The organism is Blastococcus sp. SYSU D00820 (assembly GCF_054050695.1).
On the sequence record NZ_JBJGZW010000005.1, the window covers coordinates 113,488 to 170,012 of the forward strand.

A 56,525-nucleotide genomic window follows, 5' to 3' on the forward strand; every position below is an offset into this window, starting at 1 on the left:
CGCCGGCTCTCCGGACGGTCACCGCCCGCCCCGAGGGGCTGGTCTACGAGGTGCCGGCACCCGCCGACCGGGTCGTCGACGTCCTGCTCGACGGGCGACGCGTCTGGTCCTTCCGCGAGGCCGCCGACGCGCGCCCGCCGGAGGGGTCCGACGATCCGCTGCAGCGCTTCGAGCCCTGGCCCGCCGCGCTGGTGCCGCACCTGCGCGGCACGTTCGAGGTGACCCTGCAGGTCGTCGCCGTCGACGGGGAGGCGGTGCCGGCCGACCCGGCGGCGCCGACCACCACCGTCTCGCTCGACGGCTCGCCCGAGCCGCTGGTGCTCGCCGACGTGCACGGTCAGCCGCTGGTGGTCAACAAGTGGGGGCGCCTGGGCCACGCGCTCGGGGACGCCGGCCGCGACATGGTCGAGCGGATGCTGGACTCGCTGGACGCCGTCCGCGAGGCGCTGGAGGCCCGGCTGGGCCCGACGGTCTTCGTCACCGGCGGCACGCTGCTCGGGCCGGTCCGCGAGGACGGGCGCGTGCTCCCGCACGACGACGACGCCGACCTCGCCTACCTGAGCCGGCACTCGCACCCGGCCGACGTGACGCTCGAGGCCTTCGAGATCGGGCGAGTGCTGCGCGCGGCCGGGTTCGAGGTGGTCCGCCTGTCGGCCGCCCACGTGCAGCTGATGTTCGACCACGAGGGCGTGCCCGACCACTACGTCGACGTGTTCACCGGCTTCCTGCTCGAGGGGCACTGGTACCAGCACTTCGCCATCCGGACGCCGGCCGGCCGCGACGTCGTCCTGCCGACGGTGCCGCTGGAGGTCGAGGGCCGGGTGCAGCCCGCCCCGCGGGACGGCGAGCGGATGCTGCTGGAGCTGTTCGGACCCGGCTGGCGGGTGCCCGACCCGGCGTACACCTTCACGATCCCGCCGGAGACCGGCGAGCGGTTCTACGGCTGGTTCGCCGACTACAACGTCGAGCGCGAGCGCTGGGACGACGAGGTGCTGCTGGCCCCCGCGCCGCCCGAGCCCCCGCGGACGCCCAGCGCGTTCGCCCGCGCGGTGGCCGACCGCACGCCGGCCGGGAGCCCGGTGCTGGACCTCGGCTGCGGGCTGGGCGGCGACGCGCTGGCCTTCGCCGCGGAGGGCCGCACCGTGCGCGCGCTGGACTTCTCCCGCGCCGCCGTCGACCGGCTGCGGGCCGCCGCCGCCGAGCGCGGGGTCGACCTCACCGCCGACGTCCTCAACCTGCTGGACATCCGCGCCGTCGTCCGGCTGGGCGCCGAGACCGCGGCCCGGCCGGATGCCTGGACCGTGTACGGCCGCCGCCTGCTCAACGCGCTCGAGGACCGCGGGCGGGAGAACGTCTGGCGGCTGTGCGCCATGCTGCTGCGCCGCGGCGGCGCGGCCCACTTCGACCTGGTGGCCGATCCCGGCTATCCCGGTATCGCCCCCTACCGCCACCTCACCCTCGACCAGGTCGTCGCCGAGGCGGACCGGCACGGCCTGGTGCTCGAGGACGCCGTCCGGATCACCGAGCCCGTGAGCTGGGCCGGCGCTCCGGAGGAGGAACTGGTCGAGGTGTGGCGGACGACCCTGCGACGGAGGCCCCGATGACCGACCCCGACAACCGCACCCGCTCGGCGCTGGCGCGGCCGGTGCACGTGGTGCGCCGCGCCCTGGCGCCCGCTGCCCTGGAGCTGCACGGCGAGGTCAACGAACTGCAGCAGGAGAACCAGCAGCTGCGCGACCGGCTGGAGCTGGTCGAGAACGAGCTGACCGCCCTGCGGGCCGCCCGTGACGAGCTGCAGGGCGAGGTCGCGCGGCTGCGCGACGGGCTGCACCAGGAGCGGCGGCTGCACCTGCGCGTGGCCGAGCTGACCGACCTCGTGACCGAGCTCGTGCTGCCCCTGCACGACCGCGAGATCGACCCGGCTGTACTCGGCCGGCTGCGACCGGACACCCTGTGAGGGTGTCCAGCCCCATCCGTGTCGTCACCTTCGGCACCTTCGACGTCTTCCACGCCGGCCACCTGCGGCTGCTCGAGCGCGCTGCGGCGCTGGGCGACCAGCTGGTCGTCGGCATCAGCTCCGACGAGCTGAACATCAGCAAGAAGGGCCGCCCACCGGTGTACTCGCTGGCCGACCGGTCGGCGATCGTCGGCGCACTGCGCTGCGTCGACGAGGTCTTCGTCGAGCACAGCCTGGAGGCCAAGCGGAAGTACCTGGTGCAGAACCGGGCGGACCTGCTGGTCATGGGCGACGACTGGGCCGGCCGGTTCGACGAGCTCGGCGACGTCTGCAAGGTGGTCTACCTGCCGCGGACGCCGTCCATCTCGACCACCGCGATCATCGAGCAGATCCGGGGCACCTGAGCCCCGCCCGGAACACAACGCGGCCCCGCCCTCCGAGGAGGGCGGGGCCGCGGTGCTGTCTCAACCAGACGTGCACCCGAAGGGACTCGAACCCCTAACCTTCTGATCCGTAGTCAGATGCTCTATCCGTTGAGCTACGGGTGCCTGTGTTCAGTTGTCGCGCGGAGGCTCCGGGATTTGAACCCGGGATGGGGATTAACCCAAACCGCATTAGCAGTGCGGCGCCATAGACCGGACTAGGCGAAGCCTCCCGGGGTCCGAGTCCCCTCGGAACCACCGCGGAAGAGACTACCAGCGCCCCGGGAGGGCTTCGCAGCCCGGGGGTCTCAGACCGCCACGCGCTGGCGCGCAGCGGCCCGGACGGCCGCGCGGCGGCCGGGCACGAGCGTGACGACGACGGCCAGCGCGGCCCCGGCGACGGCCAGCACCAGCGCGCCGCTGACCCCCGACGGCCCGTCGATCAGCGCGCCCCCGAGGGCGGCACCGATGGCGGAGGCGCCCACGGTGATCGTCGACAGCCAGGTGAAGGCCTCGGTCGTGGCGTGCACCGGCGCGAGCGACCCGACCAGGGTGTTCTGCACGGTCAGCGTCGGGGCGATCACCGAGCCGCCGAGGAAGAGCAGCACACCCAGCGCCCAGGGGCTGGAGACCAGCGCCAGCGGCGCGAGGCCGATGGTCACGCCGAGCAGCAGCAGCCGGTACTGGCGCGGCAGCGAGGTGCTGATCACCCGCGCGCCGAACCACAGGCCGCCGATGACCGAGCCCAGCGACCAGACGGCGAGCAGCACGCCGGACAGCCCCGGGGCCCCGGTCGCGCCGGCGAAGGCGGGGATGGCCACCTCGAGCGCGCCGAAGCCGAGCATGAGCGCGGCTCCGCTGACCAGCAGCCGGGGCATGCCCGGCGCCAGCGCCGTCGAGAACAGCCCCGAGCGGGCACCCTGCACGGGCACGTACTCGGCGCCGGCCCGGGAGAGGGCGATGCCGAGCGCGCCGACGACGGCGAGCACCCCGGCCAGTCCCACCGCGGCGGCCGCGTCGGTGAGCACGGCGAGGGTGGCGACGAGCGTGGGGCCGACGACGAAGACCAGCTCGGTGGCGGTGGCGTCCAGCGCGTAGGCGGTCGGGCGCACCCGGACGTCGACGCGGCTCCACAGCGCCCGGACGGTGCCCGACACCAGCGGCGTCGCCGCTCCGGCCAGGGCGCAGGCCGCGACGACGAGCGCGTCGGCGGCGCCGCCCAGCACGGCGGCGACCGCCAGCCCGAGCAGCACGGGGTAGAGCGCGGACTGGGCCAGCAGCACCGGGCGCGGACCGCGCCGGTCGGCCAGCCGGCCGAGGACCGGGGCCATCACCGCCATCGCGACGCCGTGGGCGGCCGAGGCCAGCCCGGCGATCGCGTAGGAACCGGTCTGCTGCTGCACCATGAGCAGCAGTGCCAGGGGGACCATGGCCGACGGCAACCGGCCGGCGAACCCGGCCAGGAGGAGCACCGGGGCCGAGGGCAGGCGCCAGACGGTGAGGTACTTACGCACGACGTTGCTCACTTCGGTACTTGCGGGGGAAGGGAATCCGTAGGTGGTCAAGGACCGTTGACCACCTACAGACCCACGGTAGAGACGGAGCGGTAGGGAGTCAAATGGATTACGACACCTACGGGTCGACGGCCGTGGAGCTGGCCATCGAGCTGGCCAACACCGAGCGGTCGGGCGACGCCTGGGCCGTGGACTTCCTCCGCTCGCACGACGAGTGGTTCACCGCCGGCACGCCGCTGGAGCTCACCGCCGCCGAGACCGCCGACGCGGCCGCGACCGCCGCCCTGGTGCGCGCCGTCGCCCTGGCCGCCTCGCAGGACGAGGTGATGGCCCGGCTCAACGAGCTGCTGGCCCGCGCCCACCCCGCTCCGTACGCGACCGACCACGACGGCGAACTGCACCTGCACTACGCCCGCCCCGACGCCCCGGTGCTCGAGCAGCTGACGACGACGGTGGCGATGGGCCTGTCGCAGGTGGTCGTGCAGCACGGCTGGCAGCGGCTGGGCATCTGCTCGGCCGAGGGCTGCGACGACGTCTACGTCGACACCTCGCGCAACGCCAGCCGCCGGTACTGCTCCAACACCTGCGCGAGCCGTTCGACCGTCGCGGCCTACCGCGCCCGCCAGCGCACCTGATGGAGTGCCACGGCGCGGATTCCGCGCCCGTGGCACTCCGGTGGACGGCCGGCTCCCGTAGCGTTCCGGCGTGAAGTCACCGCGGCACTGGGACGCCCGCCTGCACGCCTTCGTCGGCGGCCTCCCGGCCACGCCGGCCGACCGCTGGCTGCGCCGCCTCTCCCAGTTCGCCGACCACGGCAAGCTGTGGCTGCTGATCGGCCTGCTGCTGGGCACCCGGAAGGGCCGGCCGCGGCGGGCGGCGCTGCGCGGCGTCGGCTCACTGTCGGTGTCCAGCGCGCTGGTGAACGTCGTCCTGAAGCGGATGTTCGGCCGGGTGCGGCCGGACCTCGCCAACCTGACCACCGACCGGCACCTGCGCCGGGCGCCGCACACCCTGTCGTTCCCGAGCGGGCACTCGGCCTCGGCGGGGGCGTTCGTCGCCGGGGTGGCGATGGAGAGCCCGCTGGCCGGGGCCGCGCTCGCGCCGGTGGCGCTCGGCGTCGGGTACTCCCGGGTGCACGTGGGGGTGCACTACCCCGGGGACGTCGTCGCGGGGCTCGCCGTCGGGACGGCGATCGCCGCGGCCAGCCGCGCGTTCTGGGCGGTGCGCCCGAACACCCCGGCCCGGGTGCGGCCGTCGTCCGGCGCGCCGGCGCTGCCCGAGGGCGAGGGCCTGGTGGTGGCGGTGAACCCGCGGTCGGGCCGCGAGGACTACGACCCGGCGGCCGACATCCGCCGGCTGTTGCCCCGCGCCGAGGTGCTCGAGACCTCGGCGGAGCACAACGTGACCGACCTGCTCGGCGAGGCGGCACGCTCGGGCCGCGCGCGGGCGCTCGGGGTGGCCGGGGGCGACGGTAGCGTGGCGGCGGCCGCGGCGGTGGCCGTGGCCCACGGGCTGCCGCTGGCGGTCATCCCGGCCGGCACGCTCAACCACTTCGCCCGCGACGTCGGCGTCGACACCGCCGAGGAGGCCGCGGACGCGGTGACCGCGGGGTCCGGCGTGAAGGTGGACGTCGCCGAGGTCAACGCCACGCCGTTCCTCAACACCGCGAGCATCGGCAGCTATCCGGAGATGGTGCGCCGGCGGGACGCGCTGTCGGGGCGCCTGGGCAAGTGGGCGGCGATGACGGTGGCGGCGGCGCAGACGCTGCGGCAGGGGACGCCGGTGCGGCTCACGCTGGACGGCCGGGAGGTGTCGGTCTGGATCCTGTTCGTCGGGAACTGCTGCTACACCCCGCGCGGGTTGGCTCCGGCCTGGCGGCCGCGGCTGGAGGACGGGCTGCTCGACGTGCAGTACCTGCGCGCCGACGTGCCGTTCAGCCGGACGCGGGCGGTGCTCGGCACGCTGCTCGGGATCAGCGACCGCTCGTCGGGTTACGCGGAGACGCAGGTGCCGTCGGTGACGGTGCGCTCGCAGTCGGGGCCGCAGCAGGTGGCCTACGACGGCGAGATGGGCGAGGTGGCGGAGGAGTTCGTGTTCCGGAAGGGGACGTCGCTGACGGTGTACTGCTGCCGGACGTCGTAGGCCGCTTCTGCCTTGGCCCCCATTGCCGGCGTTGCTCGTGCACTGCGGGGTCTGCAGCGCCGGCAATCCACGAGGAACCCCGGCAACGGCCGGCTACCTCGCTCCTGGAGCCCGACTCGCGCTCCACGAGCCCGGCACGCCTCCACCAGCGCGAGCCCGGCCCCGACAGGCGCGCCACCGGACCGGGTGGTCTGTCCACAGGACGGCTGCGGCGGCATTCCGGATCTCGATAGTGTCCCGAGTCCCGACGGTGACCGAGCGGAGGCGGCGCGTGGCGGAGCGGTGGGGCGTCGTCCGGACGGCGGTGGTGGCGATCGCGGCCGCGGTGCTGACCGGGTGCGCGTCCGAGCAGCAGGCCAGCGACACCCTGCCGTCGACGTCGACCTCGGCGAGTGCGACGGAGGAGGCGCTGCCGCCCCTCGGGCCGGCGGACTTCCCGATGCCGGACGAGGCGAGGGAGAAGACGCCGGAGGGGGCGGAGGCTTTCGTCCGCTACTACATCGGACTCATCAACCGCACCGCGATTGTGCTCGACGCCGCCCCACTCCGCGAACTGAGCGCAGGGTGCACCGATTGCGACCGTATAGCTCGACTGACCGAAGAGGACGCGGCAGCGGGATATCACTACGAGGGTGGGCAGTTCACTATTACGTGGATTGACTCCGCCGCCAAGTCTAGCGATGAGATCCATATTGCATTCGTTGCAGACCTCGCCGCACTGACCGTTATCGACCCAGCCGGTCAACCGCTACCCAACCTATCCACGGCGGCGAAGACCGACCTGTCATCAGGAGCGATTACCCGCTGGGACAGCGAACGAGCCACGTGGCTCATCACCGCACTCACCCTCGGATGATGCGACAAACTGGGCGCCTGTGGCTGGCGATCATGTTGACGTTCATCGCACTGGTGGGCGGGGCCGGGGCGGCCCAGGCTGACGAAACCGAATGTCGCCGTAGTTGCGACGGCCCACAGGTAGGCGTGGGTTCGGGCAGTCTCACTGCCAGCTACCTGTGGGAGACTGCTGGAATTTGGGCTGCGAGCAACAATGCGCCTGCTCCACAACCCTACGAATACCGATTCCTCGAGCCGTGCATTGAGGGCCGCGGCAACGAGTGCCGACCAGACGAAAACTGTGTCGGCACCCCTGAGCGGGTCGTACAGCTATTCACGATTCAACGCAGACTGTTGGTCTTGCCGGACGGGACCACCGCAGAGGGCATCTCGGCTGCGCCCGGAGCGCCCGTCGGTTCGCCAGTCGGTTCCTGGCAGGGCTTCATCACCACCTGCGTCGACATCACCGAACTCAATCCCGCTCCCTCCCCCGCCGAGGTCTTCCGCTACTTCCAGCAACTCCCGCTCCCCCGGCTGACCACCCAGCAGCAGCCCCCGGGCAACGCGCTGGTCGGCCTGCCCGTCGTCTTCTTCACCGACGACCCGGTCACCCAGACCTTCACCGTCGACATCCGCGGCTTCACCGTCGACATCGTGGCCACCGCGCAGAGCTACACCTGGCACACCGGCGACGGCGCCCACCTCACCACCACCGACCCCGGCGCGCCGTATCCCGACCACACCGTCACGCACGACTACGCCGCCGGCACCTACACGGCCTCGCTCACCACCACCTGGGGCGCGACCTTCAGCGTCGACGGCGGCGCCAGCGAGGAGGTGCCGGGCACCACGACGACCGACGGCCCGCCGGTGACCTTCACGGTGCTCGAGGCGCACGCGGTCCTGACCAACCCCTACGACTAGCCACTCGACCCTCACCGAACGTGCACACTGGTCCGGTGGCAGTACCCGAGCCGAGGGCGCCGGCACGACGGACCTCGGCTGCCCGCGCGCTCGACGGGCTCGACCTCGCCCGCGCCGTCGTCGAGAGCAGCCCGGCGCTCGTCGTCGTCCTCGATCCCGACGGGCTGATCCTGCACGCGAACGCCGCCCTGCAGCGCTTCACCGGCCGCACCGAGGCCGAGCTGCTCGGCCAGCACTTCTGCGACGTCTACGTCGTCCCGGAGCACCACGCCCTGGCCCGGCACGCCGTCGCCACCGCCGTCCAGGAGGGCGTCGCCCACTCCCAGGAGGGTGACTGGCTGACCGGCGCCGGCACCCGCCGGCGCATCTCGATGCAGAACTCCGTCATCCGCGACGCGGCCGGCCGCCCGGTGGCAGTGGCGACCATCGGCGTCGACGTCACCGAGAACCGCCGGCACCTCGACTCGCTCCACCTGCGCGCCACGACCGACAGCCTCACCGGCGTCGCGTCCCGGGGCGTGCTGTTCGACGCGCTGCGCGAGGTCCTCGACCCGGTGACCGGAGTCGGGTGCGGCCTGCTGTTCTGCGACGTCGACGACTTCAAGGCGGTCAACGACGAGCACGGCCACGTCGTCGGCGACCATCTGCTCGTGGAGATGGCCTCCCGCATCAGCGAGGTCGCCGGGCCGAGGGACGTCGTCGCGCGGTTCGGCGGGGACGAGTTCGTCCTGCTGCGCCCCGCTGCCGACGACGACGAGGTCCGCCTGCTCAGCGAGGCACTCACCGCGCGCATGCGCGACCCGTTCCTCTGCGCGGGCCGGGTGCTCCGCTCGGGCATCAGCATCGGCAGCGCCACCGCCGGTCCGGGCGAGGACCCCGACACCCTCATCGCGCGCGCCGACCGGCGCATGTACCGGTTCAAGACCCGCCAGCGTCCGTCGGTCCGACCCTGACCGCGCTCACCGCATCACGCAGAGTGAGAACGGACCGGCCTCGTATCGCAAAACCGCTGCACAGTTCACGATCGAGTTGACGCAGCGTGGCGATCTGCCACTCTCGACGGCCGGACACCAGCCCGGGCCGCCCGGCCCGGCAGCCAGCGGGAAGGGGGTGCCGGTCATCCCCGAGCACCCCCGTGGCGGGACCGGCAGGACGTCGGCGCGCCGGCTCCTGATGACCGTCCTGCTCGCCGCGGCCGGATGGCTGCTGCTCGTCGTGGTCGCGGGCTCCGCCTCCGCCGACGAGGGCACCGACGCCACCGCCCCGCTGGTCCAGCCGGAGAGCACGGCGGCCGCGCCCGAGCCCCCGGCCGAGCCGGTAGCGGCCACCGACGTCGTCCCGCCCCCCGAGCCGGCCCCGGCCCCCGAGGAAGCGTCGGCGGTACCGGACCCCGAGCCGACGCCGGAACCCGAGGACCCCGCCCCTGCCGACCCGGCGCCCGCACCCGCCCCGGTCGATACGCCGGCGCCGGAACCAGCGCCGGAGACCGTCCCGGTCGAGCCGGCCACCACGACCCTCGAGGTGGACGTCGTCCCCGTCGCGGCGTCTCCGGTCGAGGCCGCCCCGCCGCCGCCACCACCCGCTGCCCCGCTGTGCGACGAGCCCCCCGCACCGCCCGTCGTCGTCGCCTCCCCCGCGCCGCCGCCCCCGGTCGAGCCACCCCCCGCCGCGATCGCGACGCCGTCACCGGTCCCCCCGATCGCGCCGCCGCCCGCCCCGGCGCCGCCTGTCCCGGTCGTGCCGCCCGCACCGGCCGGGCCCGCGATGAGCGGCTCCTCGGCGGCCATCGCCTCCGGCAGCGCGCACGACGACCTCTTCCTGCCGCCGGCGGTCCCCGCGGCGGGGGCCGACGCCGCCGCGACGCCGTCGTCCCTGCGCCAGATCGAGCGCTCCGCCGAGCGCGGCACCGGCGGCGCCGGCGACCCCGGGTCCCGACCCGACTGAGCGCGGGCCCGCCTCCGCCCGCGCTCCCCCGTGGCCCGGCGTCCACCGCCCGGCCGCTCCCCTCCGGGACGACCCGTCCCCTCCGCTCGCCGCCCGGCGCCGTCGTGCGCCCCGCCGACGAAGGACCCCCGCATGAGGCCGCTGAAGAACTCCGAGGCAGTCGTCGTCTCCGCCGCACACCTGCGCGGCGACGGCACGGTCGCCCGCCGCGCCTGGCGCACCGCGTACGTCCGGCGGCTGGTCGCCGGCGACGCCGCGTGCGCCGCCATCGCGACGGCGCTGACCCTGGCCCTCGGCCCCGGTCCGGGCGTGCGCCCGATGGTGGTGCCGGGCCTCGCCGTGCTGCTGCCCGTTGTCTGGATCGCCGCGATGTCACTGGCGCGCAGCTACGAGCAGCGCTTCCTCTGGGACGGCCCCGAGGAGTTCCGGCGCGTCGCCTCCGCCGGCGCGATGGTGCTGGCCGCGGTCGGCTTCGGGTCCTGGGCGCTGCAGCTGGCGGTGGCCCGCGGCTTCGTCGTCGTCACCATCCCGCTGGCCGGCCTACTCACCCTCGCCTGGCGCCAGGCGGCGCGGAAGGCACTGCACCGGCAGCGCCGGCAGGGCCGCGCGCTGCAGACGACGCTGCTGGTGGGCCACCGCAACGGGATCGCGGCCCTGCACGAGCAGATGCGCCGCGAGACGCACCACGGCTACCGCGTCGTCGGTTGCTGCCTCCCGGCCACCGGCGACCGGGTCTTCGACGGCCTGCCGGTGCTCGGCGGGCTGGACGAGGTGGCGGCGGTCGTCGACTTCTACGAGGTCGACACCGTCGCCGTCCTGCCGACGCCGGAGCTCGACGGCTCCGCGCTGCGCCGGCTGGGCTGGGAGCTGGAACGCACCCGCGCCGAGCTCCTGCTGGCCCCCGCGGTGACCGAGCTGGCCGGGCCGCGGGTGTCGATCCGGCCGACCTGCGGCCTGCCGCTGCTCCACGTGGAACGTCCGGAGCTGCGCGGGGTGCGGCGGCTGGTGAAGGAGGCCTTCGACCGCAGCGCGGCCCTGCTCGGCGTCCTGGCGGTCCTGCCGGTGCTCGTCGGCATCGCCGTCGCGGTCAAGGTGACCAGCGCCGGCCCGGTGCTGTTCCGCCAGGAGCGGGTGGGCCGCGGTGGCCGCACCTTCTCGATGCTCAAGTTCCGCAGCATGGTCGTCGACGCCGACCGCCCGCCCGTCGAGGGCACCGGCGACGGCAACGGCGTGCTGTTCAAGCTGCGCGCCGATCCGCGGGTGACGCCGGTCGGGCGGTTCCTCCGCAAGCACTCGCTCGACGAGCTGCCGCAGCTGCTCAACGTGCTGCGCGGGGACATGTCCCTGGTCGGTCCGCGCCCCCCGCTGCCGGGCGAGGTCGAGCGCTACGGCGTCGACATGCGCCGGCGCTTCCTGGTCAAGCCGGGGCTCACCGGGCTCTGGCAGGTCAGCGGCCGGTCGGACCTGTCCTGGGACGACTCGGTGCGGATGGACGTCCGGTACGTGGAGAACTGGTCACTGGCGTTCGACCTGATGATCCTGGCCAAGACGGTGCGCGCCGTGCTCCGGGGGGACGGCGCCTACTGACCGCTGACCGAGTGCGGGAACGGGTCCTGCGCCGGGTCGAAGGCGGCGGCGTGCGCGACCAGCGGGAACGCAGCCGCGCCGGCGAGGACGACGGCCGACGCCGCGATCCGCCGCCACAGCGAGTGAGCGCGGCGGAGCGGACGACCAGCGCGAGTGGGTGACACGGGAGCCGATCCTGCCTGCTGCCGGCGACGCACCGTGACGGGTCCGACCCGTTCAGGGGACGGCGTTCACCCGCGCGGGACGCCGCCGAGGCCGCAGCCGCACCTCACGCCCGGTGGCGCGCCTCCGGCGCCTCGGCCCGCGCGCCGCAGCCCGGGCAGAGCGTGTACCGGCGGGCGTCGCGCAGCCACGGCTGCAGCAGCGCCACACCCCGCAGCTTGCGCACCGACTCCACCAGGTCCAGGCCGCGGTGGCCGCAGAGGGAGCAGGTCTGGTCGACCGTCCTCAGCCGCCGGCGCACCCGCTGGATCTGCTCGGCCACCCCGCAATCCTGTCAGGGCGCGTCGGTGCGCGCCGGGAGCTGCCAGCGGACGACGACGAGCAGCAGCAGCGCCGCCAGCGCCTCCCCGAGCTCCTCCACGAACGCCGCCCCGGCCACGGTCAGCGGACCGACGCTCGCCTGCACCAGCGCGACCCCCGAGGTCACCAGGTCCAGGCCGAGCGCCGTGCCGGCGTAGACCGCCAGCGCGAGCACCACCGGCCGCGCGCCGCGCACCCCCCACCGCCGGCCGAGCACCCAGAGCCCGATCAGCGCGGGCACGGTGACGGCCATCCCGAACAGCAGCGTGACCAGCGGCGAGAGCCCGCTCTTGAGGGCTGCGTGCACGCTGACCAGCTTGGCCAGCGCCAGCCCGGCGCCGACCAGCGCGATCGCCGTCCACCAGAGCGCGACGGCCCCCGTCGTCGCCCGGCGGGCGGCCAGCGCCACCAGGCACAGCGCCACGAACAGCCCGGTGGTGAACAGCCGCGGCAGCCCGCCGACGGCGTCGAGGTCGAGCAGCCGGCCCAGCGGCGGGGCCACGCAGGAGCCGATGGTGCAGCGCAGCCGCACGAGGAAGCCGACGGCGAACAGTCCGACGGCGGTCAGCGCGAGGGCGAACACCCACCAGCTGTCGCGCAGCCGGGGCCACGGCGACGGAGCCGGGCGGCGGAGCACCCGCCGATCATCCCCGCCGTGCGCGCCGCGTGGGAGTACCCCGGACGCGCCCTGACCCAGCGGAGTCGCACCGACCTCACTACGGTCCGATCAGGGGTGTCCCGTCCCGTTCCGGGGCAGGGAGCACCGCGACGAGTCCACGACCGACGGAAGAGGTACTCCCATGATCGTTCGCCGGATCGCCCGGCCGCTGCTCGCCGCCCCGTTCGTCTACGGGGGGATCAGCACCCTGCGCAAGCCGCAGGACCGCGTGCCCGGGGCCCGCCCCGTGGTCGAGAAGATCGCGGAGACCGCCGACAAGCAGCTGCCGGTCGAGGTGCCCAAGGACGTCGAGCAGTGGGTCAAGGTCGACGCCGCCGTCAAGGTGGCCGCCGGCTCGCTGTTCGCGCTCAACAAGCTCCCGCGGCTGACCGCGCTGGTGCTGTCGGCGTCGGTGGTGCCCACCACCCTGGCCGGCCACCGCTTCTGGGAGCACGAGGACCCGGAGGAGCGCTTCGGGCAGATCTCGAACTTCCTGAAGAACAGCGGTCTGCTCGGCGGGCTGCTGCTGGCCGCCGTCGACACGGAGGGCCGGCCGTCGGTGGGCTACCGGGCCCGCCGGGCGGCGAAGAAGGCCTCGGCGGCCACCGAGAAGAGCCTCGCGCAGGCGCAGAAGCGCGCGGCCAAGGCCGAGAAGAAGGCGCAGAAGCGAGTCAAGAAGTAGGCCCGACGCTGAACGAGCCACTCCCGCCCGCGGCCGCGCTCCGGAGGATCGCCTTCCTCCTGGAGCGCGCCCGCGAGCCCTCGCACCGGGTCGCGGCGTTCCGCACGGCCGCGGCCGTCGTCGACGGCCTGGACGACGCCGAGCTCGACCGGCGGATCCGCACCAAGACCCTCACCGACCTGCGCGGCATCGGGCCCAAGACCGGCACCGCGATCGTGCAGGCCCACCGCGGCGAGGTGCCCGAGTACCTCGCCCGGCTCGAGGAGACCTTCGCCGAGCTGGTGCCGCTGGCCGACGACGTCGCCGAGTTCCGCGCCGCGCTGCGCGGCGACCTGCACAGCCACTCGGACTGGTCCGACGGCGGCAGCCCGATCCGCGAGATGGCCGAGGCGGCCATCGGCCTGGGCCACGAGTACCTGGCGCTCACCGACCACTCGCCCCGGCTGACCGTGGCCAACGGGCTCACCGCGGCCCGGCTGGAGCAGCAGCTGGACGTCGTCGCGGAGCTCAACGAGGAGCTCGCGCCGTTCCGGATCCTCACCGGCATCGAGTGCGACATCAACGTCGACGGCTCGCTCGACCAGACCGACGACCTGCTCGGCCGGGTCGACGTCGTGGTCGCGAGCGTCCACTCCGACCTGCGGGCGGAGAAGGCCGCCATGACCGAGCGGATGCTGGCCGCGGTCGCCAACCCGCACACCGACGTCCTCGGGCACTGCACCGGCCGGCTGGTGATCGGCCGCAAGCAGCGCAACGGCACCCAGCGGCCCCGGCCGGAGAGCCAGTTCGACGCCGAGGCCGTGTTCGCCGCCTGCGTGGCGAACGGCGTCGCCGTCGAGATCAACTCCCGCCCGGAGCGGCTGGACCCGCCGCTGCGGCTGCTCTCGCTGGCCGTGGAGCTCGGCTGCGAGTTCGCCATCGACACCGACGCACACGCCCCCGGCCAGCTCGACTGGCAGGGCAACGGCTGCGAGCGGGCGGTGCAGACCGGCGTCCCGGTGGACCGCGTCGTCAACACCTGGACCGCCGACGAGCTGCTGGACTGGACCCGCGGCTGACGTCGACCCGCCCGAGGCCGGCGGGCGGGGCCAGAGCAAGGGCCCAAGGGCCCTTGACCGGTTCCGACACGCCTGTGGGCGAAATCACAGCAACTCTCATGAAAGTTACCGTCAGTAGTATTTGAGGCGAAGAACACCGGCGAACGCCGGAACCGGTTGACTCTCCGTCACCGCCATACCAACGTTCCCCTCGTCGTACCGAGCGGGGGGAACACCGCTGCACGGTTCCTCAGGCCGCATCCCACGGGGGAGCGCCTGGGCTGCCGCGCGGCCCCGACATCCACCCCGCATGGCCGTGCGGGGAGGACTCCATGGGTACGTTGGGCGAGCGCAGCCGGATCGCGGTGGTGGGTTACGGCTACTGGGGCTCCAAACACGTCCGGGTGCTCAGCACGATGCCCGGTGTCGCGGTCACGGTGGTCGACGCCTCCCCGGCCCGGCTGGCCGAGGCCGCGGCCCGCTACCCCGCCGCCGACCTCTGCACCGACCTCGGCGAGGCGCTGCGGAACGTGGACGCGGTCGTCGTCGCCACGCCGCCGGGCAGCCACGCCGCACTGGCCCGCCAGGCCCTGGAGGCCGGCCGGCACGTGCTCGTCGAGAAGCCGCTGACCACCTCGGTCGAAGACGCGCAGATGCTCGTCGAGACCGCCAAGCGGCGCGGCGTGCAGCTGATGGTCGGGCACACGTTCGAGTACAACGCGGCGGTCTGGAAGCTGCGGGAGCTCGTCCGCTCCGGCGCGCTGGGCCGGATCCTGTACGTGGACACCGCCCGGCTGAGCCTCGGCCGCTACCAGAGCGACGTGAACGTCATCTGGGACCTCGCGCCGCACGACATCTCGATCGTCTCCTACATCCTCGACGACCTGCCGACGTCCGCGGCCGTCTGGGCGCACAGCAACATCAGCAGCCAGCACGCCGACGTCGCCTACCTGCGCCTGGACTTCCCGCGCTCCTGCACCCGGGCCTACGTGCACGTCAGCTGGCTGAGCCCGGCCAAGGTGCGGCGGGTCACCGTGGTCGGCGAGCAGAAGATGGCCGTCTACGACGACATGTCCGACACCGACCGGATCCGCATCTACGACGTGGGTGTCGACGTCGAGGCGATCGACGGGCCGGCCGCGGCGCACGCCCTGCCGGTCAGCTACCGCACCGGCGACATCGTCTCCCCCTACATCCCGTTCAACGAGCCGCTGCTGCAGCAGGACCAGCACTTCGTCGAGTGCGTCCGGACCGGCGCCTGCCCCCTGACCCCGGGCGAGCGCGGGCTGGCCGTGGTGGAGATCCTCGCCGCCACCGACCGGGCCACCGAGGCCACCGTCGGCGACCTGACCGGCGGGGCCGCCCAGCCGGCCGCACGCCCGCTCGTGTCGACCCCCTCCCTCGCGTCGTGAGCGCCGCGCCCATCCCGTTCCTGGACCTGCCGGGGACGACCGAGCTGGTCCGGGAGGACCTCGACCTCGCGTGGAAGACCGTCGTCGAGCACGGCCGGTTCGTCGGCGGGCCGGAGGTGGCCGAGTTCGAGGCCCGCTTCGCCGGCTACTGCGGCACCCGGTCCTGCGTCGGGGTCGGCAACGGCACCGACGCGCTCGAGCTGGTCTTCAGCGCCCTGGGCATCGGGCCCGGGGACGAGGTGGTGGTGCCGGCCAACACCTTCGTGGCCACCGCCGAGGCCGTCTGCGCGGTGGGCGCCCGGCCCCGGTTCGTCGACGTCCTGCCCGACACGCTCGAGGTCGACCCCGAGGCGGTGGCCGCAGCGATCGGCCCCCGGACGGCGGCGGTCGTGGCCGTGCACCTGTACGGGCAGATGGCCGACGTCGCCGCGCTCGGGCAGCTCGCCCGCCGGCACGGCCTGGCCCTGGTGGAGGACGCCGCGCAGGCGCACGGCGCCCGTTTCGACGGCGTGCGGGCCGGCAGCGCCGGCGTCGCAGCGGCGTTCAGCTTCTACCCCGGCAAGAACCTCGGCGCGCTCGGCGACGGCGGCGCGGTCGTCTCCGACGACGCCGACCTGGTGCGGCGGATCCGCGTGCTGGCCGACCACGGCCGGACGCCGGGCGGCCACCACGCGCACGAGGTCCCGGGCCGCAACAGCCGGCTGGACACGCTGCAGGCTGCCGTCCTCACCGCCAAGCTCGCCCGGCTCGACCAGGACAACGCCGCCCGGCGGGCGGCCATGGCGCGCTACCGCGAGATGCTCCCCGGGGGCTGCCGGCCGGTGGCCCAGCACCCGGCGGCCGAGCACGTGCACCACCTCGCGGTGGTGCAGGTCGACGACCGCCGGGCCGTCACCAGCGCGCTGGACGCCGCCGGCATCGGCTGGGGCGTGCACTACCCGGTGCCCTGCCACCGGCAGCCGGCGTACGCCCGGTTCGCCGAGGGCCCGCTGCCGGTCGCGGAGGCCGCAGCGGACCGGATCCTCTCCCTGCCCATGTCGCCCACGCTGACCGCCGACCAGGTCGACCGGGTGTGCGAGGTCGTGGCGGAGGTGGTCGGGCCGTGACGGCCAAGGCCAATGGCGGACGGACCGTCGCACCGCCGGACCACAGCGGTCCGGCGGTCAACGGGCACACGGGCCGGTCGGCCCGGCCCGGCGACCGGCGCAGCGGCACCGGCGACCGCCGCAGCCGGCCCGACGGGAGCGGTCGCACGGATGGCGCCGGGGTACGGGGCGGAGGCCGCGCACCGGTGGTGGCGGAGGATCGCGAGCCGGAGCGGCCGGCCCGGCGCCGGCTCAGCCGGCGGGCCGCCCTCCTCCTCGTGCTGATGGTGCTGGTGCTCACCGGGGGCGGGGCGGCCGCGGGGTACCTGGTCGCGTCGCGGATGCCCGAGGTGTACGCGGCGCGGGCGGAGATCCTGTACTCGCTCACCCAGGAGCAGCCCACCGGCTTCCTCCGGGAGGACCGCAACCTCAGCACCCAGCTGGTGCTGCTGACCAGCCGCACGGTGCTCGACCCGGTCGCCGAGGAGTGGGACCGCCCGGTGCCCGCGCTCGCCGAGCAGCTGTCGGCCACGGTCGTCGAGGAGAGCGAGGTCATCCGGGTCGAGCTGACCGACACCGACCCCGACCGAGCCCGCGGCCTGCTCGACGCGATCGTGGCCCGCTACCTCGAGGTGTCGGACAACAACGCCCGGTCGGAGCTGCAGAACTATCTGGACGCCCAGCTCACCGAGGTGCTCGAGCGGATCGCGCTGGTGCAGGCCGGACCGGTCGGGGCGCAGGGCGAGCTCGCGGCCCTCGTGCAGCGGGAGCAGTGGCTGCGCACCCAGCTCGACGAGCTGCAGTTCACCGCCCTCGCGGGGCCCGCCGCCGAGGTGCTCGTCGCCCCGTACGTCGACGCCGACCCGGTCAGTCCGAAGCCGGTGGTCACCACCGCCGCCGGGGCGGCATCCGGCCTGGTCGTGGCCCTGCTCGTCACCGCCCTCGTCGCCCGCCGGCTGACCCGGCCGCGTCCCTGAGCGGTCGGCCGTGGCCATCGGGGGGACGACGCGGCCGGCGGAGCCGCCGGGGGTCACGGGCACCGCCTCCGTGGCCCGGAACTCCGCGACGGTCGCCGCCTGGACACTCGCCAGCCGGGCCACCGGGCTGCTGCGCGTGGTCGTCATCGGCGCCGTCCTGGGCCCCACCCACCTGGCCAACACGTTCCTCACCACCAACCAGGTGCCCTCGCTGGTCTACGCGGTCGTCGCCGGCCAGGTGCTCGCGCTGGTCGTGGTGCCCGCGGTCGTGCGGACGCTGCGCGAGCACAGCGCCGCGGACGCCGCCGCGCACGTCCGCCGGCTGAGCGGGATGCTCGTCCGCGCCTCCGGGCTGGTCGCGCTGGCGCTGGTGCCCGTCTCGGTGGGCCTGGGGTGGGTGCTCACGCTCGGCGTCCCCGAGGCCGACCGCGGGCGGGCGCACTCGCTGGCCGTCGTCCTGCTGGTGCTGGTCGCCCCGCAGATCGTCCTGTACACCGTGGCCGCCGCCGGCGCGGCCGTCCAGCAGGCCCGGGGCCGCTTCGCCCTGGCCGCGGCCGCTCCCGCGGTGGAGAACGTCGGCCTGATCACCACCATGGCCGCCGTGGCCGTCGTGTACGGCCGGCCCCCCGACGTCGGGGAGGTGCCGCTCGGCGCGGTGCTGCTGCTGGGCACCGGAGCGACGCTGTCGGTCGCGATCCACACCGGGCTGCAGCTGTTCGGTGCGGCCCGGGTCGGCCTCTCGCTGCGCCCGGCCCGCGGCTGGCGCGACGATCCGGAGTCCCGGGCGGTCGCCGCCCGGCTGCGCAGCTCGGTGGTCGTCGCCGCCATGCCGGCGGCGAGCCTCTTCCTCCTGCTGGCCGCGGCCGCCACCGTGCCCGGCGGTGCCCTGGTGTTCCAGATGGCGTTCGCCGTCTACGCCGTGCCCACCGCGATCGGCGCCCGGGCGGTGACCACGGCCGTGCTCCCCGGGATGTCGGCGGCGGTCAAGGGAGGGGACAGCGCCGGGTTCGCCCGGTCGTGGCGGCAGGCGCTGTTCTACGGCACCGTGGCCGGGCTCCCGGCGCTCTGCGTGCTGGTGACCTGGCCGGGCACCGTGGCCGGCGTGCTGGCCGCGGGCGAGGCCCGCACCGAGGAGCTGCTGGCCACGCTGACGGTCTGCATCGCCGTCATGGGCGTCGCTCAGCTGGCCAGCGGGTTCCACGAGATCGGCCGGCAGGCGCTGTACGCCCGGCTCGACGTCCGGGGGCCGCAGGTGGCCGGCGTCATCGGCTTCGCGGTGACCGCGGTCGCCGCCGGGCTGGCCCTGCTGCTGCCCGCGGGGCTCCCCCGGCTGGCCGGCCTGTGCTGCGCGGTGCTGCTGGCCGACACCGCCGGGGCCGCGGCGGTGATCGCCCGGGTGGGCCGGGCGGTGCGGCCGGAGCGTGCCGTCGACGGCCGGCGGCTGGCGATCGCGGTCGCCGCGGCGGCGGCGATGCTGCCCGTCCTGGCCGGCGGCCGCGTGCTGGCCGGCGAGGGCGGTCCGCTGCTGCGCGAGCTCGTGGTGCTGGCCGCGGCCGCGCTGCTGGCCACCGCGGTGTTCGCCGGGGCGCTGTCCCTGCTGGTCCGCACCCGGGCGGGCACGCCGTGACCGCCGTCCTGACCCGGCCGGCGCCCGGCGAGGCCACCGGTCGCGCGCCCCGCCCGTGGCTGGTCCCGCTGCTCCTCGGCCTGCTGGCGGCGGGCGTGCTCGGCGCCGCGGCCGCGTTCGTCGGACCGTTCGCCGCCCTCGGTGCCCTGGGCCTGGTCCTGGTCACCGTCGCCGCGCTCTTCCCGCAGTGGGCGGTCTACCTCTACCTCGGCACCACGCCGTTCCTGGCCGGCATCGACCGCGACCGGCTGATCCCCCTGATCCGGCCGAACGAGGCGGTGCTGGCGCTGCTGGTCGCCGGGGCGGCGATCGGGGGCTACCTGCGCTACGTCCGGGGGGACGACGTCCGCTGGCGGCTCCGGCCGCTCGACGTGCAGCTGGGCGTCTTCGTGCTGCTGTCGACGCTCTGGCCGGTCGCCTGGCTGCTGCTGCGCGGCAGCGTGCCCACCGGCGCCGAGCTGGCCGCGCTGCTGCCGATCTGCAAGCTGGTCGCCCTGCTCGTGCTGGTACGGCTGACCATCACCACCGACGACCGGCTGCTCCGGCTCGCCCGGATCATCACCCGCACGGCCGCGGCTATCGGGCTCATCGCCGTCAGCCAGACGATCGTGGTGCCGGGCATCGGGCAGTTCCTCGCGCTCTACTGGGTCGACCTGGGCCGCGACGCCACCGACACCATCGACCGGGGCAGCACCACGCTCGCCTCGTCGATCGCCACCGGCGACTACGTGCTCATCGGCCTCGCGCTGCTCCTGGCGCTGTTCGTGCGGGGGCTGGCCAGCCGGCGGGAGCTCCTGCTGCTCGGGGTGCCGCTGGTGGCCGGGGTGCTCGCCTCCGGGCAGTTCTCCGCCTGGGCGGCCGCCGGGATCGTCGGCATCGGGATGCTCCGCCAGTACCCGCAGCTGCGCCGGCTGGCCGTCCGGCTGCTGCCCGTGCTGCTGCTGGCCGTCGTCGTCGGCCTGCCCGCGTTCATCACCCGGCTGTCGGAGTTCGGCGACGGCTTCGGCGTCCCCCGGAGCTGGCTGGGCCGGTGGGACAACCTCACCAGCTTCTACCTGCCGGGGCTCGGGGACTGGCGGTGGGTGCTCGGCGTCTCGCCGAACTCGGTGCTCCGGGCGCCGGAGACGTGGCGCGAGGAGATCTACCTCGAGTACGGCTACCTGCAGTTCCTCTGGGTCGGCGGCGTCCCCCTGCTGCTGGCCTTCGTCTGGCTGTCCGTGGCGGTCCTGCGGCACGCGCGCCGGCAGGCCGGCCGCGCCGACACCGCCGGCGCCTTCGCCTCCGCGCTGTGGGCGACCTGGTGGATGGTGCTGGTGCTCTCGCTCATCGACATCCACCTGGTGCTCCGCGGCGTCGGGGAGCTGCTGTTCGTCGGTCTGGCAGTGCTGAGTGGGAGGTCCGATGACGACGACGGGTGAGCGGGAGCTGCGGCGCTCCCGCGGCGAGGAGGCCGTCCGGCGGACGCTGGACGTGCTGCTCTCTGCGATCGGCCTGCTGGTGCTGGCGCCGGTGCTGCTGGCCATCGCGCTGTGGGTGCGGCTGGACAGCCCCGGGCCGGCGCTGTTCCGCCAGGAGCGGCTGGGCCGGGATCGCCGGCCCTTCCGCCTCTACAAGTTCCGGTCGATGCGCTGCGGCGGCGACGACCGCGCGCACCGGGAGCTGATCGCCGCCGAGCTGCGCGGGGAGGACACCGCCTGCGAGGGCAGCACCAAGCTCTCCGCCGACGACCGGGTCACCGCCTCGGGCCGGTTCCTCCGGCGCACCAGCCTCGACGAGGTGCCCCAGCTGCTCAACGTGCTGCGCGGGGACATGTCGCTGGTCGGCCCGCGACCGTGCCTGCCGTGGGAGGCCGAGCTGTTCCCGCCCGAGTACGCCGACCGCTTCGCCGTCCGCCCCGGGCTGACCGGGCTGTGGCAGATCAGCGGCCGCAGCCGGCTGGGCACCCTCGACATGCTCCGCCTCGACCTCGAGTACCTGCGGCGCCGCCGGCTGGGGCTGGACCTGCTGATCCTGCTGCGGACGCTGCCCTCCCTCCTCCGCGGGGACGGCGCCCGATGACCACGCTGATGCTGGCCACGACCGGCGGCCACCTGGAGCAGCTGCGGGCCCTGGCCGACCGGATCCCCGCCGACGACGACACCGTGTGGGTGACCCACGAGAACGCGCAGAGCCGGGCCCTGCTGGCCGGCCGCGAGGTGGAGTTCGTGCCGTACGTGCGGGTGGGCAACGTGCCCGACGTCGTCCGGTGCGTGCCGACCGCCCACCGGCTGCTGCGCGAGCGGAAGCTGACCCGCGCGGTGTCCACCGGGTCCGGGATCGCGCTGGGGTTCCTGCCCTACCTCGCCTCCCGCGGCGTCTCCTGCCACTACATCGAGAGCGCCGCCCGGGTGGCCGCGCCCTCGCGGACCGGCGGGGTGCTCCAGCGGATGCCCCGGGTGCGCCGGTACACCCAGTACCCGCACTGGTCGGATCCGCGCTGGGAGTACCGGGGCAGCGTCTTCGACGCCTTCGAGCCCGACGACTCGACGCGGACCCTCGGCGACGTCATCCGGGTGGTGGTCACCGTCGGGACGGCGGCGGAGTTCCCCTTCTCCCGGCTGGTCGAGCGGCTGGTGCCGCTGCTGGCCGAGGACGGCGAGCTGGCCGCGGTGACCGGCCGGCCGGTCGAGGTGCTCTGGCAGACCGGCTGCACCCCGACCGACCACCTGCCGATCACCGCCACGCCGTTCCTGCCCGGCGACGAGCTGACCGCGGCGATGGCCGCCGCCGACCTGGTGGTCAGCCACGCCGGCGCCGGCTCCGCCCTGGCCGCGCTGGGCGCCGGACGGCGTCCGCTGCTGGCCAGCCGGTCGGCCGCCCTCGGCGAGGCCGGCGACGACCACCAGGGGCAGCTGGCCGACGAGCTGCAGCGGCGCAAGCTGGCCGTGCACCACCCGGCCGACGGGTTCACCCTCGACGACCTGATCGACGGCCTGCTGGCCGCCGGCGCCCGGCGCGCGGGCAACCCGCCGCCGCTGGAGCTGCTGCCGTGACCGCCGTCCTGCGGGTCGACCCCCGCACCGACGAGCGCTGGCGCCGGCTGGCCGAGGGCCCCGGCGGCAGCCTGTTCACCTCCCCGCCATGGCTCACCGCGGTCACCGGCACCTACGGCTTCGAGCCCGAGGCCCGGCTGGCCGTCGATCCGGCCGGCACCCCGATCGGCGGCCTGGCCTGGGTCGACGTCGCCGACCTGCGCGGCCGGCGCCGGCTGGCGCTGCCGTTCTGCGACCGGGCCGACGCGGTGGCCACCGCCCCGGGGGTGTGGGACGCCCTGGTCGCCGACGCCCTCGCGGGCGACCTGCCGTTCACCCTGCGCTGCCTGCAGGACTCCCCCGGCGCCACCGATCCCCGGTTCACCGCCACCGGGGCCGCCGCCTGGCACCTGACCCCGCTGGACCGGCCGCTGGCGGAGCTCACCGCCGCCTTCCGCGGGCAGACCCGGCGCAACATCGCCACCGCCGAGCGGGCCGGGGTGGAGGTGGTGCTCAGCGCCGACCTCGACGCCGTCGGGGAGTACCACCGGCTGCACGTGGGCCTGCGCAAGGCCAAGTACCGGCTGCTGGCCCAGCCGCTGGAGCTCTTCGAGGCGATCTGGAAGGCCTTCGCCCCCGACGACGCCATCCGGACGGCGCTCGCGCTGGTCGACGGCCGCCCGGTGGCCGGCGCGGTCTACCTGGTGTGGGGCGACACCGTCTACTACAAGTTCGGCGCCTCCCGGGCCGACGCGCTGCCCCTGCGGCCCAACGACGCGCTGCACTGGGCGCTGATCCGGTGGGCGCACGAGCGCGGGCTGCGGGCGCTGGACTGGGGGCTGTCCGACCTCGACCAGCCGGGGCTGGTCGCGTTCAAGCGCCGCTGGGCCAGCGTGGAGAGCCGGATCTGCACGCTCAACGCCGGCGGTCCGCCGGTGGGCCGCTCGGCCGAGGTGGAGCAGGTGCTCCGCCTGGCCACCGAGCTGCTCACCGACCCCGCCGTCCCCGACGAGCTGGCCGCCCGGGCCGGCGCCGCCCTCTACCGGTACTTCTGCTGACCGCCGTGCGCACCCGACCCGCCGCCTCCGCCGGTCACCGCTCAGCCGGTGTCGGTGGTGAAGCCGCGCTCGGAGGCCTCGTCGACCTCGACCGGTGGCACGCCGTCGGGCACGTCGTTGCCGGTGAACTCCGCACCCGTGGAGCCGTCGAGGAAGATCGCCGCCCGGTCGAGGAACGGCCCGTCGAAGCCGTTGCCCACCACCTCGACCTCGGGGAACCAGCGGACGAGCACCGCCTGGGAGCCCTCCACCTCGCAGGTGTTGTTCTCGAACCGCAGGCCGCGGGAGCGGCCGAGGTCGCCGGACTCGCCGGCCTCCTCGGCGGTCGCGATGAGGCACTGGTGGTCGACGTTGCGGCACACGTTGTCGGCGACGAGCGCGTCGACGGTGGGCAGCCGGCTGTTGTCGTAGGTCTGGAAGCAGTCGGTGTGCGGGGGCTCGCCCGTGTAGCCGTCGTCCTTGATGTCGTGCACGGTGTTGCCGACGATCTGCACGTCGGTGCCGAAGAACCGGATGCCGTCGGCGTCGCCGGCCTGCCGCCGCACCGAGGCGCTGACGTCGTTGCCCCGCACGGTGATGCGCTCGCCCTCGACGATGATCCCCGTGCCGTCGGTGCCGACGACGGTGTTGCCCTCGACCAGCAGGTCGGTGCAGCCGCCCTCGCAGCTGATGCCGTCCTGGTCGGCCTGGACCACCTCGTTGTCCTGGGCGACCAGCCCGTGGCCGAACAGGTCGATGCCGGTGCCGCCCTCGACGGTGAGCCCCTGCACGGTGACGAAGTCGGCCCGTACGGTGACCGACCGGACGGGGGCGCCCTCGGCGGCGAGCACCACGGGCCGGCCCTCCTCGCCGGAGCGCTCGACGACGAGGTCGGTGCCGGCCAGCGCGTCGCCGGTGACGCAGACGGTGGTGCCGGGCACCGCGTCGGCGAGAGCCTCGGACACCGCCTCGGGGCTGCTCAGCGCCACCGTGCAGGCCACCGGCCCCATGGTCACCGTCGGCGCGGGCGGCTCCTCCTGCCCGCTGCAGCCGGCCAGCAGCAGCACCAGCGCGGACGCCACGGCGGGCAGAGCTCCCGCTGGGCGTCGCCGTTCCGCCAGGGCTGCCTCCATTCCGGACGTGCCGTCCGGCACATCGTAGGTCGGGCGACCGGCCTGACCAGCAATCCCGTTCGCGAGAGAAGCGGAGAAGCCGATGTCGAGTAGCAGCGCACGCCAGCGCCTCGCGGTGGTCGGGCAGGGGTACGTGGGGTTGCCCCTGACCCGCCGCGCGGTCGAGGTGGGCTTCGACGTCGTCGGGTTCGACGTCGACCCGGTCCGCGTCCAGCGGCTGCGGGAGGGGCGCACCTACATCGACGACGTCACCGACGACGACGTCGCCGCGGCCCTCGCCACCGGCCGGTTCCTGCCGACCGACGACCCGGCCGACCTGGCCGGCTTCGACGTCGCGGTGGTCACCGTGCCGACCCCCTTGCGCGATGGCGCCCCCGACCTGCGCTACGTGGAGTCGGCGGCGACGCTGCTGAGCCCGCACCTGCGGCCGGGCTGCTGCGTCATCCTGGAGTCGACCACCTATCCCGGCACGACCGAGGACGTGTTCATCCCGCTGCTGGAGGCGGGCAACCCGCTGCGCGCCGGCCGCGACTACCGGATCGGCTACAGCCCCGAGCGGATCGACCCGTCCAACCCGGTCTGGGGCTTCCGGAACACACCCAAGATCGTGTCGGGGGTCGACGACGTCTCGCGCAAGGCGGTCGCCGAGTTCTACGAGACCCTCGTCGACCAGGTGGTGCCGGTGAGCGGCACCCGCGAGGCGGAGCTGGCCAAGCTGCTGGAGAACACCTTCCGGCACGTGAACATCGCGCTGGTCAACGAGCTGGCGATGTTCTGCCACGGGCTGGGTGTCGACGTGTGGGAGGTCGTGGACGCCGCGGCCACCAAGCCGTTCGGGTTCATGCGCTTCTCCCCCGGCCCCGGGGTGGGCGGGCACTGCCTGCCGATCGACCCGTCGTACCTGTCGTGGCAGGTGCGCCGCTCGCTCGGGCAGGCGTTCCGCTTCATCGAGACGGCCAACGACATCAACGACCACATGCCCGACTACGTGGCCGCGCGGGTCGGCGAGCACCTCAACCTGCGCAGCCGGGCCGTCCGCGACAGCGCCGTGCTCCTCATGGGGCTGGCCTACAAGCGCAACTCCGGCGACGCCCGGCAGACCCCGGCGCTGGTCGTGGCCCAGCGGCTGCACGCGCTGGGCGCGCGGCTGCGGGCCGCCGACCCGCTGGTCGACCCGGCGGTGGTGCCCGACTGGCTGCCGCTGGTCGAGCCGACGCCGGAGGAGGTCGCCGCGGCCGACCTGGTCGTCGTCCTCACCGACCACGACGCGCTGCCCTGGGAGCTGCTCGAGCAGCACGCGGAGAAGGTGCTCGACACCCGCAACCGGGTGCGGGCCGAGGCGGTGGACCGGCTGTGAGCACCCCGGCGGTCGGCAGCGTCGACTACTGGGCCTGGGTCAACGACCGGAGCTGGGGCAGCTACATCACCGGCGTCGAGGCGGCGGCCATCGAGGCGGCGGCCGCCGCGGCGGAGCAGGCCGTCCCGGCTCCGCCGCTGGGGCTCGACGTCGGCGCCGGCGGCGGCCGGTGGACCGGCCTGCTGCTCGACCGCGGCTGGCAGGTGACGGCGACCGACGTCGACGCCGAGGCCCTGGCCCGGTGCGCCGACCTGCACCCCGCCGCCGACGTCCGCCTCGTCGACCCGGGCGAGGAGCGGCTACCGGCCGCCGACGGGTCGGTGGCGCTGGTGACCTGCATCGAGGTGCAGGCAGTCACCCACTCGGGGTGGTTCCTCCCCGAGGTCCGCCGGGTGCTGGCCCCCGGCGGACGGATGGTCACGCTCGTCTGGAACAGGGTCTCGCTCCGCGGCGCGCTGGCCGACGTCGGGGCCCGCGTCCGCGACCGCCGGCCGCACACCCACTACCGCCTCTCCTACGGCAGCTGGCGGGCCGGGCTGCGGGCGGTGGGCCTCGAGGTGGTCGACGAGCGGGGCCTGTGCTGGTTGCCGTTCGGCCGCAGCAGCGACTCACCCCTGGTACCGGTCGGCGCGGCGCTGGAGCGACGGCTGGGCCTGCACCGGCTGCCGCGCCTGAGCCCGTGGGTGGTCGTGACCGCCCAGCGACCGGAGCGGAGCTACCACGCCCCCCACCCGTGACCACCCACCGCACCAGGACAGGAGCACCGACCATGATCCCGACCCGGACCGCCGACCTCGCCCTCGAGGTGCGGCGGGACGCCGCGCCGCCACCGGACGAGCTGTCCGACTGGGACGACCTCGTGTGCGGAACGCCGGGCACCGACGTGACCCAGCTGTCGGTGTGGGCCCGCGTCCGCGAGCACGAGGGCTTCCATCCGGAGTACGTGCTGGTGCACCGGGGCGGGCGGCTGGTGGGCGGCGTGCAGGTGCTGCTGCGCAGCCTGCCGCTGTTCGGCCGGGTCGGGTACGTGTCGTACGGGCCGGTGCTGCGCGCCGGCGAGCCCGGGCGCGACGAGGTGGCGGCGGTGCTGGCGCGCGAGCTGGGCCGGCTCCCCGGCGTACGGATGCTGTTCGTGCAGCCGCCCGAGGGCGGCGAGGACGCCCGGACGGCGCTGCTGCGGTCGGGCTTCCGGCCGTCGACGGCGGGGATCGCACCGGCCGGGTCGGTGCGGCTGGACCTGCGCCGGGACCTCGACGCGATCAAGAAGGGCTTCCCGCCACGGCTGCGGTCGTGGACCCGGAAGTGGGCCGACGCCGGGGTGACCGTGCGCCGGGGCGGGGAGGACGACGTCGTCCTGCTGGCCCGGCTGATGGCCGCGGCCGCCGACGCGTGCGGGTACTCGCGGCCGCCGGGCACCGACTACCTGCGCCACCTCTACCGGGAGCTGTCGGCGACGGGCAACGCCGCGCTGTTCGTCGGCGAGGTGCACGGCGTGCCGGTGACCGCGGACCTGGTGACCACCTGCGGGACGACGGTGCGCGGCCGGCTCGGCGGCTTTGACCGCAGCGGCGAGGGCCGGCGGCTGAGCGTGCCGGGGGCGGCGCGCTGGGCGATCATCCAGTGGGCCAAGGCCGCCGGCTACGAGTGGCTGGATTTCGGCGGGCTGGGGCAGCAGGCGCTGGCCGACGTGCTGGACCGCGGCATCCGGTCGAACCCCGACTGGCCGGGCCCCGACCACACGAAGCTGCACTACGGCGGGCAGGCGTTCCGCTATCCCGGTGCGGTCGAGCGGATCGGGCCGGCGCCGGTGCGCCTGGCCTACGACACGATCACCGACTCGGAGTGGGGCCGCACGCGGCTGCACCAGGTGAAGGTGGCGCTGCGCAGCCGGTCGGGCGGGAGGGCACGGCGGTGAGGATCACCTGCATCGGCGGCGGGCCCGGCGGGCTGTACGCCGCGATCGCGACCAAGCGCCTCGACCCCGCGCACGAGGTGCGGGTGGTCGAGCGCCGGCCGTCGTCGGTCACGCACGGCTGGGGCATCGTCTACTGGGACGACCTGCTGGCCGGGGTGCGCGGCGTCGACCCCGCGACGGCGCGGGCGATCCGGGCGGGCTCGGTGCCGTGGACGGGGCAGCGGGTGTGCGTCGGCGACGCGCGGCCGGTGCACCTGGGCGGCACCGGCTACGGCATGGAGCGGCGGCTGCTGATCGACGTCCTGGTCGGGCGGGCGCGGGAGCTGGGCGTGCGGGTCGACGTCGGCACGGAGGTCGACGACCTCGACGCCGCGGCCGCCGGCAGCGACCTCGTCGTCCTCTCCGACGGGGCGCACAGCCGGCTGCGGCGCAGCCGGGCCGGCGTCTTCGGGACGACGGAGACCGGCGGCGGCAACAAGCACATCTGGCTGGGCTCGGGGATGGCGTTCTCCGACTTCACCTTCGCCTTCGAGTCGACGCCGGCGGGCTGGATCTGGCTGCACGCCTACAGCTACGGCGCCGACGGCAGCACGGTGATCGCCGAGTGCGCGGAGTCGACGTGGCGCGGGCTGGGCCTGGACACGATGGACGACGCGGCCGGCCGGGCGCTGCTGGAGGAGGTGTTCGCGCGGCACCTCGGCGGGCACCGGCTGCGCAACCGGCCCGAGGCGCCGGCCACCTGGTCGACGTTCCCGCGGATCAGCAACCAGCGGTGGTCCGACGGCAACGTGGTGCTGCTGGGCGACTGCGCGCACACGGCGCACTTCTCGATCGGCTCGGGCACCCGGCTGGCGTTCGAGGACGCCGCGGCGCTCGGCCGCGCGCTGGCCGGCCGGACCGTGGCCGACCTCCCCACGGCGCTGCAGGCCTACCAGGACGAGCGGATGCCGGTGGTCGCCGCGCTGCAGCGCGACGCCGAGCGCAGCGCGCGCTGGTTCGAGCAGATCGACGAGCACCTGGACGACGACCTGCTGCAGTTCGGCTACGCGCTGCGGATGCGGCGCATCCCGGGTGCGGCCGACCGGCGCTCGTCGCTGCACTACCGGCTGCACCAGGCCACTCAGTGGCCGCTCGGGCGCAGCGCGCGGCGGGTGGTGGCCGACGGGCGGCGGGTGCTGCGCACCCACCGGGTGGCGGCACCGAGAGGCTGACCGGCGGGCGACTCAGACGGGGTGCCGCGGCCTGCGGGCCGCGGCACCCAGCGGCGTGACCCGCGGCTGCGCGGCCCTCGGCTCTGTCGGCGGGGCCTGCCGCTGGGGGGTCTCGCGGGCATCGGCGTAGGCGACGCCCCGGCCGACGACGACCGCGACAGCGATCGCGATCGGCAGCCAGGCGACCAGCAGCCAGCCCCACCACGGCATCGGTGACCCCCCGCTCCCCCGGAGTCCGTGGCAGCAGCATGGCGCAGGTCACAGCGGTGTGGCCAGGGCCCAACGGCCCCTGCCGTCAGGCGGTCGGAGCCCCCGTGCGGGGGCGGCGCACCCAGCTGCGCCCGTGCGGCGAGCGCGGCACCGGCACCGGCGCGGCCGGGATGCGCGGCAGCGGCCGGGTCAGCTCGGCGTCGACCTGCGCGCGGCCCAGCGACGTCAGCTCGTAGGAGTCACTGAGGTCCTCCCGCCCGCGCGGGACGAGCGCGAGCCAGCCGCGCTCCTGCGCCTCGGTGAACGCGGCGCGCACCTCGTCGTGCCGCTTGCGCCACGCGTCCAGGTTCCCCGAGGAGGCCCGCGTCTCCAGCTGCCCGAGGACGGCGAACATCGTGGCCGGGCGGTCCAGGGCGTCGAGCGTCTCGAGCACGGTGGCGAGCATGGCGCGGGTCTGCATGAGCGGGAAGCCTAGGAGCGGACGGGCTTCTCACCTGCGAGGACGCGCTCCGAATCGGACGCGTCGGCATGGGCAGATCTGCCATGCGGACGCAGGGGTTCCGCCCGCCGGGCTCAGGGCTGAGGGAACCGGCGGATCGGGGAGGCGACCTCCACGACCTGCGCGTCCTCCTCGCGGTTGAGCACCCAGGAGGCGGGCAGCACCAGGCGGGGCGCGACACCGACGAGGACGGCAATGAGCACGGCCACCCCGGCCAGTGCCTCGCCCGACTCCTCGACGAAGGTGGCCGCGGCGGCGAGCCGGCCGGCGCCGGCGACCATCGCGGAGACGGCGGAGAGGCCGACCGAGGCGAGGGCGTAGAGGCCGAGGGTGCTCAGCACCCGGCGCCGGTCACGGCGCTCGGCCCGGCTGAGGAAGCCCAGCGTGGCCAGCACGGCGCCGGCGGCCAGCACGCTGACCACGGTGGCGCCGACCGCGCCGGTGGCGTCGGACAGCCGGTTCATGGCCTCGGCGTGCACGGTGCTGCCGGCCTTGACCGTGGCGATGGCGGCGGCGACCAGGCCGACGGAGAGCCACCAGGCGCGGCGGCCGGGGAAGCGGGCGGCACCGGCGACGGCGGCCACGGCGGCGGCGGCGAACAGCGCGGCGACGAAGAGCCGCGGCAGGGAGTAGGGCGCGTCCATCGACAGCAGGCGCGCGGTGGGGCCGGTCACGTCGGAGAGACGCAGGGCGTAGCCGACGGCCTCGAGGGCGACGGCGGTGGCGGCCAGGCCCACGCCGACCGGGGGCAGGGGCACCCGGCGGCGGGCGGGACGGGCGGCGACCACGGCGCCCGGGAGGTCCGCCGTCGTCAGCGGCCGCTCGACTCCGGTGCCAGGCGTTCGCTCGTCGGCCATGCGGATGCCGCGGCCGAGCGCGAGGGCGAGGAGGAGAGCAGCGAGCACCCAGACGACGAGCGCACCGGCGATCCAGAACCACACACCGGGGTCATCGGCAGCTCAGCGGCCGACCGTGACCGGGTGGTCACACCAACGGGTCAGACGGGACGCGGCGAGCTCAGCGGGACGGAACGCGCGGCGTGGGGAGGAAGTGCTCGGGGAGGTCGGCGGTGGTCAGCCGGGCGCCGGTGCCGGCCGAGCGGGCGTCGGCGAGCCTGATGCCGCGGCCGACGACGATCGCCGTCAGCAGGGCGACGACCGCCCAGACGAGCAACAGGACCATGACCCAAGCCTCCACGTCGATGTGAATCGGCAGGGGGCATGCCCATCGGTACCGCCGCGTGAAACCTGGGGTTGCCGAGGACGCGTGAGGCAGGCGGGGTCAGCCGGCGCGGCGGCCGAGCGCCCGGTAGGTCCAGCCGGCGGCCGTCCAGGCCTCGCGGTCGAGCGCATTGCGCCCGTCGAGCACCCGCTTCTGGGCCACCAGCTGTCCGAAGGCGACGGGGTCGAGCTCGCGGTACTGCTTCCACTCGGTGAGCACGAGGACGGCGTCGGCGCGGTCGGCGGCCTGCTCGGGGGTGTCGACGACGTCGAGCTGCGGCCAGCTCCGGCGGATGTTGTCGCCCGCCGCGGGATCGGTGACCTGCACGACCGCCCCCTGCAGCTGCAGCTGGGCGGCGACGTTGAGCGCCGGGGAGTCGCGGATGTCGTCGGAATCGGGCTTGAACGCCGCGCCCAGCACGGCCACCCGCTTGCCCAGCAGCGAGCCGTCGCAGACCTCGCGGGCCAGCTCCACCATGCGGATCCGCCGGCGCATGTTGATGTTGTCGACCTCGCGCAGGAAGGTCAGCGCCTGGTCGGCACCCAGCTCCCCGGCGCGGGCCATGAAGGCGCGGATGTCCTTGGGCAGGCAGCCGCCGCCGAAGCCGAGGCCGGCGTTGAGGAACTTGCGCCCGATCCGGTCGTCGTAGCCGATCGCGTCGGCCAGCTGCTTGACGTCGGCGCCGGTGGCCTCGCAGAGCTCGGCCATGGCGTTGATGAACGAGATCTTGGTGGCGAGGAAGGAGTTCGCCGCCGTCTTCACCATCTCGGCGGTCGCGTAGTCGGTGACCACCTTCGGCGTGCCACGCTCCACGATCGGCGCGTAGACCTCGTCGAGCAGCTGCTCGGCGGTGCCGCGCGCCTCACCGGCGGGCAGGCCGTAGACCAGCCGGTCGGGGTGCAGGGTGTCCTGCACGGCGAAGCCCTCGCGCAGAAACTCCGGGTTCCAGGCCAGCAGCGCCCCGGGCACCTTCTCCCCCACCATGTCGGCGAGCCGCGCGGCGGTGCCGACCGGCACGGTGGACTTGCCCGCCACCAGCTCACCGGGCTGCAGCACGCCGAGCAGCGACTCGGCGGCCGCCTCGACGTAGCGGAGGTCGGCGGCGTACTCACCGCGCTTCTGCGGGGTGCCGACGCAGACGAAGTGCACCTGCGCGCCGGCGGCGTCGGCGATGTCGGTGCTGAAGCGAAGCCGGCCGGTGGCCAGCGTCTCCTGGAGGAGCTCCTCGAAGCCGGGCTCGTAGAAGGGGGCCCTGGCCTGCTGCAGCGAGGCGATCTTCGGCTCGTCGACGTCGATGCCGACCACGTCGTGGCCGATCTCCGCCATCGAGGCCGCGTGCACGGCACCCAGGTAGCCGCAGCCGATGACCGAGATCCTCATGAACCACTCCACCCCGTCCGGAACGCCCTACGGCTGGGACCGTACGGGGGAACGCGGGGGCCGAGCCACTCCGCGATCACTCGTCGGCGGGAGGCTCGGCACGGATCACGGACCGGGGCGCACGACCCCGCAGTGGCACGCGTACATGCTCGCCCCGCTGAACGAGTCCTCGCCCACCCAGTGGAAGCGGTGGCGGCGGCAGGACAGCGGCTCGCGGCCCAGCGGATCGGGCCGCCACTCCGCGGTACGGGAGCGGCGGAACACCGGCTGTAGCAGCGCGAACACACAGAGGAGTGTCCTCCCTGTCGCCCGTTCGGGGAAGAGGGGAGGACCAATCCGTCACAGGAGTCACACGTAGCGTGATCTTGACCGGTGGGTCGGGGCCCGGCGCCGGTGCGCCACCTCACCCCTGCGGGGCAGGAGCCCTGCCTGACCCCCCGTTCCGTCCGTAGCCTCGACCGGACTGGCGGAGCCGGACGGGGGACCTCCATGAGCGCAGAACAGCCTGAACATGACGCCGACGAGCCGTCGGCGGACGACGCCGACGACACGACCGAGGAGCGCGACGACGCCGCGGACGACGAGAAGGCCGAGCCGCCCCGCCGGCGGCGCGTGCTGCGCCGGTTCCTCATCAGCGTCGGCGTGCTGGTGCTCGTGCTCGTCGCCGTCATCGGCGGCGGGGTCTGGTTCCTGACCGACCGCTACGCCGGCAACATCGACCGGGTCTCCGATGTCTTCGGCGGCCTCGACGAGGGCTCCCGGCCCGCGCCGGCCACCCCCGCGCAGGCCGCGGAGGAGGAGCCGGTCACCTTCCTCCTGGTCGGCTCCGACACCCGCGCCACGGCCGACGAGGGCGTCGCCGCGGGCGGGCGCTCCGACGCGATCATGATCGCCCGCTTCTCCGGCGACCGGCAGCACGCCCAGCTGATCTCGATCCCCCGCGACTCCTGGGTGGACATCCCCGGCCACGGCCGCAACAAGATCAACGCAGCGTACGCGTTCGGCGGCCCGACACTGCTCATCCAGACCGTCGAGCAGCTCACCCAGGTGCGCATCGACCACTACGTGGCCATCGACTTCCAGGGGATCATCCAGGTCACCGACGACCTCGGCGGCGTCGACGTGGTCGTGGCCGAGGAGACCAGCAACGGCCCGTACACCTTCCCGGCCGGCGTCAACCACCTCGACGGCGAGCAGGCCCGCTGGTACCTCGGGCAGCGGTACGGCCTGGAGGGCGGCGACTTCGACCGGGTGAAGCGCCAGCAGCAGTTCCTCAAGGCGATGTTCGAGAAGCTGTTCAGCAACGACACCTTCAGCGACCTGGGCAAGCTCGACGCGGCGCTGCTCGCCGTCACCAGTGCGGTGGCCGTCGACGACACCCTCGGCAACGCCGACCTGGTGTCGCTGGCCTACTCGCTGCGCGGCCTGACGCCGGAGAACATCCAGTACTTCACCGCGCCGGTGCAGGGCACCGGGCGGGAGGGCGCAGCGAGCGTCGTCTACCTGGACACCGTCACCGGCGAGCGCATGTGGGAGTACCTGCGCAACGACTCGCTGTGGGCCAACGGCGCCGAGTTCAGCGACGAGGCGCTGCCGGAGGTGCCGCGCTGACCGCGAGGGCCAGCTCCTGGTCGCTGAGGTAGCCGGACGCCTCGTCGGCCTGCCGGCCGCCACGGCCCAGCGCGGCGAAGACGACGGCCACGAGCACCGCGAGCACTGCCCAGACACCCACGACGGCCAGCACCATGCCGCCGAGTCTGGCCAGCCCTCGTGAACGGCACGCCGCCGCGTCCCGGACAGCGGTCGACGGCGAGGAGTCGGTTGGTCAGGCCGGGCGGCCCGGCACGGCGTCCCGATCGGTCCTGCCCGCCACCACCAGGCGGTCGAGCACCATCAGCAGCGCGGGCGCGATGAGCTCGCCGGCGATCTCGTGCGCCTCGAGCGGGCGGCCGATGGGGTCCGGGACGTCGTCGGCGTCGCTGCTCTGCCGGCGCCCGCGCAGGCCCGCCCACTGGCGCACGAGATCGCGGGCGCGCTCGGCGAAGCCGCCCTCGGGCAGCTGGGCGTCGGGGCCGAGCATGGCGGCCAGGTCGGCGGCCTCGCGGAGGGTGAAGGTGCGGGCCAGCGCGCGCGGGGCGCGGGCGAGCACGTCGCGCCGGTGGCCGCGGGTCATGGTGAGCACGAGGTCGGCGTCGACCACCATGCCGTCCTCCAGCTGCCGGGCGGCGAAGCCGGCGGGGTCGCCGCCGTAGCCCTGGAGCACCAGGGCACTGTCCGGGTGCATGGCCGAGCCGACGACGGCCTGAGTGCCTGCGCTGGTCAGGCGCACCAGGCCGGCGTCGGCGCCGAGCACCTCGTCGAGGTAGGCACGGCCCAGCCGCTCCCCCATCGCCGACCGGCAGATGTTGCCGGTGCAGACGAGCAGCACCGCGAAGTCGTCGGGGCGGTGGGCGGGCACCGGACCAGTGTGCTGGTCGGAGAACATGTCAGTGCGGACGGCGGGGGTCAGATCCCGCCGCAGACGCGGAAGTCGCCGTCCTGGTCGAGGACGTAGGCGGTGGTCTCGTCGGACTCGCCGTACCAGCGCATCGTCACGTCGACGGTGTAGACGTCGCCGCCGAGGGCGCTCTCGTCGCCGTAGTAGTACTCGTCGTCCATGCGGTCGACGTCGCCGACGCGGAACTGCATGCGCGCGGCGTTGCCGAAGCCGTCCTCCGACTGCAGGGCGGCGTAGTCTTCCGGCGAGCCGGCGTCCTCCTGGCGCTCGGCGCACATGAGCAGGTAGGCCGTCTCCCAGTCGCCGTCCTGCTGGGCGGCGAGGTAGTCCTGGACGGCCTCGGCCGGCGAGTCCGGCCCGGCGGTCGCCGTGGCCAGGGTGGTCAGCCCGCCGGCGAGCACGACGGCGAGCGCGCCGCCGCCGAGGATCAGCTTGTCGCGGCTGCGGATGCCTGCGCCGGGCGACGTGGCCGGCGCGGCGGTCGGGGACTGCGCGGCGACGGGCGGGTGGGCGTGGGTGGTCACGGGAGTCCTCCTTGGGGATTGCGGTGCGCCGTCCGTGGCGCTTCCTCGCGGTCTTCGGCACGCGGGTCCCCCGACTGGAGGACCCCAACCGGTCATCCCCCTACTAGGGGTGAGCGGAGCCGGGGCCGGCGGTCAGATGCCGCCGCAGACGCGGAACTCGCCGTTCTCCTCGACCACGAAGGCCGTGGAGTCCGAGGACTCGCCGTACCAGGTGGTCTCGACGTCGATGGCGTAGCCGCGGGCGGTGGGCAGGCCGTAGTAGTCGCCGTCGACCGGGCTCACGCCGTCGAGCTGGTAGGTCATGCGGCGGTACCCGTCGTCACCGTTCTCGCGCATGATCGACAGGTAGTCGCGCATGGAGCCGGCGATCCGCTGCTGGTCGCGGCACATCAGGCCGTAGACCGCCTGCCAGTCGCCGTCCTGCTGGGCGGTGAGGTACTGCTCCACGGCCTCGGTGGGCGAGTCGGGCTCCCCCACCGAGATGCTGAGCACCGTCAGCCCGCCGGCCAGCACCAGGGCGAGTGCGCCGCCGCCGAGGATCAGCTTGTCGCGCGTGGCCATGCCGCGCCGGGGCGCCGGCGGAGCGGTCGGAGCGGGAGCGTGCGGCGGCGGCGGGAAGGCGGTGGTCACGGGTTCTCCTGGGAACGTGGCGCCGTCCGTGGCGCGTCACGCTCCTGATCGGCAGGGCCGCGGGCGAAGTGAAGCGGAACGGGCCCGCCCCGGAGGTTCCCGACTCGAGAACCCGTGCGGTCAGTAGGCGCCCGAGCCGCGCAGCACCGCGCCGGCGGTCTTCCAGAGGATCATGAAGTCGAAGGTGAGCGACCAGTTCTCGACGTAGCGCACGTCGATGCGCACCGAGTCGTCCCAGGAGAGGTCGGAGCGGCCGCTGACCTGCCACAGGCCGGTGAGGCCCGGCTTGACGAGGAACCGGCGGTGCATGTCGAAGCCGTACCGCTCGACCTCGCTCTGCAGCGGCGGGCGCGGGCCGACCAGGGACATGTCGCCGCGCAGCACGTTGATCAGCTGCGGGAGCTCGTCGATCGAGTAACGACGCAGGACCTTGCCGACGCGGGTGACGCGCGGGTCTTCCTTCTTCTTGAACAGCACGCCGTTGCCGTCGCTGTCGGTGGCGAGGTCGCTGACCATCGCGTGCGCGCCGACCACCATGCTGCGGAACTTGAGCATGCCGAACGTCTGCCCGTCGCGGCCCACCCGCTCCTGGCGGTAGAAGACCGGACCGCGGCTGCCGAGCTTCACCGCCAGCGCCACGCCCAGCAGCATCGGAGCGAGGAACAGCAGGCCGAGGGCGGCGGCGGAGCGGTCGAAGGCCTCCTTGGTGAGCCGGCGGACGCCGCGCAGCTCGGGGCGCTCCATGTGCAGGAGAGGCAGGCCGCAGACTGGGCGGATCCGCACGCGGGGACCCACGACCTCGGTGACGGCGGGGGCGAGCAGCAGCTCGGCGTCCGTGTCCTCGAGGGCCCAGCCGAGCCGGCGGAGCGCGGCGCCGTCGAGCTCCGGGCAGGGCAGGACGGCCACGGTGTCGACCTCGTAGTCCTTGACGACCCGGGCGACCTGGGTGAGGTCACCGAGGACCGGCAGCCCGTTGAAGGCGTCCTTGTCGTCGGGACCGACCGGGAGGCAGCAGCCGATGACGCGGTAGCCCTGGTAGGCCTCGCGGCCGATCTGCTCGTCGAGCGCAGCGACACCGCCGCGGTGTCCGACGAGCAGCGTCGTCTGCTGGAACCGGCCCTGCCGGCGCGAGCGGTGCAGCAGCTTCCGCTGCGCGAACCGCGCGGCCAGCGTGAGCACGGTGGCCAGGGGCAACGCCAGGACGACGAAGCCGCGGGCGACGTCGAGCTTGAAGGCCCACGAGACGGTGCCGACCGCCGCGAGCAGCAACGAAGCGGCGAAGAACACCCGGCGGAACTCCTCCGCGCCGGCCCAGAGGAACCGCTGCTCGTAGCTCCGCGCCAGCAGCATCGCCAGCACCCACACGACGGGCAGCAGCAGCGCGATGGCGAAGGGCACGTGCTCGACGCCCGACCCGACCGGTCCGAAGCGCCCGACGTACCCCACCGTGGCCGCGACACCTGCCACGACCGCATCACCTGCGACGAGGTGCCGGACGTAGGCGCCTCGCCAGGCGCGGCGGGCGGTCGTGCCCTCGCCCCGGAGCCGGGAGGCGGCGAAGCCCCACCCGTCGACCGAAGAAACGTCGTCAGGGCGGACCAGTTCGTCACGCAGGACGGACATGAAAGGGTGAGCTCCCCGTGCGATACCCCGGAGCCCCCGTGCTCCAGTGGTGAGTGCCAGTGCGCCAGGAACCTCGGCGTTCGACCGGCAGAGCGAGGCTATCCCGAGAGCGGGGCGTGCCGGAAGTGTTGGATGGACTACACCCGGCGATCTCCGCAGCTCACCACGGGCGCGGCCGCCGTCCCCCCTTCGAGTCACCCCGGCATCTGCACGGGTCGCATGTGGGCGCAGGCCTCTTAGCGTCGCGCCGTGCGCATCCTCTTCGTCTGCACCGGCAACCTCTGCCGGTCGCCGATCGCCGAGCGGCTGGCTCGCGGAGCCGCCGAGCGACTCCTGGCAGAGAGCCCGGAACTCGCCCGCGTCGAGATAGCGAGCGCCGGGCTCGATACGGTCGCCGGCCGCCGGATGGATCCGCACAGCGCGCTCGCGCTGTCGCGGCTGGGTGGCGATCCCGAGGGCTTCGTGTCCCGGCCATTCTCTGCCGAGATGGCCGACGACGCGGACCTCGTCCTGACGATGACCCGCGATCAGCGGCGCGCCGTGCTGGAGACGACTCCACGGGGGCTGCGCCGCACCTTCACCCTCCTGGAGGCTGCGGACCTGGTCGGGCAGGTGGAGCTGACCGGGCTGCGCACGATGCCCCTGGAGTGGCGAGCCCGTGAACTCGGCCGCCGCCTCGATGCCGTCCGAGCGCGCCGGCAGTCACGGGATGACGACGTCCGGGACCCGATCGGTCATCGGTCGAGCGTCCACGAGGACGTGGCTGCGGTCATCGACCGCGCGCTGCGCCCTCTCATCCCGGTGCTGTTCTCGAGTGTCCGGACCCATCCGGCCGTCGCCGTGCCGGCCTGACCGTCGCATCAGCGGTCGGAATGCCCTGTCGCAGTCCGGCAGGGATCATCTCGGTCCGGAGGAGGAGGTGACATGCCCGTGGATGTCGACGACCGCGTCAGGTCGCTGCTCCTCGACCATGCCTGCGGCGAGGTCGTGCGCCACCTCGAGGGAGCCGGGCACGAGGTGATCGTGCTCAAGGGCGACACCATCGCCTCGTGGCTCTACCCGGACCCAGGGGCGCGGACCTACCGGGACCTCGACCTCCTCGTCTCCCCCGAGGCGGAGTCGGCCGTCGTCCGGTCTCTCGCCGAGCTGGGGTACCGGCAGTTGTTCTCCGCCGCCTGGCGCGCCACCCAATCCCCGGAAGAGCAACCCCTGCAGGACCATCGAGGCGTCGACCTCGACCTGCACGTGACCATCAAGGGCATCGGTGTCCCGCCACGGACGGCATGGGACGTCCTCTCCCACGTGACCGTGCCGTGGTCCTGGCGTGGTACCTCGGTCCGCGCCCTGGCTCCACACGCGCGCGCGCTGCACCTCGCATTGCACGTGGCGCAGCGCGGTCTGGCCGACGACAAGGCGGCGCGCGACCTGGCGCTGGGACTGGCCCGCGTGGACACCTCAACGTGGCGCGCCGCCGCCCAATTGGCCGAACGACTGGAGGCGGTCGAGACGTTCAGCGCCGGCCTGCGGCTCGTGCCGGAAGGGGAGGCACTCGCCCGGGACCTCGGCCTGCCGGAGCCGCGCCGCCTCGAGACCCGCATGCGCGCCGACTCCGCGACCAACGCGGCCGTCGTGCTCCAGCGGACGCTGGACAAGGGCACGTGGGCGCAGCGCATCCGGTTCGCTGCCATCTACGTGTTCCCACCCCGAGCATGGTGGCGGCTGATGTACCCGGAGGAGGCCCGGACCCCGTGGACCCTCGCTCGGGCACGGTTGCGGCGCCCGTTCACGCTGCTCCACCGCCTGCCGGCCGCCGTCCGAGCCCGCCGTCGGTACCGCCCCTCACCCTGAGAAGAGACGTGATTCCCTACGCCTCCGTGTAGGCCACCCCTGGTGCCGCGCTGCCTAGACTTTCCCCCCACCTGTCATGACAGCACCCGGCGTATCAGCACGTCCCGCCCACCCCACCACACTCCCCGAGGAGGTCGAGATGACCGCGGCCGATGCGCCTTCCTATGCCTTCCCCGACGGCGTGCTGGCCCGTGAGGTCGACGCCGAGATGGTGCTCCTCAACCTGAACGACGAGAACTACTACGGGCTGGACCCTGTCGGCGCCAGCATCGTCACCCGCCTGACGCGGGAACCGGAGGAGCAGGCGATCGCTGCCCTCGCCGAGGACTACGACGTCGAGCTGCCGGTGCTGCGCGCAGATGTCGATCGCTTGGTCCACGAGCTGCTGCAGGCGGGGCTGCTCGAGCGGCGCTCCGCATCCTGATGCCGACGGCGGTCGGGGGTTGCGGTCGGGTCCCGTCGCGGGGGCTGCCGTGCTGACCCGACCGGGCGAAGCGGTCCACGCGGCCCGGGGGCTGCGCATCGTTCGGCCCGGAGCCGAGCCGATCGACGGAGACCTCCGGCTGCTGGGGATCGGCCCCGTAGGCCTCCCGGACACCCCTGCGGTGGAGTCACGGACGGCCGACGGTGACGTGTGGCGCCGGCTCTGGTCGCTTCCCGACCGACTGGTCGTCGAGTTCTACGGCGACGTGCTGTTCGAGGTCCGGGACACCGACGGCGGCATCGTGATGGGGGGCCCGCTGGCCTCCGACCTGGAACAGCACCTCGTGCTCGACCACGTGCTCCCGCTCGTGCTCGCCCGCCGCGGCGAGATGGTACTGCACGGGGCCGTCGTGAGCCTCGGCGAACGAGCCGCCGTGCTCATGGGTCCGACCGGGTCCGGGAAGTCCACACTGACCGCGTTCGCCGGCCAACGCGGGTGGACGGTGGGCGGGGACGACGGCGCGGTCCTCGACCTGGGGCCGCCACTGACCGCCGAGCCGACGTACTCCACCGTGCGACTGTTGCCCGACGCCCTCGGCTTGCTCGGCATGCACCCGGCCGAGGGCACGGAAGTGGTCGGCAAGCGGCGCCTGGACGGCGCCGGACCGGAGCCCTTCCGGTTGCAACCGGCGCCCCTGACGCTGGTCGCGGTCGTGCACCCGGTGGACGCGGATCAGCCGGCGGCTCTGCATCCCCTGCGTGGTGTCGACGCCCACGCGGCACTCTTCCGGAACACGTTCCACCTGGACCTCGGCGGAGGACGGTCCCTCTCCGCCGTCGTCGACCGACTCGCATGCGTGGCCGATTCCGTGCGCATCGCCGTGCTCGACGTGCCCCGGGGCCAGCTCGGGCTGGTGGCGGCGGAGAGGGAGCTGCGGATCGGGTTGTCCGGGGCCCAGGAGGACCAGTGAGCGGGCTCCGCCGGCGGATCGGCCTGCTCGCGCGCCGGCCCCGCCGGGTCTCGAGCGCCGACGTCCGGCGCTTCGTCGCCGCCCTTCGCCGAAGGCGTCGGTGGAGCGCCTGCCGATCGGTCTGGGACGGCGCCTGGGTCACCGCGACGCTGAGGCGCCGCGGCCTACGTCCCCTCCTCCGTGGCCGGTCGGAGCTCCCGACGGCCGCGGCGGAGGAAGCTGGCCCCGTCGTCGCGGCAGTCGACGCCGGACTCGGGCTCCTCCCCGTGCAGCCGACCTGCCTCCGCCGGTCGGTCACGCTGCTCCGCGAGCTCGACCGGTGCGGCCTGGGGGCGACCCTCCACATCGGGGTCCGGCGCGGGCCGGCCGGCGTGGAAGCGCACGCCTGGGTGCAAGCAGGCGACACCGTGCTGAACGACGATGCCGCCGCGGTCGCGGACTACGTCCAGCTCTCGGTCGGGGACGCCGAGCGCTACCTCGCGAGGATCGTGTGAACCCGTTCACCGCCGCTGTGGCGTCAGGAGCCGCGGCCGTCGAGGAGTTGCGGCGGGTACTGGCGTCCCGGATCGCGCGGGGGTCCATCTCGTGGGCCGCCCATGAGGGCCTCGCGGTGGCGTGGACGGCGGAGCACCGCTGGGTCACCAGCGCTGACGACGGCGACGTCCTGGTCGTGCTGGACGGTCATCTGCACAACCTCTTCGAGGAGGGCAGATCGCACGTCGACCTGCTCCACCATCGGTACAGGTCGACCGGTGAGCGTGTGGCCGACGGGCTCCTGGGGGACTTCGTCGCGATCGTCCTCGACCGGCGCAGGGGCCGGCTGCTGGTCGCGCGGGACCCGGTGGGCGTGCGGCCCTGGTACCAGGCCCGCTCCGGGGTCCGCCACAGCGGAGCGAGCGAGGTCGCGACCCTCTGCGCACAGTCGTGGGTCGACGACTCGGTCGACAAAGTGGAAGCTCTCGCCTACCTCGCCGGCGACATGCGGAGCATCGGACCGACGCTGCACCGCGGTATCACCAGCCTGGGGCCCGGCGCGACGTGGATCTCGACAGGAGATGCCCACTCCGTGCGCCTGCACCACCGGTGGGACATCCGAGCCGAACCGGACGTCTCCTGGGATGAGGCCGTCGAGCGGTCCCGGGCAGCGGTGGACGAGGCCGTGCGCGACCGGGTGCGCGCCATCGGCGCCGCGACCAGCGAGTTGAGCGGAGGGATCGACTCGTCGGCGATCGTGGGCACGCTCGTGGAGTTTGGTTACGACGACGTGCTCGCGGGCCGGCTGCTGTTCGAGGGGCCGAGGGCGGACGAGCGCACCTTCTCGGACGCCGTGCTTGAGCACTGGGGATTGCGAGCGGTGTCGGCCGCACCGTGGCTGCCCACCGCGGAAGAGACCGACCGGCTGGTGCACGACCTGCGGCGTCCGCCGCCGGATCCCAACTTCACCATGTCCGTGGGGCTGCACCGGGCGCTGCTGGACGCGGGACGGACCAGCGCGCTGAGCGGCCTGGGCGGCGATGACGCGTTCACCGCCATGTCGACGCCCAGCCTGATCGTCAGCGCGCTGCAACAGCGGCGCCGCGATTTGATGTGGCGGCTGGCGCGGACGACGGTCACCGCTCCCTGGCCGAGCTGGCAGCAGCTGTGGCGCCCCACACTCGGCCACCTTCGCGCCCGGCGGCGGACTCACGTCCCGCCGCACGTCGACTCTCGAGCGGCGCGGCGCTCAGGACTGCTCGACCGCCTGAGGTCCCGTCCCCTGCCGGTGACGGGAGTCGAGGCTGTCGATGAACGCTGCGACGGGCTGACGTCCGGCTATCTTGCGCGGATCCTCGAGGACGGCGCAATCGTCGCCGACCTCAGCAGATGGCGGACGACGCACCCGCTCCTCGACCCCCGCGTCATCCAGGCGACCTATGGGCTGGATCCGTGGTTCCCCGTGCGCGGCGGGCACTTCCGCGCGCTCCAAGTCGCGGCGTTCCGCGATCGACTGCCACCGATGGTGCGCGAGCGGCAGTCGAAGGCCGAGTTTTCAGAAGTGGTGCAGCAGCCCGACGACGACCGCGCGCGGGAGATCGCCGCCGGTCCACTGAGTAAGCGAGGCTGGCTGGAGCCGGCAGCCTTGGCGCGACTGCGTCACGCACAAGGCGACGCCGCCGCCTCTGCGGCCTTCCACCTGGCCCGCACGGATCAGCTGGACCGGTGGTTCCGCACGAGAGCAGACTGAACCTCGCAGGTCCCGGCTAGTTGCCGGCGACGTTACCGAGCAGGTTGTTGGCCCCCTGAACCGGCTGGTTCTTGCCGCGCGTCTTGGAACCACCGTCGCCGGCGCTACCGCCGGACCCGAGGGTCAGCTCCGAGAGGGTGCCCAGCTTGCGCAGCTGAGGCGTCGCGTACTTCATGATCGTCTCCCCGTGATGACGTGATGTCGGGGCTAGTGTGACAACAGTGACCAGGCTCGCGGAAGACCGACCGGGGAGTGAGTGACACCACTTTCCAGTGAATCCACCTCTCGGGTTACTCGTGGTAACTGGCCCTGGCGTGCTCAGTCACCGTCATCCCGATAGGCACGCGCCTGCAGGTCGAAGAGCTCGGCGTAGACGCCTTGCGCAGCCATGAGGTGCTCGTGGTTCCCCTCTTCCAGGACCTGACCCTGCGACAGCACGTAGATGCGGTCGGCCTGCCGCACCGTCGAGAACCGGTGCGAGACCAACAGCACAGTGCGGTCGGCGAACAGCGTGCGAATGCGCTCGAACAGCTCGTACTCCGCCCGCGGGTCAAGTGACGCGGAGGGCTCGTCGAGGATGAGGAGGGGTGCATCCCGCACGAATGCGCGCGCCAGCGCCACGCGCTGCCACTGCCCTAGCGAGAGATCCGTTCCGCCGCTGAACTCCTTGCTCAGCACGGTGTCGTATCCGTGCGGCAGGGCAGCGAGGAAATCGTCGGCGTCGGCTTGCGTGGCCGCTCTTCGGACGGCGGGCTCGTCGGCCTCCCCGTCCAGCGCGCCCAGAGCGATGTTGTCCCGCGCGCTGAGCCTGAGCCGGGCGAAGTCCTGGAAGATGATCGCCATCCTGCGGCGGACCGACTCCGGATCGAGCGACCGCAGATCGACATCGTCCCAGGTGATGATCCCTTCGTCTGGCTCGTACAGATCGGCCAGCAACTTGGCGAGGGTCGATTTCCCACTTCCGTTCTCGCCCACCAGCGCGACCACCTCGCCGCGGCGGAGGGTGATCGAGACACCTCGGAGAGCAGGTTGGGGCGCCCGCGGATAGGTGAAGGAAATCCGCGTCGCACGGATTTCTTCGAACTCCTCCGGCGCCCGAGCCAGACCGGCTCGCCGGCCTGCTTCTGGCCGTCGGGCGTAGAAGCCCGCCAGCTCACGCAAAAAGAGGGACGCCTCGAAGATGGTGCCGACGTTCTGCGTCGCGCCGGACACTCGGCTACCGAGCAGACGCAGTGCCACCAAGGCCGCTCCGGCGGCGGCGACGCTGAGCGATCCGCGAGCCACGAGAACGACAGCCAGCACCAGAGCAGCACCCGACAACAGGGCGGCCATCAGGTGACCGGCGAGCAGCATGCGCAACCGGCGGTTGACGTGCTCCCGGGTATCGCGGAGATAGGCGTCGTAGTACTGCTCCCAGCGGGCCCGCAGCCGCGATTGCAAGGCGAAGGCTCGAACCTCCTTGGCGAGCTCGCGCTGGACGAGAACGGCTTCGAGGTAGTGCCGGCGCCGGGTGGGTTCGCTCTGCCGGAGCGCGAAGGCGAACTCCCGGCGGCCCACGACCTGGGAGACCACGATCAGTGGCACCCCGGACAGGAGCAGGAGCGGCGCCAGGAGGGGGGCCACGGCGAACAGTCCGACAGCGCCGGCGATGATGCCCAGGACGTCGCCCACGAGCAGCACGACGCCGTAGGCGACGGCCTCCGTCTGCGGGCCGGCACTCGCCTGGACCCTGGCCGCCTGGTCGTGGAACTCGGGATCTTCGTACGTGGCCAGGTCGACGCCGAAGCTGACGTCGAGGATCTTCCGCCAGACCTCCCTGTTGACCAGGTCGCCGAGCACTCGGTTCTGCAGGTTGGCCGCCGCCAGCCCTACGGTGGTCGCCGTCGACACCACGGTGAGCATGGCGACCGGCAGGAGCGCATCGCCGATGCGCCGCCCTGTTCCGGGAGCCTCGGTCAGGATCGACAGAACCTGGTCGACGAGCAGCACCTGCACGAGCAGCGAGAGCGACGCCATCGCCTGGACGCCGAAGGTGACAGCGCACCGCAGAGGGCTCGCCGCCCACACCAACCGAACCGCCGCGACGATGACGCCGATCCCCGCGCCGGCCTTCCTCAGCCGATCGACCGGCCCGGACCCGGGCTCCCGCGGCTCAGCTGCCGCCACCTCAGACTGCCGCAGCCAGCGGGCTCATGACCGCGTGGTGACGGTGCGGCCCTTGCTCTTCGATCGGCGTCCGAGTCGCGTTCCACTACCCGCGTTGCCCGAGCCCGCATCGGTGGACGCATACCCGTACTCGTAGCCGTAGGCGGCGACCAGCTCGGCCTTGGGAGGGACGATGTTCATGACGACACCCAGGGTCGTGGCACCCACTCGCTGGAGCAGTGCGGCGGCCTGCTCGAGTTGGTCCTTGCGGGTGCTGCCGTAGTGCACAGAGAGCACGACGCCGTCCATGTAGACGGCGAGCCCGGATGCGTCCGCCACCGGAAGCAGTGGCGGGGCGTCGATGAGCACGAAGTCGTTGTCACCCTGCAGCTTGTCCAGCAGGGAGAACATGTGCTTGCTGGCGAGGAGCTCGCCGGGGTTGGGCGGGTTGGGGCCGGCCGCGATGACCGAGAGGTTCTCGCGGTAGGTCTGGACGACGTCCGCCACGTCGGCCGTGCCGGAGAGCACGTTGGTCAGGCCGACGCCGCCGACGAGTCCCAGATAGCGCGTCACCTTCGGGCGCCGGAGGTCCGCCTCGATGACGGTGACCTGCTGTCCCGCATCGGCCAGAGCGAGCGCGAGGTTGATGACGAGCGTCGTCTTGCCCTCCGACGGGATGGCGCTCGAGACCATGATGACCTTGGGCGGCTCGTCCACGTTGAGGAACTGCAAGTTGGTACGCAGCTGACGGAAATCCTCGGTGGTGCGACTGTCCCCGACCCGGTCGATGGTGTGCACCTTGTCCAGGGCATCGCTCTTCAGCACCGTGCCGATCACGGGGGCTCCGGCCAGCCTCGCCGTTTCTTCGACGTCCTTGACCGTGCGATCGAGTCGTGCACGAAGAACCGCGAGCCCGCCCCCGACGACCAAGCCCACCAAGGCGCCGAGTAGGACGTTCCGCCGGGTCAGTGGACTGGTCGGCGACTCGGGCACATCGGCCTCGTCCGTCACCGTCACCCGTACAGGCGAGACTCCCTCGCCGTCGGGTGCCTCGAGCTCGCCGACGAACTCGATGAACTCGGCACCGACGGCGTCTGCCACCCGCTGTGCCTGCTCCGGCGAGGGGTCAGTGACCTCAACATCGATGAGGACCGTGTCCGCGGACGCCTCAGCCGTGATGGCACTCGTGAGGCCCGTCTCCTCGAGACCTAGCCGATCCTCTACCCGGGACGCCAGCTCATCGCCAACGATCAGGTCGGCGTAGGACGTCACACGCGCCTGGGCTAGCAACGATCCTTCGAACGCATCTGCGCTCGAGAACGAGTCACGTGCCGACACGAACAGCTGCGTGCTTGATGTGTACAACGGCGTCCGCGTCAGACTGAACAGGAGGGCCGCGACGCTCCCCGCGATCAACCCTATGACGGGCAGCCACCACGTGGCTCGTAGAGCGGCCAGGACATCGCGCAGTTCCACTGCCGCTCCCCGTCTCGACAACAACCGGCTGTTCTTACAGCACCCCGAGAGCCTGAGCCGGTCAAGTCACAGTCCCCCGCCGGAGCGAGACCGCGCGAGCCTTGACCCGCCCGAACTGGCCACTCACAGTCCGAGCTCCGAACCAAAGCCCTGCGCTGGGACGACGGCCAGCCGTATCGACACCGAAGGTCCTGACGCCCGCCAGCCTACGGGGCCCTCACACGCCCGCCTGCTCGACATTTGAAGGCGACGCACCACACGAGCAAGGACTGTGGCCGCCGTCACCAACACGTAGCGCCGCCACAAGCAACGACTGTGAGTTCCGGGGGGACCGACACTCTGACAACTGCTTCGCTGCAGGACTTCAGATTGCGCGACCCCAGGACCGTGTCCGACTGTCGCTTGAGCGACGCTAGTAAGGACCAAGTCTTATACCGCCGAGAGTCCAAGATCGAAGAGGCCGAGACCTGGAATATCGCAACGGGACTTGCTGAGGTCAGAAAGCTCACACGACCCGAGTATCCGCCCGGCCCCTGACTGCTTCGAAACTCAATGGCTCCTTCGCGGCGCCGCGTCAGAGCCACTGGACTTCCTTCCGCGCTTGCTTCGCTGCAACCTGTGCATAGCCCACATCCCGGCCCGGTACAGCCCGCGGCTCAACATGTTGAAATGCTTGTCGATGTACATCTTTTGCGACTCTTGCAGGAGCAACTCACTCCTTGACATCAGCGATGGGGAGTCCGACACCGTGCCGGCCGGGGCATGCCGCACCAAGCGTTGCGGATGCAGCACTAGGCGCCAGCCGGCCTGACGGGCCCTCCTGCACCAGTCCACCTCCTCGGAGTAGAGGAAGAAGCGCTCGTCGAACGCGCCCACACTCCTCCATGCCGAACCGCGCACCAGCAGACAAGACCCTGTCAGGTATCCGACCCCCGACTCGGGCAGGTCCGCATACAAGTCAGAAGCGCGCCAACCCCGCAAGCGGTGGGCGTATCCGGACGCCGACACGAGTGCTCGGACGGGCCCGATCTGACGATGAGCAACATCCCATGGCTCCACGCCATACCCCTCGCACAGCGGCCCGACAGCACCCACATCCGGTCGAGCGCGGAGCAGTTCAGCAAGCCCAACCGGTGACGCCAGCAACTCTGCGTCGGGGTTGAGCAACAGGAAGTCCCCCACCAAGTCACGCGTCGCAGCGTTGACCGCAGCTCCGAAGCCCAAGTTCTCGGCGTTGAAGGTCCACTTGACGTTGGGAAAGTCCCGCGACAACTCCCGCACGTCGCCACTCCGGTCGGACAAGTTGTCCACTACTGCAACCGGCCATAGCGGGGCATGTTGAGACAGGGATCGCAGACACGTTCGCAGCAACTCAGGACTTCGATAGCTCACGATCACCACAGTCGGCCACGCCATCCCGTCCATGCCGCACCCTCTCTACGATCCATTGCACAACCAAGAACACTGCCCCAGCGATCGGCACCTGCAGGAACACGGAGAGGGCTGCGCCGAGATGCAGAGCGAACAGCATCGACCCCAGGGCAGGCGCGAGAAGCAGGAAGTTCGCCAGCACCCCGACTGTCAGGAAGCCCCTGCAGCACCACGCCGCAATTCCACAAGCCAGGGCTTCGGTGCCAGCCAGTACCGCGGCCGCAGCTAAGGCGCCGAAGTGAGGGATGAGCACAACATTGAGCGCCACGTTCGGGATCAACGAAGTCAAGCCGAGGGTCACCAGCAGTTTGTTCCGGCCTATCGCGATCAGAACGCTCCCGAGCGTCAAGTTGAGGGCGGTGAACCCCGCCGAAGCCAAGAGAAGTGCTAAGACGACGCCTCCCGCACGGAACTCCGCCCCGCCCACTGACTCCATGAGGCGGTCTGCCACGAAGGCACCGCCAATCACCGCAGGAGCCATCCATCTGTTGGTGATTGCGAGGGAGTCCCGCACACCAAGCCGCAACTCCCGACGACTCCCTCCCACCGCCGTCTTTGAGAGTCGGAAGAGAACACTGGACGCGACGAGATTCGGGATGCTCGCCGCAACACCCAAGAGTCGATACGCGAGCCCGTAAACCCCGACTTGACTTGGCGGCGACAAAGCCGATAGGAGAACCATGTCGAGTCGCAGATAGAGTATTCCGATCAACATCGCCAGCCCCAGGGGGCTCGCTTCGCGGAGCAAGCTGAGCCAACTCGCGACGGACCCGGAGACTCGAATCCTCGACACTTTCCGGGCAGTTGCCCACAGAACTGCGAGTCGAGCTAGCGCAGCGGCGTCGGTGCAGATAGCGAAGGCCAACACGGGACCCGAGAGCGCCGCCACCAGAGCGCAGCCGACCAGAGTGACGGCGGCCGAGACCGTCTCAGCCGCAGCGGAGCCCTTGAAATCCTCCGCGACCTGAAATACTGGCAACAGGGATGACCCAACCCCCGACAGCACGAGGTAAGGAATTAAGGCGAGCGTTAGAGAACGGGCTGTTTCGTCATCTGCATAGATGAGGCAAGCGAGCAGCACCGCCACGCCCGAGAGTGGCAGGAGTATCGCCAGCGACAGGCCCAAGGAAGTGGCAATCAGCCGATCGAGAGATCCACCGCCAGCCTGCCTCCGGACGACCACCGCATTCACCCCGAAGTCGGTGAAGGCGGACAGGAGGCCCACGGTTGCGAGCGCAGCGCTGAGCCGGCCGAAATCTTCGACACCTAGGTAACGCGAACTGACCAAGACACCGGCAAACGCCAGGGAGAGTGACGCAACACGCCCGAGCGCCTGCTGACCTAACAGACGGCCCAGACCCGGTCGAGTCGATTCTGTCACGGTCTATGCCTCAAGCTGGCATAGATGGCCCGCAGCTGCACCAGGTGGGCACCCAGCGAGTAGTCAACTTCTACGCGGCGTCGAGCAGCGGAGCCGAGTTCATAGGACAAGTCACCGTCGTTGAGCAGAGTCGCCATGGCATTTGCGATCTCGTCCTCCCGCAGCTCAGCCAGCCGGCCCACAGACGCGTCCACGAGAGTGCCGACGTCCCCGACAGCCGTTGCGACAACCGGCCTGCCGCAGGCCATGGCCTCGAGGAGGCTACGCGGGAGCGCCTCTGCCCTCGAGGGCAGAACCAGCAACCAAGAGGAGCGCATGAGCGCCTGCGCCTGGGGGACATCCAGCACGCCGACGTACTGCACGCCAGGCAATGCCACCGCGTCAGCAAGCAGGTCGTCAGCACCCACCGGGACCGGGCCCGCCAGCAGGAGGCGGGCGTCGGGCACCCGCCGCCTCACCTCTGGCCAGGCTTTGACCAACACGTCGACGCCCTTCCGACGCCCCACCTCGCCGACGAAGCAGGCCGTAGGCACTGGCGACAATGGCTCCGTAGACGCATCTACTGCGATGGCATTGACCACTCTTCTGACATCTGCCGACGGAAGGAGCCGCCTCACCATTTCCGCCGTTTCATCGGTCAGGCAGAGTATTGCGGAAGCTGGCCTGAGGGCCAGTCGAGTCGCCCGCGGCCATCGCTTGGCGAACGACACGAAGCTAGACCCGTGAATGGTGACGACCCGCGGCAAACGCAGCGCTCTCGCTAGGCGGAGGAATATCCCCTCTCTCAGCAGCGATCCCTTTTGCGAGATGTGCACATGCAGCACTCCACGTTCGCCTCGAGCGAAGCTAATGACACCACGCATTGCAGTCGCCCAACGGCGTAACGACTGCGCGCGCGAGTCCTTGCTGGAGAAGGACGCTATCGCAGTGGAGGGCAATCCGACTTCAGGGCCAGCCGCAACGTACGTCGCGATGACGCTCGATATACCCCCGACATCTCGCACGCTGGGGCCCACATGGACCACGCGGACATCCGCTTCAGACACCGACGAGCCTGTCGAGCAGCGCCCTGTACCCGCCCACCATCATCGACCGATCGAAGTTCTCCCATGCCGACTCGCGCAGCATGCGAGCCTTGGCAGCCAATGCGGGGTAGTGCGCCAGAGCCTCTCTGATGGCCTCCGCCAAGGATCGCACGTCCGCGTCACACAGGACGGCTGCCGCTTTCGACGCGATCTCAGAGACGGCGCCAACGTCAGTGGCAACAAACGGTAGGCCGGCCGCGGCAGCCTCCAACAATACAAGCGGATATGCCTCGTTCCGGGAGGGCGCCACCAACATGTCGCTCTGCCACAGGACGCCTTCGGCGGACTTACTGCCGTGCCATTGGACCCTGCTGAGGACGTCCGCGAACGACTCGTCGGTCTGGAGTGCGCGGCACGGCCCGTCTCCCACGACCACCAAGGTCCATGCCAGGTCGAGGCACTCCCGCAGCGCGCTCAGTAGAAGGTCCAAACCTTTCTGTGGTACAAGGCGTCCGATGAACACGAGCCTGACAGGCGGTTCAGGTCCGGACAGCACCACATTGTCGCGAGTGAGGTACCTAGCGTGTCGATACGGAGCGACGTCGATCCCGTTAGGGATCACTGACACTCTGCGCATCCGGATGTGCGATAGGTCGGATCGTTGCTTCTCACTCAGCAGGATTACAGCATCTGCCGCTCGGATGCCGGCGCTCACGAAACGCGAGAACGGTGTCGTCCCACCCCTCGTGGGATTGTGCACCGCAACTATCCACTTCGCTCGACCTTTTGATGCCAACTTGAACAGCCATCCGTGCATGATCTCGGTGTTCGTCGTGCCAGTTATTATCACGCTCGGCGAGGACGGCCATCCCACTGCAGCATAATTCCGGACGCGATTCAAGGTCACCAACCTCGTGTCGACCGCGCTCTCAAGAGGCCCGCCGGACTGGAGGAGCCTGAGCTCCACGGCGTCACCGCCAGCCCCAAGCGCATTCGCCAACGCCACACGCTGTCTCTCAGCACCCCCGAGCGACAGCGTGTTGGACGTAATCACCACTCTATGCATTGCTTGCGATTTTCAGGGCTTCGACAAGTCGGCGAGCGACCGCTTCCCTACTGTGGTTCTCCTCGTATTCCTCCAGTACCCGTCTGGCCAACTCTCGCTGCTTGCAGTCGTCCAGAAGGTCCACCATGGCGTCCGCCAGTTCGTCGACCGATCCGAACGGGACCACGGGCTCCTCGTCGGCCTGGTATTCAGGCAGGGCCCCCACGCGCGTCACGATGGCTGGCACCCCGAACTGGTGAGCGACCACTTGAACCCCACTCTGCGACGCCTCACGGTATGGCAGGACAACCGCTCGGACAGAGCCGAGGTGCAGCGCCAGGTCATCATCGGTGTAGCTGCCACGGATCACTCGCACGTCGGACGAGTCGTCCCACTGCGCCAGCGAGCCGTCGGCTTGGCTCCCGGACACGAGGAAGGTCAGGGTTTCCCCGGGCGGCAGATGGGGTCTCGCCTGCCTCCACGCGTCAAGAAGGAAGTCGACTCCCTTGTAGTACGAGGCCCGACCGAAGAAGAGAAAGCCCTGCCGACCCGCGCTCGGTCGCTCCGGGCTGAGCGCTGACACTTCACTCGCTAGCGCCAGACGCACCACCGGAAGGCAATATCGACGTAGCGCCGACTCGGTGAAGTTGCTGAAGGCGGCCAACATCGACGCCCGGCGCCGATGTCGTTCCATTGTCACCCGCTTCCAAACGCCGAGGCGATGTGCGTCGTCATGAGGGTCGACGTCGTGCACGACGACGACACGGGGAGTAGCGCCGCACTTGATGAACGCGAAGCGCGGATCCCATGTGTCATCGGCCAGGATCACATCTGGCTCGAACGATCGGACCACCCGGTGAGCCGCGAAGACACCTGCCGCCACACGCGAAGACCGCAGACGCGGCTCGAGCACTAGCTCGTCTGACCGGGCGTCGAAAGCGCTCGGACGCTGCGCCGAGGTGGTGATTATTTGCACCCGGTAGCCAGCGCGCTCGAGCTCGTTGGCATGAATGCGTGCCAGATTTCGGAACCACGGAGCAAGGATGAGCACTCGCAAGGACGCCCTCCGGAGTTCTGTATCGTTGGGGACGAACGTCCGTCGCTGCCTAGGGGCATGCGTTCCTGTTGCCGCCACAGCGGCAACATGAACGCGGCGTTAGGTTACCCTACCCTTGATCCATGGTGGGCGACTCCACCGCGCAAGAGGAGTGCCTATGAACGCAGCACGACGACTCCCGCGCGGCGAGACACTGCTGATGGTGGCGTCCACAGGCGGGCACTTGCAGCAGGCTCGACTATTGGCCCGAGCTCTCGAGGCCCGTGGCGACTCGCATTGGATCACTTTCGCCAATGCACAAAGCCAGGCGCTGCTGGCCGACCAGTCGGTCACGTACGTTCCCTATCTGAGACCGCGCGACTGGGCCGGCGCGCTGCGCGCAGTTAGGCCATTGGTGCGCGCCATGCGCGCGAGGCCGTTCGGCGGCGTAGTGAGCACGGGCGCGGCGATTGCGCCAGCCGCCGCCATTGCAGCGCGCCTCACCCGAACGCCCTTCTATTATGTCGAGAGCATAGCGCGGACTTCAGGCCCGTCCCTGTCCGGTCGCATATTGGAGAGGATGCCATGGGTGCATCTCTTCACCCAACACGAGCATTGGGCAGGCGGGAAGTGGGCCCATGACGTGAGCGTCTTGGACGCCTTGGTTTCTGGCCAACGGCCGATCGTGCAGGACGACCGGGAGACCATACGCGTCTTCGTAACGCTCGGAACGATCAAGCCATATCGTTTCGATTCGCTTGTGGAGAACGTGAAGAAGCTGCTCAGCCCTCGGCACGAAGTGCGTTGGCAAGTGGGAGCAACGACCTACGCCGACCTACCGGGCGAAGTGGCGCTCGAGGTAAGTGGCGACACGATGTCGGAGTGGATGCGATGGTGCGACATACTGGTGACCCATGCAGGAGTCGGAACGGTGCTTCAAGCTCTCGAGCTCGGGCTGGAGCCGATCGTTGTGCCTCGTCGTGCTAGTCGCGGCGAGCATGTAGACGATCATCAGGAGCAGATCGCCGAACTTCTCGCTAACAAAGGGTTGGCAAGGTGGCGCGAGTCCGGGGAGATCCAGCAATCAGACTTGACCCTCGAAGATTGGTCGTGAGGTTGGTCCTCCGCCCGTCGGCAGGCTGTGGCGCTAGGGCGATGAGACGAGCTATTCAGGGCAGGAGCGAAACCGCGGGTGCGCTCGGCCTCAAGACGGTCTGGTCGTGGCGGTCGGTAGATGACCACCAGCAAATTTTGCGTTGAACATAGCGTCGTCTGACGCCCTGCGAGAGGCAGGTTCGGTCGACGAGGAGAACTGGCCCGGCACACCGTTGTGTTTTGATATCGCATTGCGCAGTGGGCAATCGCCCGGTGGGACCCTCAGGGGATCTCGAGTGAGGATCGCAGTCGCGAGCGACAGACGTACCGAGCCGCGCTACCCCCGTTGCATCTTGATTCCGCCGACTGGACCGAAGCCTTCTACGCAGCCCGAACCGGAAGAAGCGCCTCGAACCGAGCGCAGCTTGCCCTGCCTACCATGCTGCACCTCACCGGCAAGTACGCCCAGAGTTAGTCCCAGTGCCAGACTGTTCCAGTTGTCCAGCGGAAGCGGCGCGACGAAGCAGATGATGAGCAAGGCTGCACTAGCAGCGGCCGCCGCGACAGCCGCACGACTGTTCCAAGCGTGCCGGTTGAGAAGAGGTCCTGAAATGGCGAGGGCAAAGCCTATAGCTAAGGGGAATCCTGCCTTCACGAGAAGCCAAAGCCAGAAGTTGTGTGCGTAGTATGGGCCGAGGGTGGCATCGAAGCCGCTGCCGAAGGCCGGTTGGTAAGCGTAACCAAGCCCGTGTCCGGTGAGCGGCTGATCACTCAGATGGTTCAACAGGTTCGTCGTCTCGCGGCGTCGCGCACCGGCGGAAGGGTCGAATTGAAGGCCCCCATCCGTTAGTCCACCAAACACGCGCTCCTTGTAGGCCCTACCCTGCTCCGCTAGCCAAGCGGCAAAAGCTGTACCTTGACTCAGCCAGGCCACTACCCAAACCAGGGTCGCTGCTGCTATTAGGCCCGTCACTCCGCGCACGATCTTCCTCACTCGATGCCCACTAAAGGCCACCGCTACGGCGATCGCCACCAACAGGCCCAGGAGGGTGTTGCGGGAGAAGCTAAGCAGGAGTATCACGAGGGAAGGTGCGGCGAAAAGGGATAGCGCACCGAAGTTTTCGCGTCCCGTCACGACTCGGACCAAGCAGCCCACTGCTACCGCAAGCGCCAAGAATTGAGTATTGGTGAGCAGCCTGGTGGCCTCGAACGCCTGGTCGCCCAGGTGGGCGGTTTCTGTGCGACCGCCCACGTCTATGACGCCGAGAGCGGCAAGGAGAACCATCGCCGCGGACCAGAGCAGCACGCCGGCGACGACGCGTTGCACTTGCTTATGAATCCCCCACTTGCGGATGCCAGACGCGACGTACAGGGCGGTTACGAGGTCCAGGAGGCTCTGGAATTCCGCAACTCGGCGTATCTGGTCAGTCTCAGTCACCAAGCCTACGATGTACGTCACGCATAAAATGGCGATGGCTGCGGCCACTCGCCGGCCCGTGCCAGGACGTACTCGCACCGCTGTGTACGCCGCCGCGATAGCTAGCGGTATCTCGAACAGATAGATTGTATAGGGACCCGGATGGATCGCTGTGGGTATGGCTGCCGGCAGGGTGGCGAGCCCAAGCGCAATGCTGGCGTACACGCTGAGCGAGGGCTTGGCGATTAAGGTCGCCAGCGCCACGAGGACAAGCGAAGCGGCCAACAGAGTAGGCATGGCGATCAGAACGACCGCCGCCGCGGCGGCGAGCGCAGCGGCGGCAAGCGCTAAGTAGGCGGTGAGCCTCGCTGACGGCGTCTGCACTGTCACATCGTAGGTAGACGCTACGTAATCGAGATCGAGCACGAGGGCGTGGCAAGCGATCGACGGCACCGCTCGTCAGCGCCCCGCCATGTGGCCCCATGTTCCGGACATCTCCGGCATCCAGCAGTCTGTCGTAACAGGGCACGTGGCCGCGTTCGTGCACCACGGCTGCTGCTCGCCCGTAGCCGTGGGGACGATGTCGCCGCCATAGTCGCTCGCTTCGATGTCGGAGCGCCGGTCGTCGCGCCATGGGTCGATCGGGGCGGCCGACGACCGCCTCAGCGCGGCGGGATGCCGGCCTCCACCTGCTGGTACTCGCCGGTGGCTGGCTGCTCCTCCGGCTCGCCTTCTGGCGCCGCCGTCGCGCCCGCGCCCGAGGCGCCGTCGCCCAGCACCCCGTCGACGTGCACGACGACGGCCGCGATGTTGTCGCGGCCGCCGTTGTCCGCGGCCTCGGTGACCAGCTGCTGGGCGATATCGCCGGCCGGCTGGTCCGAGCCCATGAGCTCGGCCAGCCGCTCGTCGGACACCTCGTTGGAGAGGCCGTCGGAGCACACGAGGAACCGCTGGCCGGGCACCACGGCCAGCAACGTCACATCGGCATCTCCCCCGCCGCCGGCTCCCAGCGCGCGAGTGACGATGTTGCGTTGGGGATGGGTGGCGGCGTTCTCCGGCCGCACGTGGCCGGCCTCGATCAGCACCTGCACCAGCGAGTGGTCGACGGTCAGCTGACCCCAGGTGCTCGGCGTCCAGCCGTAGACGCGCGAGTCACCGATGTGGAACACCGCCCAGCACAGGTCGCCGTCCTCCTCGACCAGCGCGACCCCCGCCAGGGTGGTCCCGGCCCCGGAGGCCGCCGGCTGCTCGTTGCCCAGCGCCTGGATCGACGCGTGCGCCGCCCGCACCGTCTCCTGCAGCAGCGGCACGGTGAGCACGGGGCGCCCGATGGTCTTCGCGAGGCTGTCCACGGTGCGCTGGGCGGCCTCGGCACCCGCGGCGTGGCCACCCATGCCGTCGGCAACAGCGAACAGCGGGGGGACGGCGAGGAGCCT

Annotated in this window: 58 protein-coding genes and 2 tRNA genes (2 of these 60 only partly in view); 32 read left to right on the forward strand and 28 right to left on the reverse strand. The window is 72.1% G+C overall.

Annotation, left to right across the window (positions count from 1 at the left end; translation table 11 throughout):
* The 3 genes in view from ACI79R_RS08410 to ACI79R_RS08420 are tightly spaced (at most 2 nt apart) and all read left to right on the forward strand, a layout consistent with a single transcriptional unit that may run on beyond the window.
* Positions 1-1,604, forward strand: partial view of an SAM-dependent methyltransferase gene (locus ACI79R_RS08410; protein ID WP_456573145.1) — the 3' portion only. It extends 25 nt beyond the left edge of the window; only the last 1,604 of its 1,629 coding nucleotides appear in the window; its start codon lies off the left edge, out of view; the stop codon is at positions 1,602-1,604.
* Positions 1,601-1,957, forward strand: a complete 357-nt coding sequence (locus tag ACI79R_RS08415; RefSeq protein WP_456573146.1) for a DUF6752 domain-containing protein — start codon at positions 1,601-1,603, stop codon at positions 1,955-1,957. Before ACI79R_RS08410 ends, ACI79R_RS08415 begins: the two co-directional genes overlap by 4 nt.
* 2 nt (positions 1,958-1,959) lie before the next feature.
* Positions 1,960-2,361, forward strand: a complete 402-nt coding sequence (locus tag ACI79R_RS08420) for an adenylyltransferase/cytidyltransferase family protein (protein WP_456573147.1) — start codon at positions 1,960-1,962, stop codon at positions 2,359-2,361.
* A 71-nt stretch (positions 2,362-2,432) separates the two neighbouring features.
* On the opposite strand, the gene ACI79R_RS08425 is transcribed toward ACI79R_RS08420, so the two are convergent.
* The 3 genes from ACI79R_RS08425 to ACI79R_RS08435 form a co-directional block, all read right to left on the reverse strand.
* Positions 2,433-2,505: transfer RNA gene (locus ACI79R_RS08425), tRNA-Arg, on the reverse strand.
* Positions 2,506-2,523: 18 nt separating this feature from the next.
* A tRNA-Ser gene (locus tag ACI79R_RS08430) sits at positions 2,524-2,612 on the reverse strand.
* Between the two features lie 75 nt (positions 2,613-2,687).
* Positions 2,688-3,905, reverse strand: coding sequence for an MFS transporter (locus ACI79R_RS08435; protein ID WP_456573148.1), 1,218 nt, complete (start codon positions 3,903-3,905; stop codon positions 2,688-2,690).
* A 92-nt stretch (positions 3,906-3,997) separates the two neighbouring features.
* Between ACI79R_RS08435 and ACI79R_RS08440 the strand changes: the two genes are divergently transcribed.
* The 7 genes from ACI79R_RS08440 to ACI79R_RS08470 all read left to right on the forward strand — a co-directional run bounded on the left by ACI79R_RS08440 (position 3,998) and on the right by ACI79R_RS08470 (position 11,324).
* Positions 3,998-4,528, forward strand: coding sequence for a CGNR zinc finger domain-containing protein (locus ACI79R_RS08440; protein ID WP_456573149.1), 531 nt, complete (start codon positions 3,998-4,000; stop codon positions 4,526-4,528).
* A gap of 70 nt (positions 4,529-4,598) precedes the next feature.
* The gene (locus ACI79R_RS08445; RefSeq protein WP_456573150.1) at positions 4,599-6,035 is read left to right on the forward strand and encodes a phosphatase PAP2 family protein; all 1,437 of its coding nucleotides are present in this window, start codon (positions 4,599-4,601) and stop codon (positions 6,033-6,035) included.
* Between the two features lie 271 nt (positions 6,036-6,306).
* Positions 6,307-6,891, forward strand: coding sequence for a DUF6318 family protein (locus ACI79R_RS08450; RefSeq protein WP_456573151.1), 585 nt, complete (start codon positions 6,307-6,309; stop codon positions 6,889-6,891).
* Between the two features lie 338 nt (positions 6,892-7,229).
* Positions 7,230-7,793 (forward strand): hypothetical protein, encoded by a 564-nt coding sequence (locus ACI79R_RS08455; RefSeq protein WP_456573152.1) that lies wholly within the window; start codon positions 7,230-7,232, stop codon positions 7,791-7,793.
* A 35-nt stretch (positions 7,794-7,828) separates the two neighbouring features.
* A complete protein-coding gene (locus ACI79R_RS08460) occupies positions 7,829-8,746 on the forward strand; it encodes a diguanylate cyclase domain-containing protein (RefSeq protein ID WP_456573153.1) in 918 nt (305 codons plus the stop codon).
* A gap of 220 nt (positions 8,747-8,966) precedes the next feature.
* Positions 8,967-9,737, forward strand: a complete 771-nt coding sequence (locus ACI79R_RS08465; protein ID WP_456573154.1) for a hypothetical protein — start codon at positions 8,967-8,969, stop codon at positions 9,735-9,737.
* A 132-nt stretch (positions 9,738-9,869) separates the two neighbouring features.
* Positions 9,870-11,324, forward strand: a complete 1,455-nt coding sequence (locus tag ACI79R_RS08470; protein WP_456573155.1) for a sugar transferase — start codon at positions 9,870-9,872, stop codon at positions 11,322-11,324.
* Here ACI79R_RS08470 and ACI79R_RS08475 read toward each other — a convergent pair.
* The 3 genes from ACI79R_RS08475 to ACI79R_RS08485 all read right to left on the reverse strand — a co-directional run bounded on the left by ACI79R_RS08475 (position 11,318) and on the right by ACI79R_RS08485 (position 12,483).
* Positions 11,318-11,488 carry a hypothetical protein gene (locus ACI79R_RS08475; RefSeq protein WP_456573156.1) on the reverse strand — a complete coding sequence of 57 codons (171 nt, stop codon included), beginning with the start codon at positions 11,486-11,488 and terminating at the stop codon, positions 11,318-11,320. The genes ACI79R_RS08470 and ACI79R_RS08475 overlap by 7 nt on opposite strands.
* A gap of 104 nt (positions 11,489-11,592) precedes the next feature.
* Positions 11,593-11,808: a hypothetical protein gene (locus ACI79R_RS08480; RefSeq protein WP_456573157.1), complete on the reverse strand. Its 216-nt coding sequence runs from the start codon at positions 11,806-11,808 to the stop codon at positions 11,593-11,595.
* A gap of 12 nt (positions 11,809-11,820) precedes the next feature.
* Positions 11,821-12,483, reverse strand: coding sequence for a hypothetical protein (locus ACI79R_RS08485; RefSeq protein ID WP_456573158.1), 663 nt, complete (start codon positions 12,481-12,483; stop codon positions 11,821-11,823).
* Between the two features lie 163 nt (positions 12,484-12,646).
* On the opposite strand from ACI79R_RS08485, the gene ACI79R_RS08490 reads away from it, so the two are divergent.
* From ACI79R_RS08490 to ACI79R_RS08535, 10 genes are all read left to right on the forward strand, one after another.
* Complete coding sequence (locus ACI79R_RS08490) at positions 12,647-13,186, forward strand: hypothetical protein (protein WP_456573159.1); 540 nt, start codon at positions 12,647-12,649, stop codon at positions 13,184-13,186.
* A gap of 8 nt (positions 13,187-13,194) precedes the next feature.
* Positions 13,195-14,244 (forward strand): PHP domain-containing protein, encoded by a 1,050-nt coding sequence (locus ACI79R_RS08495; protein WP_456573225.1) that lies wholly within the window; start codon positions 13,195-13,197, stop codon positions 14,242-14,244.
* Positions 14,245-14,555: 311 nt separating this feature from the next.
* Complete coding sequence (locus ACI79R_RS08500) at positions 14,556-15,635, forward strand: Gfo/Idh/MocA family protein (RefSeq protein ID WP_456573160.1); 1,080 nt, start codon at positions 14,556-14,558, stop codon at positions 15,633-15,635.
* Positions 15,632-16,741, forward strand: a complete 1,110-nt coding sequence (locus ACI79R_RS08505) for a DegT/DnrJ/EryC1/StrS family aminotransferase (protein WP_456573161.1) — start codon at positions 15,632-15,634, stop codon at positions 16,739-16,741. The genes ACI79R_RS08500 and ACI79R_RS08505 overlap by 4 nt, the downstream gene beginning before the upstream one ends.
* 185 nt (positions 16,742-16,926) lie before the next feature.
* Positions 16,927-17,697 (forward strand): hypothetical protein, encoded by a 771-nt coding sequence (locus tag ACI79R_RS08510; protein ID WP_456573162.1) that lies wholly within the window; start codon positions 16,927-16,929, stop codon positions 17,695-17,697.
* A gap of 70 nt (positions 17,698-17,767) precedes the next feature.
* Positions 17,768-19,324 carry a lipid II flippase MurJ gene (locus tag ACI79R_RS08515; RefSeq protein WP_456573163.1) on the forward strand — a complete coding sequence of 519 codons (1,557 nt, stop codon included), beginning with the start codon at positions 17,768-17,770 and terminating at the stop codon, positions 19,322-19,324.
* Positions 19,321-20,742: a hypothetical protein gene (locus ACI79R_RS08520; protein ID WP_456573164.1), complete on the forward strand. Its 1,422-nt coding sequence runs from the start codon at positions 19,321-19,323 to the stop codon at positions 20,740-20,742. The genes ACI79R_RS08515 and ACI79R_RS08520 overlap by 4 nt, the downstream gene beginning before the upstream one ends.
* Complete coding sequence (locus tag ACI79R_RS08525; protein ID WP_456573165.1) at positions 20,726-21,382, forward strand: sugar transferase; 657 nt, start codon at positions 20,726-20,728, stop codon at positions 21,380-21,382. Before ACI79R_RS08520 ends, ACI79R_RS08525 begins: the two co-directional genes overlap by 17 nt.
* Positions 21,379-22,356, forward strand: coding sequence for a glycosyltransferase (locus tag ACI79R_RS08530; RefSeq protein WP_456573166.1), 978 nt, complete (start codon positions 21,379-21,381; stop codon positions 22,354-22,356). Before ACI79R_RS08525 ends, ACI79R_RS08530 begins: the two co-directional genes overlap by 4 nt.
* Positions 22,353-23,393, forward strand: coding sequence for a lipid II:glycine glycyltransferase FemX (locus ACI79R_RS08535; protein ID WP_456573167.1), 1,041 nt, complete (start codon positions 22,353-22,355; stop codon positions 23,391-23,393). Before ACI79R_RS08530 ends, ACI79R_RS08535 begins: the two co-directional genes overlap by 4 nt.
* 41 nt (positions 23,394-23,434) lie before the next feature.
* Here ACI79R_RS08535 and ACI79R_RS08540 read toward each other — a convergent pair whose 3' ends face one another.
* Entirely contained in the window at positions 23,435-24,454 is a 1,020-nt protein-coding gene (locus ACI79R_RS08540) for a right-handed parallel beta-helix repeat-containing protein (protein WP_456573168.1), read from the reverse strand.
* A 133-nt stretch (positions 24,455-24,587) separates the two neighbouring features.
* Here ACI79R_RS08540 and ACI79R_RS08545 point away from each other — a divergent pair, with 133 nt between their 5' ends.
* Genes ACI79R_RS08545 through ACI79R_RS08560 form a run of 4 tightly spaced genes read left to right on the forward strand, consistent with a single transcriptional unit; the run spans position 24,588 to position 28,988 of the window.
* Positions 24,588-25,862, forward strand: coding sequence for a nucleotide sugar dehydrogenase (locus ACI79R_RS08545; protein WP_456573169.1), 1,275 nt, complete (start codon positions 24,588-24,590; stop codon positions 25,860-25,862).
* Complete coding sequence (locus ACI79R_RS08550) at positions 25,859-26,599, forward strand: class I SAM-dependent methyltransferase (RefSeq protein WP_456573170.1); 741 nt, start codon at positions 25,859-25,861, stop codon at positions 26,597-26,599. The genes ACI79R_RS08545 and ACI79R_RS08550 overlap by 4 nt, the downstream gene beginning before the upstream one ends.
* Positions 26,600-26,631: 32 nt before the next feature.
* Complete coding sequence (locus tag ACI79R_RS08555) at positions 26,632-27,777, forward strand: lipid II:glycine glycyltransferase FemX (protein ID WP_456573171.1); 1,146 nt, start codon at positions 26,632-26,634, stop codon at positions 27,775-27,777.
* Entirely contained in the window at positions 27,774-28,988 is a 1,215-nt protein-coding gene (locus ACI79R_RS08560) for an FAD-dependent monooxygenase (RefSeq protein WP_456573172.1), read from the forward strand. The genes ACI79R_RS08555 and ACI79R_RS08560 overlap by 4 nt, the downstream gene beginning before the upstream one ends.
* Before the next feature lie 12 nt (positions 28,989-29,000).
* Here the strand turns inward: ACI79R_RS08560 and ACI79R_RS08565 are convergent, their stop codons facing one another.
* From ACI79R_RS08565 to ACI79R_RS08590, 6 genes are all read right to left on the reverse strand, one after another.
* On the reverse strand, positions 29,001-29,198 hold the full coding sequence (locus ACI79R_RS08565) for a hypothetical protein (RefSeq protein WP_456573173.1): 198 nt from the start codon (positions 29,196-29,198) through the stop codon (positions 29,001-29,003).
* An 85-nt stretch (positions 29,199-29,283) separates the two neighbouring features.
* Positions 29,284-29,658 (reverse strand): hypothetical protein, encoded by a 375-nt coding sequence (locus ACI79R_RS08570; RefSeq protein WP_456573174.1) that lies wholly within the window; start codon positions 29,656-29,658, stop codon positions 29,284-29,286.
* Between the two features lie 113 nt (positions 29,659-29,771).
* The gene (locus tag ACI79R_RS08575; protein ID WP_456573175.1) at positions 29,772-30,638 is read right to left on the reverse strand and encodes a hypothetical protein; all 867 of its coding nucleotides are present in this window, start codon (positions 30,636-30,638) and stop codon (positions 29,772-29,774) included.
* Between the two features lie 76 nt (positions 30,639-30,714).
* A complete protein-coding gene (locus tag ACI79R_RS08580; RefSeq protein WP_456573176.1) occupies positions 30,715-30,879 on the reverse strand; it encodes a hypothetical protein in 165 nt (54 codons plus the stop codon).
* A gap of 99 nt (positions 30,880-30,978) precedes the next feature.
* On the reverse strand, positions 30,979-32,298 hold the full coding sequence (locus ACI79R_RS08585) for a UDP-glucose dehydrogenase family protein (RefSeq protein ID WP_456573177.1): 1,320 nt from the start codon (positions 32,296-32,298) through the stop codon (positions 30,979-30,981).
* 105 nt (positions 32,299-32,403) lie between these two features.
* Positions 32,404-32,583, reverse strand: coding sequence for a hypothetical protein (locus tag ACI79R_RS08590; protein WP_456573178.1), 180 nt, complete (start codon positions 32,581-32,583; stop codon positions 32,404-32,406).
* Positions 32,584-32,787: 204 nt separating this feature from the next.
* Between ACI79R_RS08590 and ACI79R_RS08595 the strand changes: the two genes are divergently transcribed.
* On the forward strand, positions 32,788-33,909 hold the full coding sequence (locus tag ACI79R_RS08595; RefSeq protein ID WP_456573179.1) for an LCP family protein: 1,122 nt from the start codon (positions 32,788-32,790) through the stop codon (positions 33,907-33,909).
* On the opposite strand, the gene ACI79R_RS08600 is transcribed toward ACI79R_RS08595, so the two are convergent.
* The 5 genes from ACI79R_RS08600 to ACI79R_RS08620 all read right to left on the reverse strand — a co-directional run bounded on the left by ACI79R_RS08600 (position 33,875) and on the right by ACI79R_RS08620 (position 37,416).
* Complete coding sequence (locus tag ACI79R_RS08600) at positions 33,875-34,045, reverse strand: hypothetical protein (RefSeq protein ID WP_456573180.1); 171 nt, start codon at positions 34,043-34,045, stop codon at positions 33,875-33,877. The two genes, ACI79R_RS08595 and ACI79R_RS08600, sit on opposite strands and share 35 nt — an antisense overlap.
* Positions 34,046-34,123: 78 nt before the next feature.
* A complete protein-coding gene (locus ACI79R_RS08605; RefSeq protein WP_456573181.1) occupies positions 34,124-34,756 on the reverse strand; it encodes an arsenate reductase/protein-tyrosine-phosphatase family protein in 633 nt (210 codons plus the stop codon).
* 47 nt (positions 34,757-34,803) lie between these two features.
* The gene (locus ACI79R_RS08610) at positions 34,804-35,319 is read right to left on the reverse strand and encodes an Rv0361 family membrane protein (RefSeq protein WP_456573182.1); all 516 of its coding nucleotides are present in this window, start codon (positions 35,317-35,319) and stop codon (positions 34,804-34,806) included.
* Between the two features lie 132 nt (positions 35,320-35,451).
* On the reverse strand, positions 35,452-35,949 hold the full coding sequence (locus ACI79R_RS08615; protein ID WP_456573183.1) for a hypothetical protein: 498 nt from the start codon (positions 35,947-35,949) through the stop codon (positions 35,452-35,454).
* Between the two features lie 120 nt (positions 35,950-36,069).
* Positions 36,070-37,416 carry a sugar transferase gene (locus ACI79R_RS08620; RefSeq protein WP_456573184.1) on the reverse strand — a complete coding sequence of 449 codons (1,347 nt, stop codon included), beginning with the start codon at positions 37,414-37,416 and terminating at the stop codon, positions 36,070-36,072.
* Between the two features lie 405 nt (positions 37,417-37,821).
* Here ACI79R_RS08620 and ACI79R_RS08625 point away from each other — a divergent pair, with 405 nt between their 5' ends.
* The 6 genes from ACI79R_RS08625 to ACI79R_RS08650 all read left to right on the forward strand — a co-directional run bounded on the left by ACI79R_RS08625 (position 37,822) and on the right by ACI79R_RS08650 (position 43,038).
* A complete protein-coding gene (locus ACI79R_RS08625; RefSeq protein WP_456573185.1) occupies positions 37,822-38,424 on the forward strand; it encodes an arsenate reductase/protein-tyrosine-phosphatase family protein in 603 nt (200 codons plus the stop codon).
* A gap of 72 nt (positions 38,425-38,496) precedes the next feature.
* The gene (locus ACI79R_RS08630; protein ID WP_456573186.1) at positions 38,497-39,420 is read left to right on the forward strand and encodes a nucleotidyltransferase family protein; all 924 of its coding nucleotides are present in this window, start codon (positions 38,497-38,499) and stop codon (positions 39,418-39,420) included.
* Between the two features lie 139 nt (positions 39,421-39,559).
* Positions 39,560-39,844, forward strand: a complete 285-nt coding sequence (locus ACI79R_RS08635; RefSeq protein WP_456573187.1) for a PqqD family protein — start codon at positions 39,560-39,562, stop codon at positions 39,842-39,844.
* Positions 39,845-40,025: 181 nt separating this feature from the next.
* Positions 40,026-40,814, forward strand: a complete 789-nt coding sequence (locus tag ACI79R_RS08640; RefSeq protein WP_456573188.1) for a hypothetical protein — start codon at positions 40,026-40,028, stop codon at positions 40,812-40,814.
* The gene (locus ACI79R_RS08645; RefSeq protein WP_456573189.1) at positions 40,697-41,308 is read left to right on the forward strand and encodes a lasso peptide biosynthesis B2 protein; all 612 of its coding nucleotides are present in this window, start codon (positions 40,697-40,699) and stop codon (positions 41,306-41,308) included. Before ACI79R_RS08640 ends, ACI79R_RS08645 begins: the two co-directional genes overlap by 118 nt.
* Complete coding sequence (locus ACI79R_RS08650; protein ID WP_456573190.1) at positions 41,305-43,038, forward strand: asparagine synthase-related protein; 1,734 nt, start codon at positions 41,305-41,307, stop codon at positions 43,036-43,038. Before ACI79R_RS08645 ends, ACI79R_RS08650 begins: the two co-directional genes overlap by 4 nt.
* Positions 43,039-43,054: 16 nt before the next feature.
* Here ACI79R_RS08650 and ACI79R_RS08655 read toward each other — a convergent pair whose 3' ends face one another.
* From ACI79R_RS08655 to ACI79R_RS08690, 8 genes are all read right to left on the reverse strand, one after another.
* Positions 43,055-43,213: a lasso RiPP family leader peptide-containing protein gene (locus tag ACI79R_RS08655; RefSeq protein ID WP_456573191.1), complete on the reverse strand. Its 159-nt coding sequence runs from the start codon at positions 43,211-43,213 to the stop codon at positions 43,055-43,057.
* 143 nt (positions 43,214-43,356) lie between these two features.
* Positions 43,357-45,204, reverse strand: coding sequence for an ABC transporter ATP-binding protein (locus tag ACI79R_RS08660; RefSeq protein ID WP_456573192.1), 1,848 nt, complete (start codon positions 45,202-45,204; stop codon positions 43,357-43,359).
* Between the two features lie 24 nt (positions 45,205-45,228).
* On the reverse strand, positions 45,229-46,659 hold the full coding sequence (locus ACI79R_RS08665; protein ID WP_456573193.1) for a polysaccharide biosynthesis tyrosine autokinase: 1,431 nt from the start codon (positions 46,657-46,659) through the stop codon (positions 45,229-45,231).
* A gap of 549 nt (positions 46,660-47,208) precedes the next feature.
* Complete coding sequence (locus ACI79R_RS08670; protein WP_456573194.1) at positions 47,209-48,084, reverse strand: glycosyltransferase family 2 protein; 876 nt, start codon at positions 48,082-48,084, stop codon at positions 47,209-47,211.
* The gene (locus tag ACI79R_RS08675) at positions 48,032-49,471 is read right to left on the reverse strand and encodes an oligosaccharide flippase family protein (protein ID WP_456573195.1); all 1,440 of its coding nucleotides are present in this window, start codon (positions 49,469-49,471) and stop codon (positions 48,032-48,034) included. Before ACI79R_RS08675 ends, ACI79R_RS08670 begins: the two co-directional genes overlap by 53 nt.
* Positions 49,468-50,286: a glycosyltransferase family 4 protein gene (locus ACI79R_RS08680; RefSeq protein WP_456573196.1), complete on the reverse strand. Its 819-nt coding sequence runs from the start codon at positions 50,284-50,286 to the stop codon at positions 49,468-49,470. The genes ACI79R_RS08675 and ACI79R_RS08680 overlap by 4 nt, the downstream gene beginning before the upstream one ends.
* Positions 50,287-50,509: 223 nt before the next feature.
* On the reverse strand, positions 50,510-51,562 hold the full coding sequence (locus ACI79R_RS08685; RefSeq protein WP_456573197.1) for a glycosyltransferase: 1,053 nt from the start codon (positions 51,560-51,562) through the stop codon (positions 50,510-50,512).
* On the reverse strand, positions 51,555-52,592 hold the full coding sequence (locus ACI79R_RS08690) for a glycosyltransferase family 4 protein (RefSeq protein ID WP_456573226.1): 1,038 nt from the start codon (positions 52,590-52,592) through the stop codon (positions 51,555-51,557). The genes ACI79R_RS08685 and ACI79R_RS08690 overlap by 8 nt, the downstream gene beginning before the upstream one ends.
* 163 nt (positions 52,593-52,755) lie before the next feature.
* Here ACI79R_RS08690 and ACI79R_RS08695 point away from each other — a divergent pair, with 163 nt between their 5' ends.
* The gene (locus ACI79R_RS08695; RefSeq protein WP_456573198.1) at positions 52,756-53,691 is read left to right on the forward strand and encodes a glycosyltransferase; all 936 of its coding nucleotides are present in this window, start codon (positions 52,756-52,758) and stop codon (positions 53,689-53,691) included.
* A 318-nt stretch (positions 53,692-54,009) separates the two neighbouring features.
* Here ACI79R_RS08695 and ACI79R_RS08700 read toward each other — a convergent pair whose 3' ends face one another.
* Entirely contained in the window at positions 54,010-55,542 is a 1,533-nt protein-coding gene (locus ACI79R_RS08700) for an O-antigen ligase family protein (protein WP_456573199.1), read from the reverse strand.
* A gap of 209 nt (positions 55,543-55,751) precedes the next feature.
* Positions 55,752-56,525 carry the 3' portion of a PP2C family protein-serine/threonine phosphatase gene (locus ACI79R_RS08705; protein ID WP_456573200.1) on the reverse strand. 66 nt of this gene lie beyond the right edge of the window, so only the last 774 of its 840 coding nucleotides appear in the window; the start codon falls outside the window, past its right edge — the gene reads right to left on this strand; it ends in the stop codon at positions 55,752-55,754.

Bases quoted from the DNA above. Each gene is read 5' to 3' on its own strand.
- ACI79R_RS08630 (WP_456573186.1), top strand. From the start codon at position 38,497: ATGCCCGTGGATGTCGACGACCGCGTCAGGTCGCTGCTCCTCGACCAT.
- ACI79R_RS08585 (WP_456573177.1), bottom strand. From the start codon at position 32,298: ATGAGGATCTCGGTCATCGGCTGCGGCTACCTGGGTGCCGTGCACGCG.
- ACI79R_RS08545 (WP_456573169.1), top strand. From the start codon at position 24,588: ATGTCGAGTAGCAGCGCACGCCAGCGCCTCGCGGTGGTCGGGCAGGGG.
- ACI79R_RS08600 (WP_456573180.1), bottom strand. From the start codon at position 34,045: ATGGTGCTGGCCGTCGTGGGTGTCTGGGCAGTGCTCGCGGTGCTCGTG.
- ACI79R_RS08580 (WP_456573176.1), bottom strand. From the start codon at position 30,879: ATGGTCCTGTTGCTCGTCTGGGCGGTCGTCGCCCTGCTGACGGCGATC.
- ACI79R_RS08415 (WP_456573146.1), top strand. From the start codon at position 1,601: ATGACCGACCCCGACAACCGCACCCGCTCGGCGCTGGCGCGGCCGGTG.
- ACI79R_RS08500 (WP_456573160.1), top strand. From the start codon at position 14,556: ATGGGTACGTTGGGCGAGCGCAGCCGGATCGCGGTGGTGGGTTACGGC.
- ACI79R_RS08685 (WP_456573197.1), bottom strand. From the start codon at position 51,562: ATGCATAGAGTGGTGATTACGTCCAACACGCTGTCGCTCGGGGGTGCT.
- ACI79R_RS08595 (WP_456573179.1), top strand. From the start codon at position 32,788: ATGAGCGCAGAACAGCCTGAACATGACGCCGACGAGCCGTCGGCGGAC.
- ACI79R_RS08525 (WP_456573165.1), top strand. From the start codon at position 20,726: ATGACGACGACGGGTGAGCGGGAGCTGCGGCGCTCCCGCGGCGAGGAG.
- ACI79R_RS08490 (WP_456573159.1), top strand. From the start codon at position 12,647: ATGATCGTTCGCCGGATCGCCCGGCCGCTGCTCGCCGCCCCGTTCGTC.
- ACI79R_RS08530 (WP_456573166.1), top strand. From the start codon at position 21,379: ATGACCACGCTGATGCTGGCCACGACCGGCGGCCACCTGGAGCAGCTG.
- ACI79R_RS08555 (WP_456573171.1), top strand. From the start codon at position 26,632: ATGATCCCGACCCGGACCGCCGACCTCGCCCTCGAGGTGCGGCGGGAC.
- ACI79R_RS08465 (WP_456573154.1), top strand. From the start codon at position 8,967: ATGACCGTCCTGCTCGCCGCGGCCGGATGGCTGCTGCTCGTCGTGGTC.
- ACI79R_RS08565 (WP_456573173.1), bottom strand. From the start codon at position 29,198: ATGCCGTGGTGGGGCTGGCTGCTGGTCGCCTGGCTGCCGATCGCGATC.
- ACI79R_RS08440 (WP_456573149.1), top strand. From the start codon at position 3,998: ATGGATTACGACACCTACGGGTCGACGGCCGTGGAGCTGGCCATCGAG.
- ACI79R_RS08635 (WP_456573187.1), top strand. From the start codon at position 39,560: ATGACCGCGGCCGATGCGCCTTCCTATGCCTTCCCCGACGGCGTGCTG.
- ACI79R_RS08670 (WP_456573194.1), bottom strand. From the start codon at position 48,084: ATGGACGGGATGGCGTGGCCGACTGTGGTGATCGTGAGCTATCGAAGT.
- ACI79R_RS08570 (WP_456573174.1), bottom strand. From the start codon at position 29,658: ATGCAGACCCGCGCCATGCTCGCCACCGTGCTCGAGACGCTCGACGCC.
- ACI79R_RS08695 (WP_456573198.1), top strand. From the start codon at position 52,756: ATGAACGCAGCACGACGACTCCCGCGCGGCGAGACACTGCTGATGGTG.
- ACI79R_RS08470 (WP_456573155.1), top strand. From the start codon at position 9,870: ATGAGGCCGCTGAAGAACTCCGAGGCAGTCGTCGTCTCCGCCGCACAC.
- ACI79R_RS08655 (WP_456573191.1), bottom strand. From the start codon at position 43,213: ATGAAGTACGCGACGCCTCAGCTGCGCAAGCTGGGCACCCTCTCGGAG.
- ACI79R_RS08645 (WP_456573189.1), top strand. From the start codon at position 40,697: ATGCGTGGCCGATTCCGTGCGCATCGCCGTGCTCGACGTGCCCCGGGG.